General features: G+C 64.2%; 52 protein-coding genes and 1 tRNA gene (1 of these 53 cut by a window edge). 18 read left to right on the top strand and 35 right to left on the bottom strand.

Annotated elements, in window-relative coordinates:
• The 3 genes in view from tyrS to BB28_RS11525 are tightly spaced (at most 12 nt apart) and all read right to left on the bottom strand, a layout consistent with a single transcriptional unit that may run on beyond the window.
• On the bottom strand, positions 1–1,198 hold the 5' portion of the coding sequence (tyrS, locus tag BB28_RS11535; protein WP_046253621.1) for a tyrosine--tRNA ligase. It extends 104 nt beyond the left edge of the window; the window shows 1,198 of its 1,302 coding nt (coding positions 1–1,198); its start codon is at positions 1,196–1,198; its stop codon lies off the left edge, out of view.
• A gap of 12 nt (positions 1,199–1,210) precedes the next feature.
• The gene (locus BB28_RS11530; RefSeq protein WP_046255756.1) at positions 1,211–2,248 is read right to left on the bottom strand and encodes an ADP-ribosylglycohydrolase family protein; all 1,038 of its coding nucleotides are present in this window, start codon (positions 2,246–2,248) and stop codon (positions 1,211–1,213) included.
• A complete protein-coding gene (locus BB28_RS11525) occupies positions 2,229–2,858 on the bottom strand; it encodes a DNA-3-methyladenine glycosylase (RefSeq protein ID WP_046255755.1) in 630 nt (209 codons plus the stop codon). The genes BB28_RS11530 and BB28_RS11525 overlap by 20 nt, the downstream gene beginning before the upstream one ends.
• A gap of 128 nt (positions 2,859–2,986) precedes the next feature.
• Here BB28_RS11525 and BB28_RS11520 point away from each other — a divergent pair, with 128 nt between their 5' ends.
• Positions 2,987–3,592, top strand: a complete 606-nt coding sequence (locus BB28_RS11520) for a TetR/AcrR family transcriptional regulator (RefSeq protein WP_046253620.1) — start codon at positions 2,987–2,989, stop codon at positions 3,590–3,592.
• On the opposite strand, the gene BB28_RS11515 is transcribed toward BB28_RS11520, so the two are convergent.
• The 3 genes from BB28_RS11515 to BB28_RS11505 all read right to left on the bottom strand — a co-directional run bounded on the left by BB28_RS11515 (position 3,582) and on the right by BB28_RS11505 (position 7,346).
• Positions 3,582–3,785: a Trm112 family protein gene (locus BB28_RS11515; RefSeq protein WP_046253619.1), complete on the bottom strand. Its 204-nt coding sequence runs from the start codon at positions 3,783–3,785 to the stop codon at positions 3,582–3,584. The two genes, BB28_RS11520 and BB28_RS11515, sit on opposite strands and share 11 nt — an antisense overlap.
• A gap of 10 nt (positions 3,786–3,795) precedes the next feature.
• Positions 3,796–4,275, bottom strand: a complete 480-nt coding sequence (locus BB28_RS11510; protein WP_046253618.1) for a hypothetical protein — start codon at positions 4,273–4,275, stop codon at positions 3,796–3,798.
• A 98-nt stretch (positions 4,276–4,373) separates the two neighbouring features.
• Positions 4,374–7,346: an acyl-CoA synthetase gene (locus BB28_RS11505; RefSeq protein WP_046253617.1), complete on the bottom strand. Its 2,973-nt coding sequence runs from the start codon at positions 7,344–7,346 to the stop codon at positions 4,374–4,376.
• Positions 7,347–7,488: 142 nt separating this feature from the next.
• Here BB28_RS11505 and BB28_RS11500 point away from each other — a divergent pair, with 142 nt between their 5' ends.
• Entirely contained in the window at positions 7,489–8,865 is a 1,377-nt protein-coding gene (locus BB28_RS11500; RefSeq protein WP_064393458.1) for a hypothetical protein, read from the top strand.
• On the opposite strand, the gene BB28_RS11495 is transcribed toward BB28_RS11500, so the two are convergent.
• From BB28_RS11495 to pheS, 13 genes are all read right to left on the bottom strand, one after another.
• Complete coding sequence (locus BB28_RS11495) at positions 8,866–9,420, bottom strand: hypothetical protein (protein WP_052740214.1); 555 nt, start codon at positions 9,418–9,420, stop codon at positions 8,866–8,868.
• Complete coding sequence (locus tag BB28_RS11490) at positions 9,417–10,019, bottom strand: hypothetical protein (RefSeq protein WP_162269718.1); 603 nt, start codon at positions 10,017–10,019, stop codon at positions 9,417–9,419. Before BB28_RS11490 ends, BB28_RS11495 begins: the two co-directional genes overlap by 4 nt.
• 2 nt (positions 10,020–10,021) lie before the next feature.
• Positions 10,022–10,804 carry a DUF4352 domain-containing protein gene (locus BB28_RS11485; RefSeq protein ID WP_046253615.1) on the bottom strand — a complete coding sequence of 261 codons (783 nt, stop codon included), beginning with the start codon at positions 10,802–10,804 and terminating at the stop codon, positions 10,022–10,024.
• A 9-nt stretch (positions 10,805–10,813) separates the two neighbouring features.
• Positions 10,814–12,223 carry an argininosuccinate lyase gene (gene argH, locus BB28_RS11480; RefSeq protein ID WP_046253614.1) on the bottom strand — a complete coding sequence of 470 codons (1,410 nt, stop codon included), beginning with the start codon at positions 12,221–12,223 and terminating at the stop codon, positions 10,814–10,816.
• The gene (locus BB28_RS11475) at positions 12,220–13,428 is read right to left on the bottom strand and encodes an argininosuccinate synthase (RefSeq protein WP_030098040.1); all 1,209 of its coding nucleotides are present in this window, start codon (positions 13,426–13,428) and stop codon (positions 12,220–12,222) included. Before BB28_RS11475 ends, argH begins: the two co-directional genes overlap by 4 nt.
• A gap of 12 nt (positions 13,429–13,440) precedes the next feature.
• The gene (locus BB28_RS11470) at positions 13,441–13,929 is read right to left on the bottom strand and encodes an arginine repressor (protein ID WP_030098041.1); all 489 of its coding nucleotides are present in this window, start codon (positions 13,927–13,929) and stop codon (positions 13,441–13,443) included.
• Positions 13,926–14,867, bottom strand: a complete 942-nt coding sequence (gene argF, locus BB28_RS11465) for an ornithine carbamoyltransferase (RefSeq protein WP_046253613.1) — start codon at positions 14,865–14,867, stop codon at positions 13,926–13,928. The genes BB28_RS11470 and argF overlap by 4 nt, the downstream gene beginning before the upstream one ends.
• Positions 14,864–16,054 (bottom strand): acetylornithine transaminase, encoded by a 1,191-nt coding sequence (locus BB28_RS11460; protein WP_046253612.1) that lies wholly within the window; start codon positions 16,052–16,054, stop codon positions 14,864–14,866. Before BB28_RS11460 ends, argF begins: the two co-directional genes overlap by 4 nt.
• Entirely contained in the window at positions 16,051–16,920 is an 870-nt protein-coding gene (gene argB / locus BB28_RS11455; RefSeq protein ID WP_046253611.1) for an acetylglutamate kinase, read from the bottom strand. Before argB ends, BB28_RS11460 begins: the two co-directional genes overlap by 4 nt.
• Entirely contained in the window at positions 16,917–18,125 is a 1,209-nt protein-coding gene (gene argJ, locus BB28_RS11450; RefSeq protein ID WP_046253610.1) for a bifunctional glutamate N-acetyltransferase/amino-acid acetyltransferase ArgJ, read from the bottom strand. The genes argB and argJ overlap by 4 nt, the downstream gene beginning before the upstream one ends.
• Positions 18,122–19,165 (bottom strand): N-acetyl-gamma-glutamyl-phosphate reductase, encoded by a 1,044-nt coding sequence (gene argC / locus BB28_RS11445; protein ID WP_046253609.1) that lies wholly within the window; start codon positions 19,163–19,165, stop codon positions 18,122–18,124. The genes argJ and argC overlap by 4 nt, the downstream gene beginning before the upstream one ends.
• A gap of 265 nt (positions 19,166–19,430) precedes the next feature.
• Entirely contained in the window at positions 19,431–21,905 is a 2,475-nt protein-coding gene (gene pheT, locus BB28_RS11440) for a phenylalanine--tRNA ligase subunit beta (protein WP_046253608.1), read from the bottom strand.
• Entirely contained in the window at positions 21,905–22,960 is a 1,056-nt protein-coding gene (gene pheS, locus BB28_RS11435) for a phenylalanine--tRNA ligase subunit alpha (protein WP_109550662.1), read from the bottom strand. Before pheS ends, pheT begins: the two co-directional genes overlap by 1 nt.
• Positions 22,961–23,043: 83 nt before the next feature.
• Between pheS and BB28_RS11430 the strand changes: the two genes are divergently transcribed.
• The 3 genes from BB28_RS11430 to BB28_RS11420 are packed head-to-tail and all read left to right on the top strand — an operon-like array spanning position 23,044 to position 25,500.
• Positions 23,044–23,469: a DUF6653 family protein gene (locus tag BB28_RS11430; protein WP_052740212.1), complete on the top strand. Its 426-nt coding sequence runs from the start codon at positions 23,044–23,046 to the stop codon at positions 23,467–23,469.
• Between the two features lie 49 nt (positions 23,470–23,518).
• A complete protein-coding gene (locus tag BB28_RS11425) occupies positions 23,519–25,000 on the top strand; it encodes an Ada metal-binding domain-containing protein (protein WP_046253607.1) in 1,482 nt (493 codons plus the stop codon).
• Positions 24,997–25,500, top strand: a complete 504-nt coding sequence (locus tag BB28_RS11420; RefSeq protein ID WP_046253606.1) for a methylated-DNA--[protein]-cysteine S-methyltransferase — start codon at positions 24,997–24,999, stop codon at positions 25,498–25,500. Before BB28_RS11425 ends, BB28_RS11420 begins: the two co-directional genes overlap by 4 nt.
• Here the strand turns inward: BB28_RS11420 and BB28_RS11415 are convergent.
• Entirely contained in the window at positions 25,457–26,227 is a 771-nt protein-coding gene (locus BB28_RS11415; RefSeq protein ID WP_046253605.1) for a rhomboid-like protein, read from the bottom strand. The two genes, BB28_RS11420 and BB28_RS11415, sit on opposite strands and share 44 nt — an antisense overlap.
• 18 nt (positions 26,228–26,245) lie before the next feature.
• Positions 26,246–27,244, bottom strand: a complete 999-nt coding sequence (locus BB28_RS11410) for an adenylate/guanylate cyclase domain-containing protein (protein WP_046253604.1) — start codon at positions 27,242–27,244, stop codon at positions 26,246–26,248.
• 240 nt (positions 27,245–27,484) lie between these two features.
• Between BB28_RS11410 and BB28_RS11405 the strand changes: the two genes are divergently transcribed.
• The 3 genes from BB28_RS11405 (at position 27,485) to BB28_RS11395 (ending at position 30,250) form a co-directional block, all read left to right on the top strand.
• Entirely contained in the window at positions 27,485–28,600 is a 1,116-nt protein-coding gene (locus BB28_RS11405; protein WP_081252252.1) for an oxygenase MpaB family protein, read from the top strand.
• A 482-nt stretch (positions 28,601–29,082) separates the two neighbouring features.
• Positions 29,083–29,685, top strand: coding sequence for an MspA family porin (locus tag BB28_RS11400; protein ID WP_046255750.1), 603 nt, complete (start codon positions 29,083–29,085; stop codon positions 29,683–29,685).
• Between the two features lie 10 nt (positions 29,686–29,695).
• A complete protein-coding gene (locus BB28_RS11395; protein ID WP_046253602.1) occupies positions 29,696–30,250 on the top strand; it encodes a hypothetical protein in 555 nt (184 codons plus the stop codon).
• 72 nt (positions 30,251–30,322) lie between these two features.
• On the opposite strand, the gene BB28_RS11390 is transcribed toward BB28_RS11395, so the two are convergent.
• From BB28_RS11390 to infC, 6 genes are all read right to left on the bottom strand, one after another.
• Positions 30,323–30,396, bottom strand: a tRNA-Cys gene (locus BB28_RS11390).
• A 70-nt stretch (positions 30,397–30,466) separates the two neighbouring features.
• The gene (locus BB28_RS11385) at positions 30,467–31,423 is read right to left on the bottom strand and encodes an oxidoreductase (protein ID WP_030098057.1); all 957 of its coding nucleotides are present in this window, start codon (positions 31,421–31,423) and stop codon (positions 30,467–30,469) included.
• A gap of 66 nt (positions 31,424–31,489) precedes the next feature.
• Complete coding sequence (locus BB28_RS11380; protein WP_046253601.1) at positions 31,490–32,242, bottom strand: TrmH family RNA methyltransferase; 753 nt, start codon at positions 32,240–32,242, stop codon at positions 31,490–31,492.
• A gap of 32 nt (positions 32,243–32,274) precedes the next feature.
• Positions 32,275–32,664, bottom strand: a complete 390-nt coding sequence (gene rplT, locus BB28_RS11375) for a 50S ribosomal protein L20 (protein WP_005058700.1) — start codon at positions 32,662–32,664, stop codon at positions 32,275–32,277.
• 63 nt (positions 32,665–32,727) lie between these two features.
• Positions 32,728–32,922, bottom strand: coding sequence for a 50S ribosomal protein L35 (gene rpmI / locus BB28_RS11370; protein WP_030098059.1), 195 nt, complete (start codon positions 32,920–32,922; stop codon positions 32,728–32,730).
• A gap of 31 nt (positions 32,923–32,953) precedes the next feature.
• A complete protein-coding gene (gene infC, locus BB28_RS11365) occupies positions 32,954–33,568 on the bottom strand; it encodes a translation initiation factor IF-3 (protein WP_075874240.1) in 615 nt (204 codons plus the stop codon).
• Positions 33,569–33,853: 285 nt separating this feature from the next.
• Here infC and BB28_RS11360 point away from each other — a divergent pair, with 285 nt between their 5' ends.
• The 4 genes from BB28_RS11360 to BB28_RS11345 all read left to right on the top strand — a co-directional run bounded on the left by BB28_RS11360 (position 33,854) and on the right by BB28_RS11345 (position 39,352).
• On the top strand, positions 33,854–34,228 hold the full coding sequence (locus BB28_RS11360) for a DUF1844 domain-containing protein (protein ID WP_046255748.1): 375 nt from the start codon (positions 33,854–33,856) through the stop codon (positions 34,226–34,228).
• Between the two features lie 118 nt (positions 34,229–34,346).
• Positions 34,347–37,619 (top strand): bifunctional lysylphosphatidylglycerol synthetase/lysine--tRNA ligase LysX, encoded by a 3,273-nt coding sequence (gene lysX / locus BB28_RS11355; protein ID WP_046255747.1) that lies wholly within the window; start codon positions 34,347–34,349, stop codon positions 37,617–37,619.
• Positions 37,620–37,753: 134 nt separating this feature from the next.
• Entirely contained in the window at positions 37,754–39,073 is a 1,320-nt protein-coding gene (locus BB28_RS11350; RefSeq protein WP_046253600.1) for an alpha/beta hydrolase, read from the top strand.
• Positions 39,074–39,106: 33 nt separating this feature from the next.
• A complete protein-coding gene (locus BB28_RS11345; protein WP_046253599.1) occupies positions 39,107–39,352 on the top strand; it encodes a hypothetical protein in 246 nt (81 codons plus the stop codon).
• Here BB28_RS11345 and BB28_RS11340 read toward each other — a convergent pair.
• Complete coding sequence (locus BB28_RS11340) at positions 39,324–40,805, bottom strand: AMP-binding protein (RefSeq protein ID WP_046255746.1); 1,482 nt, start codon at positions 40,803–40,805, stop codon at positions 39,324–39,326. The genes BB28_RS11345 and BB28_RS11340 overlap by 29 nt on opposite strands.
• Before the next feature lie 10 nt (positions 40,806–40,815).
• Positions 40,816–43,770, bottom strand: coding sequence for an excinuclease ABC subunit UvrA (uvrA, locus tag BB28_RS11335; RefSeq protein ID WP_046253598.1), 2,955 nt, complete (start codon positions 43,768–43,770; stop codon positions 40,816–40,818).
• 153 nt (positions 43,771–43,923) lie between these two features.
• Here uvrA and BB28_RS11330 point away from each other — a divergent pair, with 153 nt between their 5' ends.
• Entirely contained in the window at positions 43,924–44,601 is a 678-nt protein-coding gene (locus BB28_RS11330) for an MBL fold metallo-hydrolase (RefSeq protein ID WP_046253597.1), read from the top strand.
• Positions 44,602–44,640: 39 nt separating this feature from the next.
• Here the strand turns inward: BB28_RS11330 and BB28_RS11325 are convergent, their stop codons facing one another.
• The 3 genes from BB28_RS11325 to BB28_RS11315 all read right to left on the bottom strand — a co-directional run bounded on the left by BB28_RS11325 (position 44,641) and on the right by BB28_RS11315 (position 48,194).
• Entirely contained in the window at positions 44,641–45,081 is a 441-nt protein-coding gene (locus BB28_RS11325) for a universal stress protein (RefSeq protein ID WP_046253596.1), read from the bottom strand.
• A gap of 205 nt (positions 45,082–45,286) precedes the next feature.
• A complete protein-coding gene (locus tag BB28_RS11320; RefSeq protein WP_046253595.1) occupies positions 45,287–46,732 on the bottom strand; it encodes a M20/M25/M40 family metallo-hydrolase in 1,446 nt (481 codons plus the stop codon).
• Between the two features lie 13 nt (positions 46,733–46,745).
• Positions 46,746–48,194, bottom strand: coding sequence for an MFS transporter (locus BB28_RS11315; protein WP_046253594.1), 1,449 nt, complete (start codon positions 48,192–48,194; stop codon positions 46,746–46,748).
• Positions 48,195–48,240: 46 nt separating this feature from the next.
• Here BB28_RS11315 and soxR point away from each other — a divergent pair, with 46 nt between their 5' ends.
• A complete protein-coding gene (soxR, locus tag BB28_RS11310; protein WP_030098071.1) occupies positions 48,241–48,693 on the top strand; it encodes a redox-sensitive transcriptional activator SoxR in 453 nt (150 codons plus the stop codon).
• On the opposite strand, the gene uvrB is transcribed toward soxR, so the two are convergent.
• Positions 48,694–50,853 (bottom strand): excinuclease ABC subunit UvrB, encoded by a 2,160-nt coding sequence (gene uvrB, locus BB28_RS11305; RefSeq protein ID WP_046253593.1) that lies wholly within the window; start codon positions 50,851–50,853, stop codon positions 48,694–48,696.
• Between the two features lie 65 nt (positions 50,854–50,918).
• Here uvrB and BB28_RS11300 point away from each other — a divergent pair, with 65 nt between their 5' ends.
• From BB28_RS11300 to BB28_RS11285, 4 genes are all read left to right on the top strand, one after another.
• Positions 50,919–51,443, top strand: coding sequence for a ribonuclease FAU-1 family protein (locus tag BB28_RS11300; protein ID WP_046253592.1), 525 nt, complete (start codon positions 50,919–50,921; stop codon positions 51,441–51,443).
• The gene (locus BB28_RS11295; RefSeq protein WP_046253591.1) at positions 51,436–52,434 is read left to right on the top strand and encodes a Gfo/Idh/MocA family protein; all 999 of its coding nucleotides are present in this window, start codon (positions 51,436–51,438) and stop codon (positions 52,432–52,434) included. Before BB28_RS11300 ends, BB28_RS11295 begins: the two co-directional genes overlap by 8 nt.
• A gap of 42 nt (positions 52,435–52,476) precedes the next feature.
• Complete coding sequence (locus tag BB28_RS11290; protein WP_030098075.1) at positions 52,477–52,887, top strand: hypothetical protein; 411 nt, start codon at positions 52,477–52,479, stop codon at positions 52,885–52,887.
• A 62-nt stretch (positions 52,888–52,949) separates the two neighbouring features.
• Positions 52,950–53,426, top strand: coding sequence for a DUF5078 domain-containing protein (locus BB28_RS11285; protein ID WP_030098076.1), 477 nt, complete (start codon positions 52,950–52,952; stop codon positions 53,424–53,426).
• Between the two features lie 134 nt (positions 53,427–53,560).
• Here BB28_RS11285 and BB28_RS11280 read toward each other — a convergent pair whose 3' ends face one another.
• Positions 53,561–56,548, bottom strand: coding sequence for an MMPL/RND family transporter (locus tag BB28_RS11280; RefSeq protein ID WP_046253590.1), 2,988 nt, complete (start codon positions 56,546–56,548; stop codon positions 53,561–53,563).
• Positions 56,545–56,961, bottom strand: coding sequence for an MmpS family transport accessory protein (locus BB28_RS11275; RefSeq protein WP_075874239.1), 417 nt, complete (start codon positions 56,959–56,961; stop codon positions 56,545–56,547). The genes BB28_RS11280 and BB28_RS11275 overlap by 4 nt, the downstream gene beginning before the upstream one ends.
• Positions 56,962–57,671 lie beyond the last annotated feature (710 nt).

Raw genomic sequence — 57,671 nt, 5'->3', positions numbered from 1 at the left:
CGGTGTTAACTCTGGTGTTGTTGACGTACACGCCGCCCTCCTTGAGGGTGCGGCGTGCGGCGCCCTTGCTCTCCGAGAGTCCGCTGCTCACCAGCAGGTCCACGATGGTGTCTGGTTCCCCGTCGGCGAGCCGCGCGGGCTCACCGTTGCCGGCCTCGGTGAGCGCCGCGGTCAATGTGCCCTCGTCGAGCCGGTCCAACTCGCCCCGGCCGAACAAAGCCCCACTGGCAAGTTCGACTGCCTGCGTGGCGCTTTCGCCATGCACCAGGGTGGTCACCTCGGCGGCCAGACGTCGCTGTGCGGCGCGCTCATGTGCCCGCTCGGCCGTTGCGGTCTCCAGCTCGGCGACTTCGTCGGCAGACAGGAAGGTGAACCAGCGCAGGTACCGCACCACGTCAGCATCGGCGGTGTTGATGAAGTACTGGTACCAGGCGTACGGACTGGTCATCTCGGGATCGAGCCAGAGGTTGCCGCCCCCGGTGGACTTACCGAACTTGGTGCCGTCGGCCGCCGTCACCAACGGAACGGTCAGCGCGTGCACGGAGGCACCGTCGAGCTGGCGGGCCAGCCGGACGCCGGCGACGATGTTGCCCCATTGGTCCGAGCCGCCTATCTGCAACGAGCAGCCGTACTTTCGGTACAGCTGCACGTAGTCATTCGCCTGCAGCAGCATGTACGAGAATTCGGTGTAGGAGATGCCATCACCCTCCAGTCGCCGCCGGATGGTGTCCCGGTCGAGCATGACGTTCACCGAGAAGTGCTTGCCCAGATCGCGCAGGAACTCCAGGGCGGAGAGCTCACCGGTCCAGTCCAGGTTGTTCGCGACGATGGCCCCGGTTGGGCTGTCATTGAATTCGACGAAACGCTCCAGTTGCCCGCGAATTCGGTCGGCCCACTCGGCCACGGTGTCCGCACCGTGCAGGCTGCGCTCGGAGGTGTCGCGCGGGTCGCCGATGAGACCGGTCGCTCCACCGGCCAGCACGATGGGGCGGTGCCCGGCCCGCTGGAATCGGCTCAGGGTCAGCAGCGGCACCAGATGCCCGGCGTGCAGGCTTGCGGCGGTGGGGTCGAATCCCCCATAGACGCTGATCGGTCCCTTCGCGATATCGGCCGCGAGGGTGTCGCGGTCGGTCGTCTGCGCGATGAGACCGCGCCAGGTCAGCTCGTCGAGAATGTTGGAAACCACGGCAACGATCATCCCTTATCGGGTTCAGCGTGCCGGATACCGCTCATCCGATCGCGGTCCCGCGGGCCTGCGGAGGTCATCGGCGACGGTCGCGATGACCTCGCGCAGTTCGAGCCGGTCCAGCCAATCCGGCGGCAGTGCCGGTGTGCCCCACATCGCGCCGAGGAGATTTCCCGTAATGGACCCGGTGGAATCGGAGTCGCCGGAATGATTCACCGACAAGCGGATTCCGTCCTTGAAATCATGCGCACCGGCAGCCGCCCAGATACCGATGGCAAGCGCCTCCTCCCCGACCCACCCGCCACCGAGCGCAGAGGCGATCCGTTCCGGGGTCGGCCGCTCGTGCGCGGCGAGTTCGAGACTTCTGCGCAAGGCGCCGGATGTCTCCTCATGCCCGGAATGTGCGGCGAGCGCATCGAGCGCCATGCGCACCGCCTCCGTCAGAGACGCTGCGGCCGCCAGTTGGTTGATGATCAGCGCGAAAGCCCCGGCACTGAGATAACCGCTGGGATGCGAGTGGGTGAGCGCGCCCAGATCCGCGGCGAGTTCGAACGCCCTGACCGGATCAGGCTCGGCAAGACCCACCGGGGCCGCGCGCATCACCGCCCCGCAGCCCTTGGAGTCGTTCAGCAGGTGCGTGCGCGAACCCCGCTCGCGGACAGGTGAACTGGTGGATTCCAGCGCCGACAGACATGTCTTTCCAGGGGCACGCAGCGAGTGCAGCCCGGAGACGGTGACCAACCAGCCGTCGAGAACCTCGGAGGGCACCTGACCTCCCTGGGTGTGCAGCCATCGCAGATAGGCGCGGTGGGCGATCTCGGCGGGATCGGAATCGGGTGCACGGCGCGCCCGGATGAGTGCTTCGGCCGTGAACAGCGTCATTTGCGTGTCATCGGTGATGAGCAGCGGCTGCTCCGGTGGAGGTTCGACAATGCCCCCGGGCCCGAACTGCAGCCGGATCTGGTCGATGTTGTCGAACTCGACGAGCCCCCCGAGGGCATCGCCAAGCGCACCCCCGAGCAGTGCGGCGCCGACCGGTTCCTCAGACTTCAATCGAGGCATATGGACCAGTATCCGGTTGCGGAGCGCGCGGACTGCGCCGGTACACGGACACCTCCGGATATCCGGGCAGCCAGAATCGCCATGGACGATCTGCCGCCGTGCTGACACCCACACGCGGCCCCGACTGAGCCTTCTGCTTGCGCCTCAACACGACCCGCACCGGGCTGGACGCGGAGAAGACGTCGACGCCGTTGTCTTCGGGGGTGATTCCCAGCGCGGCGCCCAAGTTTCCGGGGCCCCGAGCCAGACCGGCGTCGTTACGGGCGGTGGGACGTCGCTGCCAGCTCAGGGGTGCCCCGTCCACAATCGCCGCCGCCCGCATCAACACTCCGCCGGCGACACCGTCCGGACCGCACACCACGTTGGCACACAGATGAATTCCATGACTTCGGTACACGTAGAGGTGACCGGCGGGCCCGAACATCACCCGGTTGCGAGGCGTCGGGCCACGGAAGGAGTGTGAGGCCGGATCGGGCCACGGCCCATCGGGCACACCCCCGTAGGCCTCGACCTCGACGATCATCGCGCGGACCCCACGCGATTCGATGGTGGCGCCGAGCAGACGCACCGCAGCCTTGGCGGGATGGGTCCTCAGAATCGCGGCGCTCACCCCACGATTGTCCTTGACAGTCGTGGCAGACAGGCTCATATTCATCCTATGGTGAGTTCATCCATCGGTGAATTAGCTACCGTGGTGGCATCGGGTTGGGCCGCCGCCACGCTGCGCCGCCGGACATCATGACTCCCAAACGACCGGGCCGTCGGCCAGGAACGAGCAGCGCACGCGACGACATTCTCGCGAGCGCGCGAAAGCTGTTCTCAATCAATGGAATCGATAAGACATCCATGCGATCCATCGCCTCTGATGCCGGTGTCGATCCCGCCCTCATCCACCACTACTTCGGTACGAAGCTGGATCTTTTCCGTGAGGTGGTCCAGCTGCCGGTCGATCCGCAGGTGGTGCTGCAACCGCTGCGGAACATTCCCGTCGAGGAACTGGGAATCGCGATTCCGCGGCTCATCATCCCGTTCTGGGATTCGGAATTGGGCGCAAACGTGCTGGCCGTGTTCCGGTCAGCGCTCAGCGGCGCAGATGACGGGCTGGTTCGGGTCTTCTTCCGCGAAGTCCTGGTCAACATCATCGCCGAACGCGTGGACAGCCCGGCCGGGAGCGGAGTGCTGCGTGCCGAGTTCGCGATCACGCAGATGGCCGGGATTCTGGTGGCGCGATACATCATGGCGGTTGAGCCGTTGGCCTCGCTGACGGCAGAGGAGATCGCGCTCACCGTGGGACCGAATATTCAGCGGTATCTAACGAGCGAGCTACCGGTCTTCACTCGGTGAAGCGCTGGTGCTCCTCATCGGTCACCTCGCGGGCCTCGTCGGGCAGGAGCACCGGGATGGAGTTCTCGATCCGGTAGGCCTTGCGCAGGCGGGGGTTGTAGAGGATGCCGTCCGTCTCACCACCGATGAGCAGGAGTGCCCCGCGATCGATGGGGCAGACCAGGATGTCTAGAAGCGCAGCGTCAAGAGGCATGTCGGTGGTGTCAGCCCAGCGGGATGTTCTCGTTGAAGATCTGCTGGCCGCCGCCACCGCTGACGCCAATACCCGGTCCGGGACTGACGTTGGGCGGTCCACCGTTCGGATTGTTCGACCCGTTGGTACCGCTGATGCCGATGTGAACTGGCTGCTGCGGCTTCTGCGCGGCCTTGAGGAACTGGGACTGCGTTGCGATGACCGACTTCAGGGTGTTGATCAGCGGCATCTGGCTGGGGCGTTTGTCCAGGGCAGACTTGAGGGCGTCGTTCTGCGCCGAGCTGACCTGGGCGCCCCGGGCACGCAGCTGCAGTGAGGTGCGGACCAGGTTGGATACCTGCCCACCACTGGTTCCGGTGGAGTACTCGTGCGCGATGTCGTCCAATACGTCGGCGCTAGCCGTGCCGACACCGGGCCCGAACACCAAGGCTGCGGAGAGGCCGGCGGAGGCCAGAGCTGTGCCAGCGAGGGCACGTAGGCGTGTCGGCATGACGAGTTCCTTCCGGTATCGCGGACGTCAGCCTAACAACAACCCGTCGTTTGAGCAGCGGAAGGCGAGGGGACCGGGGCTGGCACGCCCGATGCGGGCTACTGGGCGACGCCATGAAGCGCGTCGTACGTCGCGGCGGTTAACCGGTGGTACGCGCCGGATTCGGGGTCCAAATACCAGGTCTGGCGTCCCGGTTTCGGCAACCCCGACTCGCGAAGGTGTGTGGTGGAAGGGCGATAGGTCGCGCTGAAGGGCAGATTGGATACCACCTTGACGATGTCCGGGCGTTCCGAGATCGGCACGGATACGAAGGCCTCCGCGAGATCCGCGGGCGATATCGCCTCCCCGGGGCGAAGCACCACAGCGGTCACCGCGACATTGGCCTCGCCGGACTCCACGGGGTACGTCGCGACCAGGTCGATTGCGCTCACCGAACCCAATGCGTGACTGGTGGCTTCGGCGTACACAACGCCGTGTGCGGTACGGATGGCGGTGTTTCGGCCGTCGAGCATCCAGAAATCGCCGTCCTCATCGCGACGGAAGAGAGATTCCGAAGACACCCAGGTATCACCAGGCGCGAACACGCCGCGCCGAACCGCAGCGGCGGGATCCACATCGCCGGGCGGCTTCGCCAGGAGCAGACCGACCTCGCCGGGCTTGGCGATCTGTACGAACCCGTCCTCCCCCTCGATGATGACGTCGTCGACCGGGTCGTATGCGGCGAGCCGAACCTTGCCGCCGCCGGGCAGTGGCCGCCCCTTGCTGCCGATCTTGGTACCCGACACATTGGCCAACACCGCTTCGCCGTCGGTCGTCGCGAAGAACTCGACGACATGGGCGGGTGCGAATCTGTCGGTGACGCGCCGCCATAGACCCGACGGCATGCCCGAACCGATGAACAACCGCACTGGATGGTGCGCGCCCAACGCCAGCGAAGGATCGTCGATGACCTCGTGCATCATCGCCCAGGTGTAGGACACGACGGTCACCCCGTACTGGTGGATCTCCTGGACGAATCGATCGGGATTGAGCCCGCGCGACAGCGCAATTCGCGCGCCACCCGCCACCGCTCCGCCCAGGCTCACCAAGAGGCCGGACTGATGATGTAGTGGCGTGAGGCAGTACACGGTGTCATTGGACGTCAGCGCGGCGGCCGACGCGGTACCGAATGCCGACAACGCCCACCGGTGGTTGGTGATCTGCTTGGGTACCAGCCGGGATCCGTATCCGCTGAACATCACGAACGCCAGATCGCGGGCCTGCCCGGGGTCTGGCCGATACCAGCCGGGCAGCTCGACGGCATCGGGGTCGATCTGCTCCATGTCGATGATCGAGCCGTCGTCCGGTATGGACAGATCGCGCGACTCGCCGCCGCCAAGCACCAATATATGTGCGGGAAGCCCTTGTGCGACAGGAAGGTTCGGCGGATCGGTGAGCAGTTCGGAAATCTCCCCCAGCTTCACCGCGACTTCGAGGTCCGCATCGGGCGGCAGCAGCACAGCCACGGCCCCCAGACGGGACAGCGCGGCGATCGCCACCAGGGCGCTGGGGCGGGTCTCCATCAGGACACCTACCCGGACACCTTGCCGCACACCCACCTCGATGAGGCCCCGGACCACGTTGTTGATGCGGCGGTCCACCGCCTCATAGGTATGCACCCGGCCGTCGAACAGGAAGCTCTCACCATGAGGAGTACGGCGCGCTTGTTCGGTCATCAACCGGCCCAGCGAGATTCGGGTGTGATCGTGGATCTGGCCCAATCGCGTCAACCGTGGCAGTGTGCGAACCGCCTCGACGGCAATGGATTTCACCGACTTGTTGGCGGCCGCCGCGGCCGCTCCCGCAGTGCGGGCGGCGGCGATGGCGACCTCGGTGGTGGTGCTCAGACCGTGGGCGACCCGAGACGTGAGTGGGACACCGCCGCCGTCCAGCTGACCGCTTTCGTGCTCGTACATGAGGTCGACCGCCGGGGGTTTGGATGCCTCGCCCTCACGCCATTGCACCCACTGACTCACCGTCGGCCAGGTCTGCGCCACCGCGGTCGAGCCGACCACCAGACCGAAGTGGCCGGCGCGGATGAGGTATTCGTACACGTCGGCCTTCGGCGCGGCACGCAGGATGCCACGCACCGAGGCCGGCTGCCCGATGTCGTCGACCTCGCCGACCACTGCCAGTACCGGGCAGGTGATGTCGCTGAGCGTGACCACGCGATCGTTGACGGTGAAGCCGCCGGTGGTCATCCGGTTGTGCACCACGAACTGACGCAGCAGCTCCGCGATCGCGGGCCCGGACCAGGCGATCCAGCCCTCGTTGGCCAGGAACTTACGCTGCTGCTCGCGCGGGAGCAGTGCGTCGCGGTCGTGCAGCTGCCGCAAGAAGTCGAGACGGCCCTTCACCGTCTTGACCGGGTCCAGCATCTGGAACCCGATGCGAGCCGACCACGCCGGAATGGAGAACCGGCTGAATATGTGGTCGGCCATGAACTCGGCGATATCAGCCGAAAGCCCCGCAGGCATGCCCATGGGCATGGCGGCGTTGGCGTCGACCGGCGAACCGAAGGTGATGATGCTCGCGATGGTGCGCGACTTGCGCAGTGCCGCAGTCTGATAGCAGAACATGCCACCCTGTGAATATCCGGCGAGATGTACCTGACGGCCGGTGATTCGGTGCACGGTTTCGATGGCGTCGCTGACGGCCACCACGTGATCGGACAGGGTGCGCTCCATGCCCCCGGCCATCCGGTCGGGGCTGCCGAAGTCGATGACCCAGGGATCGATGCCCTCACGGTGCAGGATGCCGACGGCGCCGCCGTCCTGGGTGACGTCCCACATGTCGGCGGCCATCATCATCGGGTGCACCATCAGGACAACCGGTCCGGCATCTTCCGCGCCGGAGGACCCCGGTGCGAAGTACCGGCGCAGCCGGTACATGGGCACGCTCTCGACGATCTGGTGCGAGGACGCGGTGCTGCCGGTCTCGAGTCCACCGAGGCGCAGGACCTCCAGCCCGTTCTGCGCGGTGGCGGCCAGGCGGGCGACGGGCTTGGTCAAGGAGGAGAGATTGAAGGACACAGCTGCTCCTTAAATACCGATCATCCGCAATATTGCCCAGGTGAGGGCCTGCATATCCTGTCACAGCGGGCGCATCGGGCTGACCGAATCCCAGCCACCGGATCGGAAGCGACGCCGTGATACGAGCCACTACGATGGCGCGGTGGGGAATCTGTTGCTGCGGCCGCTGCGCCTCTGGGTTATGTATCTGCCTCAACTGGCTGCGTGCTATCTGCTGGGCCTGCTGGGGCGAAACATTGCGATTGAACTGGCCGCGAAGTTCGGATGGAACAACTATCTGATCGTCGACCTCATCATGCCGTTCGCGGGCCTTGCCCGGCTCGGTTCGATCATCGCGATGTTCCTGGTGCTGCGATCGGCCATTCCATCGCTCTCCGTCCTGCCCAAGGCATCATTGCGGCAGGTCGATCTCTTCTCGAGTGTCGTGCTGCCGTTCTTTGCCATCTATCTCGCGTGGCAGATGTTCGCCGACGACTGGATCGCCTATGAACACAAGGCGATGTATCTACGTGTCGGTGCGGCCATGACACATTCGGAGCCGGTGTTAGATCTTTCAAATGTTCCGGTCACCAACCTGGTGTGGTATCTCATCGTGGGCGCATTCGTTCTTCGGTACGCCCTCAAACTGAGGTGGGTCGAAAGTCGGACACCGACGTGGTTCGTCTTCATCAAGGTGTATCTGGACGCGCTCTGGGTGTTCCTGATCCTGTCGTTCGCGGCCAGTAAGGGCGTCACGTTCTTTCTCAAGCCGACTGCATGGTTCAAAGAACGTCGCATCGTTGTCTGGGCCGACACCAGCCGCGCGGAACTCTTCTCACATTTCCGGCCGCTGGAAGTCATCTGGAACGTGCTGACCAGTGCCCTGCACATTGCCTTCAGCGGCGCGGCGGTGCCCCTGATCTGGCTTGCGATCGCGGGAATCGTCTACGGCACCTCAAACCAGGCAAGCTGGCGAGGGGTGCTGCGGCAGGTGGCAGGAAGTCACGGTGACGTGGTCGCGGATCGTCTCGCGCCATCCCGCCAGCGAGTCGACGAGCGGCTATCTGGGTTCTCGGGCGATACCCGGAAGAAGACCGCAGAGCTGGCGCTGTCGCAGTTCGGCAAGTTTCGTCCCATCGCGGACTCCGCACGCCTGGTCCTGCACGGTGGGTTCATCGTGCTGTCCGGTTATGTGCTGATCTATCTCTGTCTGGCCTGGCTGGACATGTCGGACAGCTTCTATCGCCCGCAGATGCAGGTCGGCGGCTATCTTGTCCGCGGCTTCGCGTGGATGCTGGGTCCGCATTCCGAGGAATATTGGAATGCGGTCGGGCCCGTCCTGGCGGCGCTCTCCGGCATCCTCGTCGCTTCGCTGCGAATCTGTCTCATCGCCTCTGCTTTCGCGCACTGTGTGGAACGCGCCGAAAGTGGCCATCAGTCCGCGGTCTCCGACAGCGGCCAAAATCAGGGTGAGGTCGTGGACTACCCGGATACGGTGGATACCGATCCACGTATCGACCTGACCGGACCACGCATCTGACTACGGAAGATCAAGCCGAACAAGGATTTTGCCGCCGATATTCTCGGTGATCTCCACTGCCTGAGGCTCGATATCGTCCGGCATGAGAAAGACGAACAACAGGTCGCCCGGTCTGCCACACGATTGCGTGGATCCGTCCGGTATCCGCACCCCGCCGTTATCGAATTCGGCCTTCCACATGTGCGTTCCATCGGTTATCCGCGCCGCACAGTACATATCGACGGGCGGCGGCCCTGAGCGCTTGATCGTCACCATGATGAGTTGAGTGCCTTTGGGCAGGACCGTGTTGAGCGCTCCCTGCCTTTTACCAAGACGCCGAATCTCGCCGAGTTCCCACGTCTGATCGTGCACGGCCGCAGATTGGCCCGCGGGGACCAAGTACTCGGGACGGATGCTCGCCTGGTACTCGCGCCACGGGCCCCAGAAGGAGATGGTGGCGATGATCACGAACAACACCACAACCGCCACGGACGCGATGACGTTGCGAAACCAAAGCTTGTCGCGCAGGACGCCGTGCTGATCGCGGCGGTGTTTCGCGGAATCGATCACTGTCACGGGGTGCCAACCTTGGTCTTGGCCAACGCCAGCACCGCGGAACGAGGGGCGTGGCTCGGGTCCAGCGGCACGTCGATGATCAGCCCGGTGTCCCACTTGTTGGTGCCTGTCGACACATACAACCGTCCGACGCTGACCCGGTTGACAAGTTCTGTCGGCGCTTCGAACACATAAACACCGGTCTGGGGAATCAACGGGTTCAGGATCGCTCCGCCCAGCGTTGAGAGACTCAACCGATCATCAGGGGTGTAAACGTTTCCGTCGAGTTCCAGCGCGACGCGCGCCGAGGGTGCATCGAGCAGTGAGGTGACCGTCGCCGTCACCACCACCCACTGTCCCGACGCCGTGAGGTTGCGATTCTTGGGCAGCGCGCCAGTGTGTTTCACGACGGGAGCCACCGCGGCCTTGCTCACAGTCACCGAGAAAAGCCTGCCGCTCACGGGACTGCCCGCACTGCCATGCACATCGAACGGTGCCTGTACATCGGTGGCATACGGCAGCCGGTGCCATACGAACACCGAGGCCGCCAAGATGGCGACGACCATGCCCACCGTCCCACCGATTCTGGCGAGGGGTGGCAGGTTCCGAAATCCCTGCATGTTCATTTCGGGCTCCCCACTGGCACAACCGTTCTCGCACTGCCGCCGATACTGCGCCAGGCCGCACCGTAGATGACGTAGCCCTGTCCGTACTTACGGTATGGAACTTCCAGCGTCACGGTCGATCCCACTGCGACAGCACTGTCCGGGACACTCCAGACCAGGGCCACCTTTTCCGTCAGTCCAGGTTGCAACGCGATCAACATGGTTCCGTCGGACATGCGCAACGCCGTCGGATCATGCGATGACGACAAGTAGGTGTTCTGCGCGTCGGCGACATCGGGCAGCGTAAACATGGACGAGACCCCGTCCGGCCCATCCGCGTTGTTGGTCACATCGACCAGCACACCAAGGTACGACCGGCCGGGCTTCTCCTTGAGCGTGAATCCGTTGCCGGCCAGCTTCTTCACCAGAGACGCCCGCTGCACCGTGATCGAGAATTCGTGGTTATCGAATACCTGGCCTACGTCGAACGTCTCGGGCGCCTTTTCCACCTTGTCGAGCCCGCCGAACCCCGCGGTGGCAAGCACCGCGACGATCGCGACGACATGCCACATCTGGATGAATTCGAGATCATTCCACCAACTGCCAACGGTCTCCGACAGCCTGCCGAACACTCCGCGCGGCGCCGGTTCCGCAAGGACTATTGGCCCCGTGGTCGCGACCGGTGACGAGTCACCGCCTACCGGGGTGTTCTCCGGGCGACGCCACGCCGCGTTCGGGTCGTCCGGTATATCTCCCCCCGGACCGGGGCCCGACGATGTCGGGTCCGGCTCGCCGTCCATGGCTGGATATTAGCGGCTCTGACCGCGCAGCACGTTGAGACGGGCCAGCACCAGTTCACGCTGCTCAGCAACGCGGTCCGGTGCGGTGCCGCCACGGGCGCTGCGGGAGGCAACCGAGCCCGTGGTGGTGAGCACTGCGCGCACCTGTCCCGTCAGGTCCGGATGGATGGCCGCGAGTTCGTCATCGGTGAGATCCTCCAGGCCGGCACCGCGGGCCTCGGCGACACGAACCGCCTCCCCTGCCGCCTCATGCGCGATGCGGAACGGTACGCCCTGGCGCACCATCCACTCCGCCAGGTCGGTGGCGAGGGTGAACCCCGCCGGGGCAAGGGCTGCCATGCGCTCGGTGCGGAACCGCAGTGTCGCGACCAGGCCGGCAACCGCGGGCAACAGGAGTTCCAGTTGCGCCACCGAATCGAACAGCGGTTCCTTGTCCTCCTGCAGGTCCCGGTTGTACGCCAGCGGCTGCGCCTTCAAGGTGGCAAGGAGGCCGGTGAGATTTCCGATCAGGCGCCCAGATTTGCCGCGGGCCAGCTCGGCGATGTCGGGATTCTTCTTCTGCGGCATGATCGAGCTACCGGTAGACCAGGAATCGTCGAGTTCGGCATAGCCGAATTCTGTTGTGCTCCAGAGAATGATGTCCTCGGACAGGCGTGACAGATCGACGGCGATCATCGCGAAGACGAAGGCGGCCTCGGCAGCGAAATCGCGTGCCGATGTCGCGTCGATCGAATTATCCATGGCCGCAGCGAATCCCAGATCCAACGCGATGGCGTCCGGGTCCAGACCGAGCGAGGAGCCCGCCAGTGCGCCTGCCCCATAGGGCGAGACGGCCGTACGCCGGTCCCAGTCGACGAGTCGGTCCACATCGCGCAGCAGTGGCTGTGCGTGCGCGAGCAGATGGTGTGCGAGCAGCACCGGTTGCGCGGCCTGCAGATGAGTCTTGCCCGGCATGATCGCCTCGGGATGTGCGCCGGCCTGATCGGCCAGGGCCTGCACCACGTCGAGGACGCCGTCGGACACCCGCCCGGCCGCATCGCGCAGCCACATCCGGAACAGCGTGGCCACCTGATCATTTCGAGAGCGCCCGGCACGTAGACGACCGCCGATATCGGCTCCGACCCGTTCGATGAGCCCGCGTTCGAGGGCGCCGTGCACATCCTCGTCGGTGTCGGCCGGGACGAACTGGCCCGAAGCGACATCCCGGTCCAGCTGTTGCAGCCCGTCCACCAAGGCCGACAGTTGCGCATCGGTCAGCAGGGCCGCCTTGCGCAACACCCGCGCGTGTGCGATCGACGCCCGAATGTCGTACGGCGCCAGCACCCAATCGAAATGAGTGGACTTGCTCAGTGCTGCCAGCGCGGGCGCGGGTCCGCCGGCGAACCGGCCACCCCACAGCGATCCCTCGTTGGTGCTCACTTGCCCGACAGGTCCCGCTGTGCGGAGATCTTCGACGACAGGCCGTGGATGTGCACGAATCCCTTGGCGCTCGACTGATCGAAGCTGTCACCCTCGTCGTAGGTGGCCAGGTTGAAGTCGTACAGAGACTCGGCGCTGCGGCGACCGTTCACCGCGATGTTTCCACCATGGAGCACCAGTCGAATGTCACCGGAGACATGCTGCTGGGTGTCCGCGACAAACGCCTCCAGTGAGCGCTTCAGCGGCGAGTACCACAGACCGTCATAGACCAGCTCGGCCCATTTCTGGTCGGTGTGCCGCTTGTACCGACCAAGCTCACGCTCCAGGGTGACGTGCTCGAGCTCCTCATGCGCGGTGATGAGGACCATCGCGCCTGGGGCCTCATAGATTTCACGGCTCTTGATGCCGACCAATCGATCCTCGACGACGTCGAGACGGCCCACACCCTGCGCCCCGGCACGCCGGTTGAGCTCCACGATGGCTTCCAACACGGTGACCGGGTTGCCGTCGATCGCGGTGGGCACGCCCTTGTCGAAGGTGATGATCAGCTCGTCGGGTGCGCCCCAGTTGAGGGTCGGGTCCTCGGTGTAGTCGTACACGTCCTTGGTCGGGGCATTCCAAAGGTCTTCCAGGAACCCGGTTTCCACCGCACGGCCCCATACGTTCTGGTCGATGGAGAACGGCGACTTCTTCGTCACGTTGATCGGGATCTCGTTCTCGGCGGCGAACGCGATGGCCTTCTCGCGGGTCCATGCGTAGTCGCGGACCGGAGCGAGCACTTCCAGATCCGGTGCCAGCGAGGCAAATCCGACCTCGAAGCGCACCTGATCGTTGCCCTTGCCGGTGCAGCCGTGCGCCACGATCCCGCCGCCATGCTCGCGTGCGGCGGCCACCAGATGCTTGACGATCAACGGACGGCTGATCGCCGACACCAGCGGATAACGATCCATGTACAGCGCGTTGGACTGCACGGTCGGCAAGCAGTACTCGTCGGCAAACTCATCGCGGGCATCGACGACAACCGCCTCGACGGCGCCACAGTCGAGGGCACGCTGGCGCACCACCTCCATGTCCTCGCCGCCCTGGCCGAGGTCGATGGCAACCGCCACCACCTCGCGGCCGGTTTCCTTGCCGATCCAGCTGATCGCTACCGAGGTGTCGAGCCCGCCCGAGTAGGCCAGGATTACGCGGTCACTGCTAGTCATGTCGTCTCTCTCTTAAGCAAGCTGTTCGAATTGTGCGGCGAGCTGGGCTCCGGTCAAGGGTTCGCGGGCGATCACCGCAATGGTGTCATCCCCCGCGATGGTCCCGACAACGTCGGGCAATGCGGCGCGATCAATCGCGCTGGCGAGATAGTGCGCGGCACCCGGCGGCGTGCGCAGTACCGCGAGATTACCGCTGGCGTCGGTGGATACCAGCAGCTCCCCCAGCAACCGGGAGAGCCGGTCGGTGCCGCCGGACACTCCACGCACCGGACTGCCGTCCTCGGGCACCACGTAGACGCCCACTCCGCCATCGGCAGCGCGAAGTTTCACGGCGCCGAGCTCGTCGAGATCCCGGGACAAGGTGGCCTGCGTGGTTTCGATGCCCTCGGCCGCCAACAGCGCGGCCAGTTCTCCCTGGCTGCGCACAGACTGAGTCGACAGCAGCGCCACAATGCGCGCCTGCCGCCCTGCTCGGGTGTCGGCGGCATGTGAGGCTGTCATCGCCGCTGCTCCAGCAGCCACACCAGCAGTGCCTTCTGGGCGTGCAGACGGTTCTCGGCTTCATCCCACACGGCGCTGCGTGGACCGTCGATCACCTCATCGGTGATCTCCTCACCGCGATGCGCGGGAAGGCAGTGCAGGACAATGGCTTCTGAATCCGCCAGCCCGAGCAGATCCTCGTTTACCTGGAACGGCCGGAACGGCCGCACCCTGTCGAGGCCGTCGTTCTCCTGCCCCATCGAGGTCCACGCATCGGTGACGAGCACGTCGGCGCCCGTGGAAGCGGTTCGTGGGTCAGCGGTCACGGTGACGGACGCACCGGTGTGCGCGGCGATCCGCTCGGCTTCGGCGACGTACTTGCCATGCGGTGCAAACCCATTGGGCGCCGCGATCGTCACGTGGATGCCGGCCGTGACACCACCGACCATCAGCGAGTGCGCCATGTTGTTGGCGCCGTCACCCAGATACGTCAGTCGCAATCCGGCCAGCGAGCCCTTGCGCTCGGCCAATGTCTGCAGGTCCGCGAGCACCTGGCACGGGTGAAAGTCGTCGGACAGGGCGTTGACAATGGGGACGGAGGCGCCGCTTGCCATGGCGGTGAGGCGTTCCTGCGCGTAGGTGCGCCACACGATGGCTTCCACGTACCGCGACAGCACCTGCCCGGTGTCTTCGAGAGTCTCCTCGCGTCCCAACTGAGTGGTGCGGCTGTCGACCACTACGGCGTGCCCACCCAGCTGCGCTATGCCCATCTCGAAGGAGAAGCGCGTCCGGGTCGAGTTCTTCTCGAAGATGACCGCGACCCCATGCGGGCCCTCGAGCGGCCGCCGCGAAAAGGGCGCCTTCTTGAGTTCGGCAGCCAGCGTGAGGACTTCGGCCTGCTCGGCAGGTGAGAGATCGTCGTCCCTCAGAAAATGTCGGATGCTTCCCGCCGGGTTCATGCCAACTCCTGTTCTGCTGCGGTGTCGAGGATGCCGGGCAGCGCGGCGACGAACTCCTCAATCTGTTCATCGCTGAGGATCAGCGGCGGGGCCAGCCGCAGCACATCGGGCGCGGCGGCGTTGAGCAGGAAGCCGGCCTCGCGTGCTGCCGTCTCGGCGGCCTTGGCGCGTTGCTCGTTCAGGACGATTCCCAGGAGCAGACCCGCGCCGCGTACCCGCGCGACCAACGGATGGTTCAACCCTTCGATGGCATGGCTCAGCGACTTCCCAGCCGCCGCAGCGTGATCGACGAGGTTCTGCTCGTCGAGAACCCGCAGGACCGCCAGGGCCGCCGCGGCGCAGACGGGATTGCCTCCGAACGTGCTGCCGTGCAGCCCCGGGGTGAGCAGCTCTGCGGCAGCTCCGGTCGCGATGCAGGCACCGATCGGCAGACCGCCGCCGAGCCCCTTGGCCAGGGTGACCACATCGGGAGTTATTCCCACCTGCTGGTGTGCGAAAAATGTTCCGGTGCGGCCGATTCCGGTTTGTACCTCATCGAGCACCAGCAACGCGCCGTGGCGCGCGGTGATCTCACGCACCCTGGCCAGGTAGCCCTCTGGTGGAACCACCACCCCGCCTTCACCCATGATCGGTTCCAGGAAGACGGCCGCGGTGTCACCGTCGACAACCGACTCGATGGCGGCGAGATCGCCGTACGGTACATGCACAACCCCTGCCGGTAACGGCTCAAACGGCGCCTGCTTGGTCGGCTGGCCGGTGAGCGCCAGCGATCCCATGGTGCGGCCGTGGAAGGCGCCTTCGGCCGCTACGACCTTGGTGCGCCCGGTAAGCCGGGTCAGCTTGAACGCGGCCTCGTTGGCTTCGGTGCCGGAATTGCACAGGAACACCCTGCCCGGAACTCCCAGCCGTGCGATGAGCGCCTCGGACAGCTCAAGGCCGGGGCCCGTCGCGTACAGATTCGAGGTGTGTCCAAGTGTCGCGAGTTGGTGCGTGACGGCATCGATGACGGCCTGGTTGCGGTGCCCCAGAACGTTCACGGCAATGCCGCCCAACAGATCCAGGTACCGCTTGCCGTCCACATCGGTGACGACGGCCCCGTCTCCCTCGGCGAGGACGACCGGCGGTGTGCCGTAGTTGTTCATCATGACGTGTTCCCAGCGCTGCTGGGTGTCACTGGTGTTGCTCATGATTGGCTCCTGACAAGTGTCCCGACACCCTCGTCGGTGAATAGCTCGACCAATACGCAATGCTCGACGCGCCCGTCGATGATGTGGGCGCTGGGTACCCCGCCGTCCACCGCACGCAGACATGCCTCGACCTTCGGAATCATGCCCGATTCCAGCGTGGGCAGGAGCGCGCGCAGATCCTCTGCGGCGATAGCGGTCACCAGCGACCCCCGGTCCGGCCAGTCGGTGTAAAGGCCCTCGATATCGGTGAGCATCAGGAGACGCTCGGCACCAAGGGCTTCGGCGAGTGCGCCGGCGGCGGTGTCGGCGTTGAGGTTGTGCACCACACCGTCCGCATCGGGGGCAAGGGTAGATACCACCGGGATACGTCCGGCATCGATCAGGTCAAGGATCGCTTCCGGGTTCACCTGCGCCACATCACCGACCAACCCGATATCGGTCTCGACGCCGTCGACGGTCGCGGTACGGCGCACGGCCGTGAACAGTTGCGCATCCTCGCCCGTGATCCCCACCGCGTAAGGCCCGTGGCTGTTGATCAATCCGACAAGCTCACGGCCAACCTGACCGAAGAGCACCATGCGCGCGATGTCCAGCACTTCCGGCGTGGTGACGCGGAAGCCACCCTTGAACTCTCCTGACACACCAAGCTTTTTCAGCATCGAGGTGATCTGCGGGCCGCCGCCGTGCACGACGACGGGATGGATGCCGCAGTTGCGCAGGAACACCATGTCCTCGGCGAACGCGTTCTTGAGCGCATCGTCGGTCATGGCGTTGCCGCCGTACTTGATCACGACGATGGCGCCATGCAGCTTCTTGAGCCATGGCAGCGCCTCGGCGAGCACCCGCGCCTTCTTGGGAGCCTTCATGAGCTATACGCCGAATTCTCTTCGACATAGGCATGCGAAAGATCGGTGGTCCGGATGGTCGCCCGCTGATCCCCGGCGCCGAGATCGATGAGTACCTCGACGTCCGGCCCGGACAGATCGATCTGACGAGCACCCGGAGCGCCGGTGCAGTTGGCGCATACCAGGTTTCCGTTGAATGACACGGTGACGCGATCCGGGTCGAGGTCTATCGGGGCCATGCCCACCGCGGCGAGCACTCGGCCCCAGTTGGGGTCGGATCCGAACAGCGCGGTCTTGACAAGGCTGTCGCGTGCCACCGTCCGGGCGGCGGCCACCGCGTCGTCCTCGGTGACCGCTCCGGTGACGGTGATCAGGATCCGTTTGGTGACCCCCTCGGCATCGGACTGCAGCTGCGCGGCCAGATCATCGCAGACCCGGGCTACCGCCGCAGCGAATTCCTCCGCCTCAGGAGTGATCTCGCTTGCCCCGGAGGCCAGCAGCAGCACGGTGTCGTTGGTGGAACAGCTGCCGTCTACGTCGAGCCGGTCGAAGGTGCGCGCGGTAGCCGCCCTCAACGCGGAATCCAACTGCGCGGCGGGCACTGCGGCGTCGGTCGTGATGACCACAAGCATCGTCGCCAGCGAGGGCGCCAACATGCCCGCGCCCTTGGCCATGCCGCCCACCGTCCAGCCACCCTTATGATGTAGCGCAACCTCTTTCGGCACAGTGTCGGTGGTCATGATGGCGTGCGCGGCGTCGGTGCCACCGCCCAGGCCACCAGCCAGCTCGTGCACGATTTCCCGCACCCCGGCCAGCACCTTGTCCATAGGCAACCGGTCGCCGATGAGTCCGGTGGAGCAGACGGCCACCTCGATGGCCCCGGTCTCGGTGCCCCAGTCGCTGAGCGTCTTCGCGACCTCCTCCGCGGTGGCGTGACTGTCCTGGAATCCGACCGGTCCGGTGCATGCATTCGCCCCACCGGAGTTAAGGATGACGGCACGCAGCCGGCCCGTGGTGAGGACCTGCTGCGACCAGAGCACGGGCGCGGCCTTGACCTTGTTGCGGGTGAACACCCCCGCCGCGGCGTAATCGGGCCCCTCGTTGAAGACCAGGGCAAGATCCGGCTTGCCTGAGACCTTGATTCCGGCGGCGATTCCGGCCGCCTTGAAACCGGCGGGCGCGGTGACGCCCTGCGTCCGCACTAACGGCGAGTTGTTCTCGGTCATGGTGCTACCCCCACGATGGATAGGCCGTCGCCCTCGGGCCAGCCGAGTGCGAGGTTCATGGATTGAATCGCGGCTCCTGCCGTGCCCTTCACCAGGTTGTCGATGGCCGCGATCGCCACCAGCACGCCCGCATCGGGGTCGACGCCCAGGCCGATATGCGCGGCGTTGCCCCCGGATACCGCCTTGGTGGTCGGTAACTGTCCCTCGGGAAGCACGTGGATGAACGGCTCATCGCGGTATGCCTCCTGATATGCGTCCCGGATCTCGGTCAGGGTCGCGCTGGTTGGCGCCGTACACGTAGCGAGGATGCCGCGGGGCATGGGGATGAGTACGGGCGTGAAGGAGACGGTGACCGGCTTGCCCGACGGATGATTCAGTCCCTGAGCGATCTCCGGCGTGTGCCGATGCGCGCCGGCAATGTTGTAGGCGCGAGCCGACCCCATGACCTCGGAGGCCAGCAGGTCGGCCTTGGGGGCGCGTCCGGCGCCTGTGGTGCCACTCACCGCTACCACGGTGACCGTCGGCTCCACCAGTCCTGCGGTGACCGCAGGAGATAACGCCAACAGTGCTGCCGTCGGATAGCAGCCCGGTACCGCCACGCGCTTGGTGCCGTGCAGGGCCGCACGTGCACCGGAAAGCTCTGGTAAGCCATACGGCCAGCTCCCGGCATGTTTCGAGCCGTAGTAACGCTGCCAAGCGGCGGCATCGGTCAGCCGAAAATCGGCGCCACAGTCGATGATGAGGGTCTGCGGCCCCAGCTCGTCTGCGATCTTGGCCGAAGAGCCGTGCGGCAGCGCCAGGAACACCACGTCATGCCCCCGCAACAGCTTGGGATCGGTGGGCTGCAGTTTGTGGTCAGCCAACGGCGTCAGATTCGGGTGATGCTCGATGAGGCTGCTGCCGGCGTTCGAACCAGCCGTCAGCACCCCGATGCGCAAGCGGCCCGCGGCGTATGCCGGATGTGCGAGCAGCAGGCGCAGAATCTCACCGCCGGCATATCCGCTGGCACCGGCGACCGCGACCGAGAACCCAGTAGTCATAGCCGCAATTCTGTATCATTATGCAGTCAAGCGCAAATATATTCGATCGGTCTTTGTGGACACGCGATCAACCTCAACTTGAGCTAAACGGTGTGATGCCCCGTTCCCACGGTTACGGTGGAGGTAGCTGGCGAATAGCGCCGGCAGTTGATAACGAGCGAGAACGAATACGAGAAGGGAGCCTTCCATGTCGGATCGTGCCGATCGTCAGCGCCAGGAGCAGCACCGCGAGCAGGCTGACCAGCGCCGAGGACAGTAAGACCTGCTAGGTGCGTTGGGTTGCCCCAACGCACTCGGCCGCAGAGGCCACCGCCGTTATCCGTGCGGCGGTGGCCTCGTCTTCTGTCAGGGTGCGATCGGTCGCCCGGAAACGCAGCCGGAAGTTCAGCGATTTGTTGCCTTCGCCAACCTGCGGCCCGGTGTAAACCTCCACGAGGCGCACCTCTTCGATCAACTCACCCGCCCCGGCGCGCAGCGCCTCGGTGACCGCATCGGCGGGCACCGTTTCGGCGACCACCAGCGAAACGTCTTGAAGCACTGGCGGGAACGGCGAGATCCTCGGCGCGGGAAGCGGATTGGTGACGGGAAGTGCGTCGAGGCTCAGCTCCAGGGCACACGTGCGTTTGGGCAGCCCGAGCCGTTCGATGACCGACGGGTGCAGTTCGCCCGCATGCCCGACAACCTGGCCATCGGCCACAATCTCCGCGCACCGCCCCGGATGCCACGGCAGTTCACTGCCGGCCCGCAGCGACAGGTCCACGTAGGCGGCCCGCCCGATGATCCGGGCGGCTTCCAGCACGTCGGTGATATCGGCGGCTCGCCCACGCCCCCACGGCCCATTCGGCTCGCGCGCCCCGGTCAGCACAAGTGCGACATGGACTGGCTGCGCGGGCAGAGAATCAAACAATGCAGTGAGCTCGGCCTCGGAGGGACGATCCGTCACGTCGAGCAGGGGGATCGCCCGGGTCGTCTCGGTGGGCCGGACAACCTGACCGATGGTGAACAAAGCGACGTCGACGGTTCCGCGAGAAATATTGCGCGACAACGCCTCAAGCACCCCGGGTAAGAGCGTGCTGGCCAGTTCGGGGCGGTCGGATTCCAGCGGGTTGAGAACCTTTGTGGTGCGACGGCGCGGATCGTCCTGATCCAGGCCCCACGCGTCGAACACACCGGCAGGCAGGAAGGGCATCGGCAGGATTTCGGTGTATCCGCTCAGCGCCAAGGACTTCCCCACCGCACGGCGACGGCGTTGCGGCGCGGTAAGGCCACCGCCTTGCGGTGCCGCGGGCAGAATCGACGGGATATCTTCCAATCCTTCGAGTCGCAGCACCTCCTCCACCAGGTCCGCACCCTCGGTGATGTCCGGACGCCAGCTCGGCGGTGTGACCCGCAGGGTGTCGCCCTCCACCGCCACCTCGGCACCGATCTGCCGAAGGCGGTGTTCCACCACCCCGTCGCCGTAGTCGATCCCGGCAATGCGCGCGGGCAGGTCGGTGGCGATGACAATCTCTGGACGGGCCTGGCCGTCGGCCGACCAGTCGGTGAGTTCGGCGGGCGTGCTGCCGCCGGCGATATCACGCAGTAGAGATGCACAACGATCCAGTGCGGCAACGGATATCGCGGGATCCACGGAACGCTCGTAGCGACGCCCGGCCTCGCTGTGCAGGTGTAGCCGACGCTGGGTACGCAGTACCGCGGCCGGATCCCATACCGCGGCTTCGAGGAGCACGTCAGTGGAGTCTTCGCGCATCTCGGTGCTTCCGGCACCCATGACACCGCCGATGGCGGTGACACCGGCATCGTCCGCGATCAGAACGTCGCCGGGTTCAAGCTTGCGTTGCACGTCGTCGAGGGTGATAACCGTCTCGCCGGGTGTCGCGAATCGCACCCGGAAATCCCCGCTGATCCGCGCATTGTCGTGCGCGTGCATGGGATGTCCGATCTCAAGCATCACGTAATTGGTGGCGTCCACCGCAGGCGATATGGCCCGGATTCCACAGAGCATCAGTCGTCGCTGCAGCCACCACGGCGACACCGCCGCCGGATCGATGCCGATCACCGGGCGCAACCCGAAGCGCTTGACCCCGGTACCGGCGTCGATGTGTACCGGCAGCGAAGGCTTGTCGGCCGGGAGCGGCGGCACCTCGGCTGGATCGACGAAATCCAGGTCGTAGGCACAGGCCAGGTCGCGGGCCAGCCCGCGAACGGACAGGCAGTATCCGCGATCCGGGGTGATCGACAGATCGAAGATGACATCGTCAAGCCCGACCACTTCCCCGGCGTCGGCACCGGGATCGGCGGTTCCTGGCGGCAGCACCAGAATGCCCGACGAGTCCGAGCCGAGACCCAGCTCGGTCGTCGAGCAGATCATCCCGTCGGAGGTGTGCCCGTAGGTCTTTCGTGTCGCGATGGTGAAGTCGCCGGGAAGCGTGACACCCGGAAGTGCCACCACCACGAGGTCGTTGACGGCGAAATTCGATGCACCACAGACAATCTCACGAGGCTCGGCCTCGCCTACGTCCACCAGGCAAAACCGGATCGGCTTTTTGAAGTCGGTGAGTTCGGTGATCTGGGCGACGCGTCCGATCACCAGCGGTCCGACAACCGGACCGGGGACGATTACCTCTTCCACCTCGTGACCGATGCGGATCAGCGTTTCCTCGATACTCGCCGGGGTGGCGGAGAACTCCGGGGCACCGGCACGCAGGACCTCGATAAGCCAGCTGTAGGGGATGCGCATCAGGCACTCACCCCGAACGGGAGGCTGAAGCGTACGTCGCCTTCGATCATGTCGCGCATGTCGGGCAACCCGTTGCGGAACTGCAAGGTTCGTTCCAGCCCCATACCAAACGCGAAGCCGCTGTATTCTTCGGGATCAATACCACTGGCCCGCAACACATTCGGATTCACCATGCCGCAGCCGCCCCATTCAACCCAGCCGGCCCCGCCCTTCTTGTTCTCGAACCAGACGTCCACCTCGGCAGAGGGTTCGGTAAACGGGAAGAAGTGCGGCCGCATCCGGGTGTGCGCCTGTGCCCCGAACATGGCCCGCGCGAATGCGTCGAGCGTGCCCTTGAGGTTGGCCAGGGTCAGTCCGCGATCCACGGCGAGCCCCTCTACCTGATGGAAGGCGGGTAGGTGCGTCGCATCGATTTCATCGGTGCGGAAGGCGCGGCCCAGCGAGATCACGTAGACGGGCAGCTCGCGCGCCAACAGGGTACGGACCTGCACCGGTGAGGTGTGCGTGCGCAGCACCTGTCGCGAGTCCTCGGGGGCGATGTAGAAGGTGTCCTGTGTGCTGCGAGCCGGGTGGTCCGGCAAGAAGTTGAGGGCATCGAAGTTGAAGTGTTCGGTCTCCACCTCGGGGCCGTCCGCCACCTCCCACCCCATCGCGACGAAGGTGTCCGCAATGTGTTCGGACAGGATGGTGATCGGGTGGCGCGCTCCGATCGTCTGGCGCGTCGACGGCAGGGTCACATCGACACGCTCCGCGACCAGTACGGCGGCATCACGTTCGGCGCGCAGTGCCTCCAACCGGATGTCGTACGCCTGTTGCGCCTGAGTACGTACGGCGTTGACAAGCTTTCCGGCCTCAGCCCGTTGATCCTTCGGCAGCGCACCCAGAGCCTGCCGTGCGAGCGCCAGCGGCGACTTCTCCCCCAGGTGGTCGACCTTTGCCTGCGCGAGGGCATCCAGGTCACCGGCGCCGTCAAAGGCCGCGCGAGCAGCATCAACGGCGCTCGTCAGAGCTCTCTCCGATGGTTCCACTGAAGGGTCCTGCGAGTGATCGGCCACGGATGCCGATCATAGGGTAAGGCGGGTTAACCACCGTGCGGTCATGCCCGGCGGGCACCACCGCACCACCTAGTGTCGAGTGGGTGAATGGCGAAGCAGTGCGACGCTGGATCTTCGAAAGACATTGCCATCCGGTCAGTGCGTGGTCTCGTTGGGCAACGACACCGCTGTTGCTCGTTCCGGTGTGGACCCGGCAATGGCGTTGGGCGATCCCGATCGCCGCCTGGCTCGCGATCAACCCTGTGGTGACCCCGCCGCCCCGGGACAACAACTCCTTTGCCACTCGTGCCATACGCGGTGAGGAGATCTGGATGACCAGACCCACGTCGGATACTGCCCTCACCGTGTTGGGCGTTATTGGCGGCACCACGCTGATCTCGGCATTGATAGCCGCCTGGCGGCATTCCCGGATCGGGGCTACGGCGGGTACCGCACTGTCGATGACCATCACACTGCTGGCCTGGCGGCGCTACGCCCACATCTGGGAGGCAAATCAGGCTGGACGGTAATGTCCGATTTCCGCTAGCGCTGCGGTGGGACCGCGGGCATGCTCGAAGCATGGAACTTGACGCGGAGGCCTGTTACCGGGCCGTGCAGTCCCGTGACACACGATTCGACGGCCAGTTCTACACGGCCGTTCGAACCACCGGCATCTACTGCCGGCCGTCCTGCCCGGCCATCACCCCGAAGCGTCAGAATGTCTCGTTCCATCCCACCGCCGCCTCTGCGCAGGCCGCGGGCTATCGAGCCTGCCGACGGTGCCTACCGGACGCGGCACCCGGATCGCCATTATGGAATATCAAGTCCGACTTGGCTGTCCGAGCTATGCGCCTTATTGGAGACGGCGTAGTCGAGCGCGATGGCGTGGATGGTTTGTCTCGTGCCCTCGGATACTCGAGTCGTCAACTCAACAGGGTTCTGCTCGCCGAGCTCGGCGCAAGCCCGCTGGCCCTGGCACGCGCCAATCGCGCCACCACCGCACGTCTGCTGATTCAGCGAACCGAACTAGCCATGTCCGACATTGCCTTTGCGGCAGGGTTTTCCAGTATTCGACAGTTCAACGACACGATCGCGGCGGTGTTCGCGACGACACCGTCGAAACTACGCGCCGAGCTCCCCCGCGGAGCGAGCCTCACATCGGCACCGATGCCCGGTGGCGTCAGCCTGAAACTTCCTCTGCGGCAGCCCCATAACGTCGCTTGGTCGACCTGGCTGTTGGAGCATCATTGCGCGCGCGAGGTCGAGGACTTTTCCGAGGGACGGTACACCCGAGCACTGAGGATGCCGCACGGTCCTGTCGTCGTGACGCTGACGGTAGACGTCGATCAGGTGCGCGCGGACCTACAGCTCTCCGACATGCGTGACCTCGCGCCCGCGGTGGCCCGCCTGCGTCATCTTCTTGACCTGGATGCCGACCCCGCGGCGGTGGATGACGCACTGCGGTCTCACCCAGCGCTGGCCCAGCTCGTCACCGAGGCTCCCGGCATCCGGGTGCCCGGGACGGTGGACGGGTCAGAGCTCCTGTTGCGCACCATGATCGGACAGCAGATCTCGGTACCGGCGGCCAACACCGCAACGGCACACCTCGTTGCCGAACTCGGCGAGGAGGTGGCCGACACGACGGGGCGAGTGACCCGACTGTTTCCCACCCCCGAAGCGGTCGCTGCCGCGGGTACGGAGGTGATGGCGGGGCCTGCGGCGCGGATCGCCGCGATCGTCGGGGCCGCCGACAGGCTCGCAACCGGCAAGCTGGAATTGCATCACGGGATGAACCCCGACGACATGCGCCGGCAGTTGTTGGAGATCAAGGGAATCGGACCTTGGACCGCTGACTACGTGGTGATGCGTCAACTCGCCGATCCAGACGTTCTCCTCGAGCACGATCTGGTGCTGCGCCGCGGCGCAGCGGCAGAGGGTATAGACCTCGCAGCTGCCCGCGGCTGCTCGCCGTGGCGGTCCTATGTATCTATGCATCTGTGGCGCAAGGGAATCACTGCGCTACCCCGTCCGCGCGTTCGCGTACAGAAAGGAATCTCGTGAGCGACTACTCGACTCTCACCACCCCGGTGGGACCGTTCACCGCCATCGTCGACGGATCGGGGACGGTCCTGGCATCAGGATGGACGGACTCCCCCGAGCTATTGCGCGCGTTGATACATCCGACGTTGCGCCCGCGGGAACTGAACCGCAAACGCGATCTCGGCAAGGTGTCCAAGGCCGTCACCGACTACCACGCGGGCGATGTGACCGCCATCGACTCGATCCCCGTCACCCAGCGTTCCGGAGACTTCCTCATGCACGCCTGGGATGTACTGCGACAGGTCGATCCAGAGGCGCCGATCACGTACAGCGAGTTCGCGGTGCGTGCCGGGCGGCCCGCGGCGGTCCGCGCGGCCGCCAGTGCCTGCGCCCGGAATGCGGCGGCACTGTTCGTCCCGTGCCACCGGGTGTACCGCATCGGCGGCGCACTGGGAGGCTTCCGCTACGGGCTTCCGATCAAGCGATGGCTACTTGATCACGAGGCTCCCGCCGGGACCTAACCCATTGACTGATGAGCACCGCGGCCATCGCGGTGGGTACCGCTGCCGCAAGAGTCTGGGCATCCTCGGAGAACATCATCAGGGCGAATAGTCCACCAAATCCTAAGAGCAGCAATCGGAGTACAGACCAATGCGGTGTGTGCAGGGAAAGCGTGTGCGCCGCGAGCATCCCGAGGAGAAGTGCAGTGAGGTGCCCTACCTCCGTGAACGTCTGATTACACGCGATGGATACGGCCCCGACGACGATCCAGCCGGACATCCATGAGCCACGCCAGCGCGGCGGAATCGATGCGGTGAGTGCGCCGACGACAGCGGCTGTCCCGTAGCTCATCCCCACATCGCTTGCCCGCGCGATGGTTATCGGGGCCCAGTGCATCCAGATGGCCAGTGCGGTTCCGACTCCCACGATGAGGGTCGCACCGATATGACCGAGCACGAAGGTCAACGCCAAACGCCCACTGTGCCACTGCAGTTCAGCCAGGGCAAGGATGCAGATCAAACCGGGAAGCCACAGGTAGATCGGTCCGGCATCGGTCACAAAGGCACTGCCGATGAGGGTGCCCAGACGTCCCTGGTGCAGATTGTGCAGATTGGTGCTCGCATGCGCGATCACCCGGTCTTGCATCCGTGGCCCCTCGACCACCAGCACGGTGGCGACTACTACCAGCGCAACCGCATAACCGATGGTGACCCGCAGCCGGACAAGCGCGGCCCAGACTCTCCGCATGATCCATGATCGCACCGTCTAGATGCGACCGTCGTCCCCAGCGGCTGGCAGTTCCCTGCGAGTTTCGAGTAGGTACATCTTCATGTTCTCGGGCACACCGGCCGGCCTGCTGGAGAAGAGCGGGCGCCGCACGGGAGTGGGCGTGAGTCCCAGGTGATCAAGAAGCACCAGCGGCACCTTGGCCAGCGCAGGTTGCGAGATCGCCAGACCACCCTTCGCGGCGCTCTCCATGACGCGGGCGGCGATGTTCACATCGACTCCGAGCCAGTCCGATCCGATGCGCTGGGGCGTTCCGGTGTGGATCCCAATCCGCATATGCGGCGTATACCCCTGTATTTCAACGTTCTTCAACGCGTCGCGGGCAGGAATGACGGCTTGTAGGGCCGTGATCGGATCATCGAAAACGGCCATGATGCCGTCGCCCATGCGCTTGACCACCTGCCCCCCGGCATTGAGCATGGGAGGTTCGGCGACCGATGCCACGCGACGCAGCAGTTTCAGCGTCGCGTCGTCACCGGCTTCCAGTGCCCATGCCGAGAATCCGACGAGATCGGTGAAGACCAGGGTGACCTCGCGATTCGCCGGCTGCTTGCTGACTTTCTCGGTGAAGGCCTGCCAGATCTGCAGTGCGCCGAAGCCGAACTCACGGAACGCGGTGTCCCTATCGGTCACCAACCGGTCGGCCGCGCGCGCCACCGCACTCGCCCCACCGAAACCGCTGGTGGACAGGGGGTCGCCGAAGTAGGGATCACCGGGCAGCGAACGCCGGGCACGACGCACCGCCGCGACGACCGTCGGATCCCGATCCATCTTGCGGAACCAGCTCCCGGCTCGGGCGATATGGCGAGAGGCCGCCTCGGCGGGATCGGAATTCTGCGCTGGCGCGGCCGCATCAGGCGACTCCGCGGCGGGGTCATGCCGCACAGGCCCACTGGTGCGGCCTCGCCTGCGCTTACGGATTCCCGAGTTGTGCTCACGGTCCGGTTCGGCATCGAGGCCTGACGGCTCGACATCCACCGCATCAGCCTATGTGCTGGGGTGTGCGGCGGCAATCTCGTCGTTGCCAGTGTCGCGGCATTGGGGCCGGTTCGGGTCCTTCTCCTCAACCGCCTGGTTGATGCCGGTCGGCGCTGGTAGCGGCTGCGTGGAGCTTCGGACACGGTTGGCAAACGGTTCTCAACACCACTGAGATGATCGTGGACAACGCCGGTTGTCACCCATATCGTGCGTGATAGGCACCACATAGGAGGGTCAACGATGACATCCGCCACTGCAGATCGCCGCGCTCGGCGATCCACTCGCGAAGGCCCGTCGCGCGTGAGGCCCACGGCCGCGCCACGGCACGAAATCGATCTGGACGGCCCACCGCAACCGTTGGGTCCAGATTCGCTGACATGGAAGTACTTTGCGGATCTGCGTACCGGACTCCTTGGCGTGTGGATCGGATCAATCCAGAACATGTATCCGGAGTTGGGCGCCGGAGTCGAGGATCACTCGATCCTGTTGCGTGAGCCCCTGCAGCGCGTCACGCGCTCGGTCTTTCCCATCATGGGCGTGGTCTACGACGGTGATCGCGCTGCGGACACCGGGCGCCAGATTCGGGGCTATCACTCCACCATCAAGGGCGTCGACAGCAAGGGGCGTCGCTACCACGCACTGAATCCCGAAACGTTCTACTGGGCCCACGCCACCTTCTTCATGCTCATCATCAATACCGCCGAATACTTCTGCGGTGGTCTCACCGAGGCCGAGAAACGGCAGCTGTTTGCCGAGCATGTCCAGTGGTATCGGATGTACGGCATGAGCATGCGACCCGTGCCCAACTCCTGGGAAGAGTTCCAGCAGTACTGGGCGCGGGTCTGCGACGACGAACTGGAAATCAATCGCGCAACGATGGACATCTTCCACATTCAGATCCCCAAACCGAAGTACGTACTGCTACCGGACTTTCTCTGGCAGCAGATGTGGGCCCCTGCCCGCGCGTTTCAGAACTGGGTGGCCGCCGGGGTGTTCAGCCCCTCGGTGCGCGAGAAGGCCGGAATGCGTTGGACTCCCGGCGATGAGGTACTCCTGCGAGTGTTCGGAAAAGCGGTGCAGCTGGCATTCAGTCCGTTGCCCGACGACATCCGCCTGCACCCACGCGCCGTTTCGGCGTACAAGCGCGCCCGGGGCCGGCTGCCCGCGGACGCGCCGTTGGTGGAGGCGCCCAAGATCACCGCTCCGCCCAGGGATAGACGCGGGCTGCCCATGCATTACGTACCGCCATCGGCCGAGGCGAGGTCGCTGACCTCCCGAGCCGGCAAGCTACTGCACTCCACCTTCTCTCTGGCGTCTCCGCCGTGGGCGGTCCGGAGCCGTCGCGAGGTCGCGTAACAGCTGTTTACGCAGCTTTTACAGGGCGGCACTATGGCGTAGGCCACATTTTTCTGGTTGCGATTTCTGTCGTCTGATAGACGAAACAAGGTCGTCCGGACAACGGGTTTACCCTGTCGTGGACGTACCGACACACGGTGTTCACCAGGCGATTAGGCCAGCACACCAACCTATTCAGACAATGCGTCTTTTGTAGGTAGCCAGCATCCAGCAAAACTCCATCAACTCACGGCGAGTAGAAGCCGACAGTGAGCCGCCTTGCCCCACAAGGCAATTCCTGTGAGCCACCTGTGAGTTTTGATCAGCGGCAGGGTTTGCGCAGGCGTATCTTTCCGTCAGCTCAGATAACGGATTCATCACTCCGACCGGTAATCGACGGCGCCGCAGTAACTCCCAAACTCAGGTTCAGGTTCACCACCATTTACATCCGCAAGGGGAAACGAGGCATTCAGATGGCAGTACGTAAGCGAGTGGGCGCCGTCATGGCGTTGGTCACCGCGATCTGTACCTTGGCAACGGCTCCGGCCAACGCCGATCCCGTCACCATGGCGCCCCAGACCTATACCAAGGTGAGTCGCGACGGGTGGACTCTGATGATCCGGATCGACCACGAGACCATCAACTCCGTACCCAACCTCGCCGAAGCCTCCAACTCGCGGGAAGCGTTCGTGACCTTCGACGCGACCGCGATCGCCACCGGCGGATCGGCACCCATCACCGACAGCTTGTTCATCGCCGGGTACCAGTTAGGTTGCCAGACAGACGTTTCCAGCGGTCTTCAGATCGGTGGCACCGGCGGCCTCGCGGGGTCTGTGGGCTACAGCGGCGGGCCGTCCGTCGGCGGTTCCGGCGGCCTCGCCGGGTTTGTTCAGACCATCTTGCAGCCCGGTGTCATCACCGATCTCCCCTTGGCCAACATGGCCTTGAGTGATAGCGGCAAGGCCATGCTCGATGTCGACAACCTGCACATCAAGGCCGACGCGTGCGGCGGCGATGTCACCATTCGCTCCTATGTCTATCTGCGGATCTCGACCGCTTCGGCGCATACTGAGTTCGCCATCTACGGCGACCCGATGAAGATCTAAGGAGGTTCTCGTGCCGAAACGAAAGATCGTTGTCACGGTGGCCGGAGTGGCGGGGGCCCTGGCTCTTGGTGGGCTCTCCGCTCCTACGGCCGCCGCCGACCCACCGGGTATCCCCTTCGTGCCCGGCGTCCCCGCGCCACTGCCCGCAACCCCGGGAAGCTATACGTACATCTACAACAACTTCCCGGCGGTCGCTCCGGCCACGGTGGACGCGCGCGGTGTGAAGATCGCCGCCAATGCCGATCCCGCGGCGGGCGCTGCCGGACTGCCCGGCAGCAAGTTGGGCAATAGCGCACACCTGGCCAACGTGTTGACTTCGTCCAGCACCCGGTACGGCATCCAGGGCGGCGCAACACCCGCCGCCCCGGCCAGCACCACCGGTGTGCAGTTCGGCGCGGGGAACGAGAATCCCGCGCTGGAGGATCCGCACGGACAGCCCCCGCAGAGTGCCGCTGCGATCGAGGCGACCGCCCCGACCGTGATGCCAGGAGCGCCGACGCCTCCGGTTCTGGAATCCCCCGATGGCCAACCGCCGAAGGCCGCCGAAGAGCCGGCCGGCGGATAAAGGTTCCTACCGCGGTATCGACAATGGGCCCCCTGTCGAACAGGGGGCCCATTTCGGCGTCGTATGACGACATGGAGCGAGTGACGGGACTCGAACCCGTGTGAACGGCTTTGCAGGCCGGTGCCTAGCCTCTCAGCCACACCCGCGTCGAGCACCGATGATGCCGAACCACGGTGCGCGGCACGAGTGTTGGACTCAGGCTGATCCCAGTGCGGACTAGCCGGCGAGGCCGGAGTAGTCCGCGCCGGTGAGTTCCACCGACTTCTCCCACAACCGGGCCGCCAGCTGCGGGTCGCGGGCCTCTTTGTTACGCGGAGCACGCTTCACCGGACCGCGCATGCCCTGCAGCTGCGTGGGCCCGAGGTAATCATCGGGCTGCACATCGGGCATCGTCGCCGCGTACAGCTCGCCCTCGGCACCCTGACGCTCGTCCTGGAGCACCAGACCCATGCCGAAGTAGAAGGCCTTCTGCAGGCCGGGCAGATTCGGGATCATGGAATCGAAGAGGTTGGTGGCGGCCACGCCCGGGTGCACGTTGACCGACAACAGTGGGGATCCGGCAGCTGCCGCCTTACGGGCCAGCTCCGAGCCGAAGAGCATGCATGCCAGTTTCGAAGCCCGGTACGCGGTCAGCCGGTTGTACGGGCGCCGAGTGAAGTTCAGATCGTCGACGTCCAGGTTGTTGCGTCCCTGCGCATGCGCGATGCTGCCCAGCGAGATGACTCGTGGTGCGTCGGCTGCGAGCAAGGCGGGCAAGAGCGCATCGGTCAGCACGAAGTGGCCGAGATGGTTGACGCCAATCTGCGTCTCGAACCCTTCGGCGGTGCGCCGCAGTGGGATTGCCATCAGACCCGCATTGTTGAGCAACACGTCGATCTTGGGTGCCTGGGTGCGGATCGCATCTGCGGCAGACCGCACGGAGGCCAGGCTGGTGAGGTCGAGCTCCACGAGCGCATGGTCGGCCTTCGGTCCGAGCGCGCGCACCTTATCCAGCGCCGCCCGCCCGGTCTCCTGGTTGCGGCAGGCCAGCACGACGCGGGCACCGGCGCGGGCGAGCGCCTCGGCGGCGACGAGACCCAGGCCATTGTTCGCACCGGTGATGACATGGGTCTTACCGGTCTGGTCGGGAACATCCGACTCACGAAAGTGCCTGATCTGCAGGGGTGCGGGCATTAGGTTCCTCGATCCATGGAAGTTACTAGTACTCGTCGTTACGGCTTTGTCGGATAGTACTGGAGGCTATTGACCGCGATGCATCCGCGCCGTGGCGTAGAGGCAAATCGACGCCGCACTGGCCAGGTTGAGGCTCTCGGCTCCCCCACGCATCGGGATGTTAATCCGATGCGTGGCCAGTGCTGCCGTCGCGCTGTCGAGTCCGTGAGCCTCGTTGCCGAAGATCCAGGTGCAGGGCCCCGCAAGCACCGGATCGGCGTCATCGAGCGACAGCTCGCCGTCGAGGGTGGTCGCCAGCACTGCCCCACCGCGCGCGGTGAAGCTTTCGGCGACCACCGCGGCATCTCCGGTCGGGATGACCGGGACGTTGAAAATGCTGCCCGCCGAAGCCCGCAGGCTCTTGCCGTTGAACGGGTCAACACTGTTGCCTGCCAGTACGACGGCATCAGCTCCCATCGCATCGGCAACCCTGATCAGAGTGCCCGCGTTGCCTGGTTCCGAAATATCAACGGCGACAACGACAAATTGTGGCGAATCGGCCGCGATCTGAGACCACTGCGCCGCGATCGAACGACATTCCGCCACCAGCCCAACGGGAGTTACGGTGTCGGACAGTGCTTTGGCGGCCCGCTCGGTCACCAGACGGACGGGGGCATCAACCAACAGGTCGGCGAATCGCTCGGTCGCGGCCTCGGTCGCGAAGACGCGTTCTGCCGCGCCGGACCGCAGCGCGGCCTCGACCAGGTTGGGACCTTCCGCCAGAAAAAGACCGGCCCGCCGACGGGCGGCGGGCCGGTGCAGTTTGACCGCGTCGATCACTGTCTGTGACCGCTCAGTCAGAGCCGAGTCGCTCAGGCGGCTTCCCCGGCCGGAGCGTTGACATCCTCAGGCAGCGCGGCCTTGGCGACCTCAACCAGCGCGGTGAACGCGGCAGCATCGCTGACGGCCAGCTCGGCGAGGTTCTTACGGTCAACCTCGACGCCCGCGATCTTCAGACCCTGGATGAAGCGGTTGTAGGTGATGTCGTTGGCGCGAGCCGCGGCGTTGATACGCGCGATCCACAGCTTGCGGAACTCACCCTTGCGAGCGCGACGGTCCCGGTATGCGTAGGTCAGCGAGTGCAGCTGCTGCTCCTTGGCCTTCCGGTACAGGCGCGACCGCTGGCCGCGGTAGCCCTTGGAGGCCTTCAGGATTGTCCGGCGCTTCTTCTGGGCGTTGACGGCCCTTTTCACGCGTGCCATAAATTTGTTCCTTCTAGTGATGAAGCGTGGTGCTGTGTATTGGGGTGATCGTGAACGCGGCCGCTAGCCGGTCAGCATCTTCTTGACGCGCTTGGTGTCGTTCTCCGCTACCACCGCGCGGCCGTCGAGACGGCGGGTGCGGGTGGTGGGCTTGTGCTCCAGCAGGTGGCGACGGTTCGCCTTCTGGCGCACGATCTTTCCGCTTCCGGTGGTGCGGAAGCGCTTCGACGCACCGCTGTGGGTCTTGGCCTTGGGCATCTTGGGGTTCCCTGTTCCTTCGTTTTCCGTACTAGGTCTGTTCGGTGGGCGCTTGCTCAGCCGGCGGGGCCGCCTGGGCTGGGGCCGGCCCTGCAGGAGCCTCTGCCTGCTGAGCTGCCTTGGCCCGGGTCTTCGCGCCCCGGTGCGGCGCCAGCACCATCGTCATGTTGCGGCCGTCCTGCTTCGCGGAGGTCTCCACGAAGCCGTACTCGGCGACGTCTGCGCCGAGCCGCTGCAACAGTCGATAGCCCAGTTCGGGCCGTGACTGCTCGCGTCCGCGGAACATGATCGTCACCTTGACCTTTGATCCGGCTTCCAGGAAGCGCACAACGTGGCCCTTCTTGGTTTCATAGTCGTGATCATCGATCTTCGGCCGAAGCTTTTGTTCTTTGACGACGGTCTGCTGCTGGTTCTTGCGAGACTCGCGCTCCTTCAGAGCCGTCTCGTACTTGAACTTGCCGTAGTCCATGATCTTGCAGACCGGAGGCCTGGCATCTGGGGCTACCTCGACAAGGTCGAGATCGGCGTCTGCGGCGACGCGCAGCGCATCTTCGATCCGCACGATGCCGACCTGTTCGCCTTTCGGGCCGATCAAGCGGACTTCGGGTACGCGGATGCGTTCGTTGATGCGGGTCTCAGTGCTGATGTGGCCTCCCTGGCTCGTCCTCTATCTGTCGTGACCGCGGCACGGTTCGACGGGGACAAAAGCGGGTCCATCAGCACTCTGCTCATTACGAACAGAAAAGCCCTGCACATGGCAGGGCCCGAAGCCGACCGGTCACGACGACATACGCCGTCCTGCATAACGCAGAACAACCACCCAAGGTGGCTGGACCGGACCGCTGTACCTTGTTGGCCAGCGGTGGGAGCGGGACTCCACTTGATGTCCCCGACGGAGCCGGGAACGGTCGCACGTGACAGTCTAGCAGCCGTGACCGATGACCTTGACCACGATGATCACGACCAGTCCACGATCGCTCAGTCCATTACCGGGGAAGTCCGCGAGCTTGCCGACATTCCGGCGATCGAGGTGATCACCAAGGCCATTGTGATGCTGATGAGCTCCAGCGCCGAGAAGTTGGGGCTGTCGTCCCCTGATCCGGATGAAAGCCCGCATCGTGATCTAGACGAGGCGCGCCGGCTCATCACGGCCCTTGCCGGTCTGGTCGCCGCTTCCGTGGAGTACTTGGGTCCGCATGCTGCGCCGATCCGCGACGGATTGCAGAGTCTGCAGAAGGCCTTCCGGGAAGCCAGCGCCATTCCGGACGAACCCGGTCAGGGTCCTGGCGAGAAGTACTTGCGCTGAGCATCAGTAAACTGCCAGCTACACGGCCTATCCTCGCTAGGTGACGTTGTCTGATTCTCTTCGCGCAGGCCTCTCATCGTCCGAGGTTCGCGCTTCATCGCCACTAGCCGCCCCGGGGATCGGCAAGACCCCCAAGCCAATTCCTTCATCTACCTCGAAACTGCACTGGGTACCCACCTTCTTCGGATGGCTGGTCGGGGTTTTTGCGGCGATGATCTTTCTGTCGAGCATCTCCCCGATCATCCGGCACCTGACGCAGGTTCCTCGTGCCTTTATCGACGAGTATCTGTTCGACTGGCCCGATACCAGCCTCGCGTGGGCCTTCGTGCTGTCGCTGCTGGCGGCGGCCCTGGCGGTGCGCAAGAGCATCGCGTGGTGGATTCTGCTGATCAACCTGACGGTGCTGTCGGCCCTCAACATCGGCGGACTCATCCAGCACCGCGACGCCGTCGAGATACTCGGGCTGGTGCTCCACGGCGGCACGATCATCCTGCTGATCCTGGCGCGTCACGAGTTCTACGCGAAGGTCCGTCGCGGTGCGACGCTCAAAGCTGTCGCCGTGCTCATCGGCGGTTTGGCGCTGGGAACACTCGTCGCCTGGGCCCTCACGGAGATGTTCCCGGGGTCGCTGGCCCGCTCCGACCGTTTCTGGTGGGCACTCAACCGCGTGGCTGGTTTCTCGCTTGCCGGTCATGAGTACTTCGACGGCCACCCCCATCTCTTCCTGAACTGGCTCTTCGGCCTGTTCGGAGCGCTGGCATTGATGTCCGCCGCCGTCGTGTTGTTCCGCTCCCAGCGCGCGGTCAACGCGTTGACCGGTGACGACGAATCGCTGATCCGCGGTCTGCTCGAGCGTTATGGGCAGGACGACTCTCTCGGATACTTCGCGACCCGTCGCGACAAGGCCGTCATCTTCGCGCCCAATGGCCGGGCAGCCGTGACCTATCGCGTGGAGGTGGGCGTCTGCCTGGTCAGCGCGGACCCCATCGGGGATAAAACGGCATGGGGCCAGGCCATCGCCGCATGGCTGCAGGTATGCCAGGCATACGGCTGGGCGCCGGCGGTGATGGGTGCGAGCGCCGAGGGCGCGCTCGCCTACCGGGAACACGGCCTGAACGCACTGGAACTCGGCGACGAGGCGATCCTGTACCCGCGGTCGTTCTCGATATCGGGTCCGCACATGGCGGCGGTCCGCCAGGCCGTCAACCGCGCACGGCGCTCGGGATTGTCGGTGCGTATCCGCCGCCATCGCGAATTGACGCCGGACGAGGCGAAACAGATCATCACCAACGCCGACCTGTGGCGTGACGGTAACACCGAACGCGGATTCTCCATGGCGCTCGGGCGGTTGGGTGATTCCACCGATGGCGACTGCCTACTGGTGGAGGCGGTCGATTCCGACGACAACGCCGTCGCCATGCTGTCGCTGGTGCCCTGGGGCGCCAATGGGGTATCCCTCGAATTGATGCGTCGTTCGCGTCAATCACCCAACGGCACAATAGAATTCATGGTCACCGAGCTGCTCACTCGGGCAGAGGCCATGGGAATCACCCGGGTCTCCCTGAACTTCGTGATGTTCCGCTCGGTCTACGCGGACGGCTCCCGTATCGGCGCGGGCCCGGTGCTCCGGCTGTGGCGTTCGGTGTTGATGTTCGCCTCACGGTTCTGGCAGTTCGAGCAGCTGTACCGCTCGAACGTGAAGTACCAGCCGGAATGGGTGCCCCGGTTCGCCTGCTACGAGGATGCCCGGCTCATCCCCCGGATCGGCATCGCCTCGGTGATCGCCGAGGGATTCCTGGTCTTGCCGTTCGGCAATCGGGACAAGCCGCGGCACACCGGTCAATACAGTGCGGTGCCACAGGCCATCGTGGCCACCGGACTATTGCACCACGATGGCACCGCCCCCGACCTGCCACCGCAGTCCACAGCGCTGCAGCGGGTTCCCGAGCAGGTCAAGGTGCGGCTCGGCAAGCTTGCGGCCCTGCAGGAGCGGGGAATCGACGCATACCCGGCCGGCTCACCACCCAGCCACACCGTCGCGGAGGCACTGGCGGCCGCCGACGGTACCGAGGTCGTCATCAGCGGTCGCCTGCTGCGCATCCGTGACTATGGCGGTGTGCTTTTCGCGCAGCTGCGCGACTGGTCGGCAGAGGTGCAGCTGCTCATCGACGACCCCCTGCTGCATGAAGAGTTCACCGCCGCCATCGACCTCGGCGACCTGGTCGAAGCCAGCGGTGTCATGGGTCAGTCACACAACGGCACCCGGTCTGTACTGGTGCGATCGTGGCGAATCATCGGCAAATGCCTGCATCCGCTGCCCGATAAGCGCAAGGGTCTCACCGACCCCGAGGCCCGGGTGCGTGCTCGATACCTTGATCTGGCGATCAATCCAGAGGCCCGAGACCAGATCGCGGCGCGCAGCGCCATCATCACTTCACTGCGTAACACCTTGCTATCACAAGGATTTTTAGAGGTCGAGACGCCGATCTTGCAACAGGTGCACGGCGGGGCCAACGCGCGCCCCTTCCTGACACATATCAACGCGTACAACTTGGACCTCTATCTGCGTATCGCACCGGAGCTGTACCTCAAGCGACTCTGCGTGGGTGGCGTGGAGCGGGTCTTCGAGCTCGGCCGGGCCTTCCGCAATGAGGGTGTGGACTTCAGCCACAACCCTGAATTCACGCTGTTGGAGGCGTATCAGGCGCACGCCGATTATCTGACCTGGGCCAAGACAACCCAACGGCTGATCCAGAACGCCGCCAAGGCAGCGCACGGCAGTGAAGTGGTGATGCGGCCCCGCGAGGACGGCGCCGACGGGAAGCTGGCTCCCGTTGACATCAGTGGCGAGTGGCCGATCATCCCGCTGCACGAGGCAGTGTCTCGAGCCCTCGGCGAACAGATCGATGCGACAACGGAAGTGCCTACGCTGCAGCGGTTCTGCCGATCGGCGGAGGTTCAGTTCAATCCGCGGTGGGATGCCGGGCACCTGGCTCTGGAACTCTACGAGCAGCTCGTCGAGAAGCACACCACCACACCCACCTTCTACAGTGACTTTCCGGTCTCGGTGTCCCCGCTGACTCGCCCACACCGGAGCACCGACGGGCTGGCCGAGCGGTGGGACCTGGTGGCCTGGGGTGTCGAACTCGGCACCGCCTATACCGAGTTGACCGACCCGGTGGAGCAACGTCGACGCCTGTACGAGCAGTCACTTCTGGCGGCGGGCGGCGACGCCGAGGCCATGGAACTCGATGAGGACTTCCTGCGGGCGATGGAATACGCCATGGCACCCACCGGCGGTATGGGCATGGGAGTCGACCGTGTAGTCATGCTCATCACGGGGCGCAGCATCCGCGAGACACTGCCGTTCCCGCTGGCCAAACCCCGGTAAGGCACGGCGAATCTGTTCGGATTCCGTATCCGGACTCGTCGAAAACCTGACAGACAATTCACAGGTATCTAGGCCATCATGGGTGCGTGTCCGGTCATGACATCTCGTTGTTACATGGGAGCTTCCCTGTCTCCATGCAGGTCATTGCCGGTTTTGCGCTCGTCATCGCAATAGGGCTGCGCACTGGTGGGTGGTTTCGGCGCTGGTTACCCGTTGCCGTGGCCGTCGGTGGCACCCTCGCCGCGTGGGCCTACTGGTACATCCAGTCCGAGGGCTGGGCCGACAGGGGCAATCCCGCTCCGCTGATGCTGTGGGTATGGATCGCGCTCACCGGTGTGGCCGCCACGGTCCTGGTGGTGGGCTGGCGTACGGCGCGCTGGTGGCGTCGCGCGGTCGCGGTCACCGCGGTGCCGCTGGCGGTCCTCTCCGGATCACTGATGCTGAACCAATGGACCGGATATGTGCGCAGCGTCCAGTCCGGATGGGCGCAGCTGACCGCGGGCCCGCTGCCCAACCAGGCGGATATGGCGACGGTGACCGCTGCCCGTGAGGAGCGCCGCGGTCCGACGATGACCAAGGGCAAGCTCGTGCCGGTGGATATCCCGGCCGACGCCAGTGGGTTTCGCCATCGCCAGGAGATCGTCTACCTACCGCCGGCATGGTTTGATTCGACCCGCACCCAGTTGCCGACGATCATGATGATCGGCGGCGAGTTCAACACCCCGAGCGACTGGATCCGCAGCGGCAACGCCGTCGAGGTGGCGGATGCCTTCGCCAGCCAGCACGGCGGAAACGCCCCCGTCATGGTGTTCGTGGACGCGGGCGGGTCGTTCAACAACGACACCGAATGCGTGAACGGCCCGCGCGGTAACTCCGCCGACCATCTCACGAAGGACGTTGTCCCCTTTATGGTGTCGCGCTTTGGCGTGAGCCCGCGGCCGCAGAACTGGGGTGTGGTGGGCTGGTCGATGGGTGGCACCTGCGCGGTGACGCTTGCGGTCAAACACCCCGAACTGTTCAGCGCCTTCGAGGACATCGCCGGCGATATGTCGCCGAACACCGGGAACAAGGCACAGACCATTGCTCGTCTTTTCGGCGGCGACTCCGCGGCATGGGAGCAGTTCGACCCGGCCACGGTGATGTCGCGTAATGGGCGGTACACGAACACCTCCGGATGGTTCGACGTCAATGGAATGCACCGAGCCGGATCCGGGGCGATCACCAGTACAGGAGCGGTTCCGGGAGCGGCGGCGCCGGTGCCGCTCAGCGATCAGGACCGCGCTGCGCATCGACTGTGCGAGCTCGGTGCGGCACAGGGAATCTCATGCACGGTGCAGCACAAACCCGGTGAACATAAGTGGCCGTTCGCGCAGACAGCGTTCACGTCGGCGCTGCCCTGGATGGCGAGCCGCATCGGTACGCCCACGGTGCCCGATGTGCCGTTGCCGCGCTAACCGCTGCGCGCAAGCGGAGTAGCGTCGGGCGCTATGTCCGATACGCCTGATCCGGGATACACCGACAGCGGTGTGCCGACGTTCGAGTCGGTGCGCGAGAAGATCGAAACCCGATCCGGCACCGCCGCCGGGTCCGCCGAGTTGGACGCCGAAAGCGAAGAGGGTCGTGCGCTGGAGGAGCAATTCGAGGCCAGAAACCGGGCCGCCGCCGAGCGGATCGAGGAGATCCGCAGATCGATGCGCGAGGAAGCTAGCCAGTCGCTGCCCGACGAGCAATAGCCTGCTCGCGGATGAGGCTGCGTCGGACCTTCCCTGAGTCCTCACGCAGCGGCTCGGCGACGAACTCGATGGTGCGCGGGACCTTGTAGAGGACAATCTGGTCGAACAGATAGTCGCGCAGTTGGTCTTCGGTCACATTGTGCTCGGCATGCACGACCGCATGCACGGCCTGTCCGAGGTCGTCATCGGGCAGGCCCACGACGACACTGTCGATCACTCCGGGGTAACCGTTCATGACGGACTCGACTTCGGCGGGGAACACATTGGCCCCACCCGTCACGATCAGGTCGGTACGCCGGTCGCTCATGTAGAGATAGCCGTCGTCGTCGAGCCAGCCGAGATCACCGATGGATTCCCATGTTCCGAACCGCTTGATCTCCGCGCCAAGGTACTTGTAGGGCTTGGGCATGCCTTCCCACGGGCGCATGAAGATCTCCCCCACCTCCCCGGAGGGCACCGGGTTTCCTTCCTCATCGAGGATCGCCAGCTCGCCGAGCGCGGGCTTGCCGACGGAGCCGCGATGGGCCAACCACTCCGGTCCGGTGATGATGGTGCCGCCGATGGCCTCGGTGCCCGCGTACAGCTCCCAAATCACCTCGGGGCCCAGCAGGTCGATCCATGCTTGTTTCAACCACACCGGACACGGGGCGGCCATGTGCCACAGCACCCGGATGCTGGACAGGTCGAATCGGCCGGGATGCTGGCGAACCTCGCGCAATATTCGCGACATCATGGTGGGAACCACCTGCAACCAGGTGACCTTGTGCTTGTCGATCAGTTCGAGAGCCTGTAGAGCGTCGAATTTCGGCTGCACGATCAGATGATGTCCAAGCAGCAGCCCGTACGATGAAAACATCAGCGGCGCATTGTGATACAGCGGTCCGGCGACGAGCTGAGCGTCTCCCGACTGCATGCCCATGATCTCTCCCGCAGCAGGGCCGGTGATGGCCGCGGGGCTGGGGGCCAGGATGATCTTGGGCCGGCCGGTGCTGCCTCCCGACGTGGGTGCCTTCCAGGCCGGCGACACCACCTCGGGTAGGGGTCCCGCGGCGTGGTCTTCGGCCGTGGGCTCGAATCCTGCTGGGACACAGACTCGATCCGGATGATCGGCCGGATCGACTCCGACCACGAGCGCCGAGTCGGCCAGCTCGACGATCGCCCGACGTTCGGCCAGCGGCAGCCGCCAGGACACCGGTTGTGGGGTGGCACCGAGCTTCCACACTGCGATTTGGGCCGCGAAGAACTCCACCGAGTTCGGCAACCCGATGGTGACGAGGTCACCCTGCTGAACACCCAGCCGCTGATAGGCGTGCGCCAAGGCGGTGGCACGCCGCTCCAGTTCGGCCCTGGTGACCACCTCGGTACCGCAGGTGACCGCCGGCGCATCGGGTGCCGATTCCGCGAGGTTGGCGAGGATACGAACGAACGGTTCACCAACTACCTCGTCAGTCATGAATGCCACCCTAGACCGGAGTGACAACCTTCCTGGTCCGCGGTTTGGCGGGCGACTTTGCGGCGCTCTTCGCCGGAGCCTTGGCGGGGGTCTTGCCGTTGCGTTGGGGCTTGGGCAACATGTCCGCGAGGAACTCACCGGTGTGGCTACCCGCGGTCTGAGCCACCGCTTCCGGTGCACCCTGCGCCACCACGGAACCGCCGCCCGATCCGCCTTCGGGGCCCATGTCGATGATCCAGTCCGACGTCTTGATGACATCGAGGTTGTGCTCGATCACGATCACGGTGTTGCCCTTGTCGACCAAGCCGTTGATCACGGTGAGCAGCTTGCGGATGTCCTCGAAATGCAGCCCTGTCGTGGGCTCGTCGAGGATGTAGACGGTCTTGCCCGTCGAGCGCTTCTGCAGCTCAGCAGCCAGCTTGACGCGCTGCGCCTCACCACCGGACAGTGTCGGAGCCGGCTGCCCCAGCCGCACATAGCCCAGACCGACCTCCACCAGCGTGTTCAGATACCGGTGGATGGAAGTGATGGGCTCGAAGAACTCGGCGGCCTCCTCGATGGGCATGTCCAGCACTTGCGCGATGGTCTTGCCTTTGTAGTGGACCTCGAGTGTCTCCCGGTTGTAGCGCGCACCATGACACACCTCGCACGGAACGTATACGTCCGGAAGGAAGTTCATCTCGATCTTGATGGTGCCGTCGCCCGTACATGCTTCGCAGCGCCCGCCCTTGACATTGAACGAGAACCGGCCGGGTTGATAACCACGCACCTTGGCCTCGGTGGTGGCCGCGAACAGTGTGCGGATCTTGTCGAACACCCCTGTGTAGGTAGCCGGATTGGAGCGCGGTGTGCGCCCGATAGGTGACTGGTCCACCCGCACGAGCTTGTCCACCTGATCCAGGCCGGTCACGCGGGTATGCCGGCCGGGGACCTGCCGTGCACCGTTGAGTTTGTTGGCCAACACCGTGGCGAGGATGTCGTTGACGAGTGTCGACTTCCCCGAACCCGACACTCCGGTGACCGAGGTCAATACCCCGAGCGGGAAGGAGACGTCGATGCCCTTGAGGTTGTGCTCGCGCGCACCGACCACAGTGACCTGACGCTTGGCATCAATCGAACGGCGCATCGGTGGCAGCGGAATGCTCGCTGCCCCAGAAAGATACGAGCCCGTGACGGAGTGCTTGTTTTTCAGCAGCTCGGCGTAGGTGCCGCTGTGCACCACCTGGCCGCCGTGCTCCCCCGCCGCGGGCCCGATGTCGACGACCCAGTCTGCGTGTTTGATGGTGTCCTCGTCATGCTCGACGACGATCAACGTGTTACCGAGATCCCTTAGCCGCGTGAGTGTCTCGATGAGTCGGCGGTTATCGCGCTGATGCAGGCCGATGGACGGCTCGTCCAGCACATAGAGCACACCCACCAAACCGGAGCCGATCTGGGTGGCCAGCCGGATGCGCTGCGCCTCACCACCGGAGAGCGTGCCCGCCGCGCGCGACAACGACAGATACTGCAGGCCCACGTCCAAGAGGAACCCGAGCCGGAACTGGACTTCCTTGAGTACCTGTCCCGCGATGGCTTGCTCACGGTGCCCGAGGGTCAGTGCGTTGAGGAACTGCGCGCACTCGGCGATCGACAGGTCACAGACCTGTGCGATCGATTTGGTGCCGTGCTCCCCCGCGGTCAGCGTCACGGAGAGGATCTCCGGCTTGAGCCGGGTTCCGTTGCACACAGGACACGGGATGTCCCGCATGAAGCCTTCGTAGCGTTCCTTGGCCCATTCGGACTCGGTCTGCTCCATGCGGCGCTGCAGGAAGGCCAGCACGCCTTCGAACTCGGCATAGTACGAGCGGGTGCGGCCGTATCGGTTTTTGTAACGGACATGAACCTGCTCGGACGAGCCGTCCAGGATCGCCTTCTTGGCGGCCGCGGGAAGCTTCTTCCAGGGAGTGTCCACATCGAACCCGAGGGCGTCGCCCAATCCCGCCATGAGCCGAACGAAGTAGTCGGCGTTCTGGCCCATCGACCAGGGTGCGATGGCGCCCTCGGCGAGCGTCATATCCGGGTCGGGGACCACCAGATCGGGATCCACTTCCTTCTTGATTCCCAGACCGGTGCACTCGGGGCAGGCGCCGTAGGGCGAGTTGAACGAAAACGACCGCGGTTCAAGATCATCCACGGCCAGTGGGTGACCGTTGGGGCACGCGAGCTTCTCCGAGAACCTGCGTTCACGGTGCGGGGAATCTTCCTCGGCGTCGACGAACTCGAGCACGACGATGCCGTCGGCGAGGCGCAGCGCGGTCTCCACCGAGTCCGTCAGTCGCTGCTTGGAGCTGGCCTTGACGGCGAGACGGTCGATGACCACCTCGATGTCATGCTTCTCCTGCTTCTTGAGCTTGGGCGGGTCGGTGAGCGAATGCACCACGCCGTCAACCCGAATGCGGCTGTAACCCTGCGAGTTCAGCTGCTCGAAGAGGTCGACGAACTCGCCCTTGCGCGTGCGGACCACGGGGGCGAGCACCTGGAACCGCAGGCCCTCCTCCATATCCAGCACCTGATCCACGATCTGCTGCGGGGTTTGCTTGGCGATCTTCTCCCCGCACACCGGGCAGTGTGGGGTCCCGGCCCGCGCATACAACAGACGCAGGTAGTCGTAGACCTCGGTGATGGTGCCCACCGTGGACCGCGGGTTGCGGTTGGTGGATTTCTGGTCGATCGATACCGCAGGCGACAACCCCTCGATGAAGTCAACATCGGGCTTGTCCATCTGCCCCAGGAACTGGCGGGCGTACGCGGACAGCGATTCGACGTACCTGCGCTGCCCCTCGGCAAAGATGGTGTCAAAGGCCAGACTGGACTTCCCGGATCCGGACAGGCCCGTGAAGACGATGAGGCTGTCTCGGGGTAGGTCAAGGTCGATACCGCGCAGGTTGTGCTCACGCGCGCCCCGCACGATCAGACGGTCGGCCACCTGTCTCCTTCCACACTGCCCCATGTGCAGGTGTTTTCGCATAGCTCAGCGGCCGTATCCCCATCTGGAACCGGAGCCGACTGAGTCGTCGACTCCATGCTAGGACGAGGCACCGACAACCTCCCCGCCACTAGGGGCCACTACGGTGAAACCATGACCTCCATCACCATCGACGACGACTACTCCGGCCATCTCGAGCCGGGTACTGGGGTTGCTCGTCGCACCGTGAGCGGCGCGACCATCATCAAGGCCTCGGTGGGGCCGATGGACAACAACGCATACATCGTCACGTGCACCAACACCGGCAAGTCGTTGCTGATTGACGCGGCCAACGATGCCGAGCGGTTGGCCGCCCTGCTGGACGAGAACGCCCCGGATATCGAGCTGATTGTCACCACGCATCAGCATTTCGATCACTGGCAGGCACTCGAGGCGATCGTCCAGAAGACCGAATCTCGCAGTGCTGCGCATGATTTAGATGCCGGACCGCTACCGGTACCGCCCACGACGCTGCTGGCCGGGGGCGACAGCTTCGACATCGGTGACCTGCATTTCGACGTGATCCACCTGCGCGGACACACTCCGGGCTCGGTGGCCCTGGCGTTCACCGCCGATGGCGTGACGCACCTCTTCACCGGGGATTCACTATTCCCGGGTGGTGTCGGAAAGACCTTCAGCCCCGAGGACTTCGACCAGCTGCTCGACGATGTCAGCGAGCGCCTCTTCGGCGCGTACCCCGACTCCACGGTCGTATACCCCGGACATGGAGACGACACCACGTTGGGCGCCGAGCGCGGATCGCTCGGCGAATGGCGCGAACGAGGCTGGTGAGCCGGCCCCGTTCGCGCTCGTCGGTCTAGATCTCTGGGTCTAGGTGGTGTGAACGATCAGCACGTCGCACTTGGAGCGGCGTGCGACATCCGAAGGAACCGACCCCAGCAGGCGTCCGGCAATGGTGTTCAGACCGACATTGCCGACGACCAGCAGATCAGCCTTGGAATCCACCACCAGATCCAGCAGCGCATCCACTGGCGCTCCCTCGATAGAGCGCTCTTCGACGCTCGTCGCGCCCGCCGCTGCTGCGCGCTCGCGGGCGGTGCGCAGGATGTCGTAGACGGGTGCCTTGCCGGTCACCTTGTACGCGTCGTCCTTGAGGACATCGGCCGAGTGGGGGTTGTTCTCCGGGAAGTACGCGGTCGCGACGATGAGCTTGGCACCGGCAGCGCCCGCGATGGCTCCAGCGCGGTCGACCGCCCGGTACGACGAATCCGATCCGTCGGTACCGACAACGACAGTGCTGTATGCACTCATGAAAGGTCCTCCAGTTCCGTTTGACCAGGCCAGACGAGATTAGCCGGGAAGAGCCCCGGCCATGCGTCATTTGGCTGATTGTGTCGGGCTATGCGGATGATTTTCTCTTGCCGGCTGCGCGCGCAGGTATGGCCTGCGCCTCAATACCGCTATGAGGACCGTCACGCGCCATTACGCCGCGAGTTCACCGCCGTTCGAGTAAAAGTCACGCACCGTTCGAGTAGAGCTTGATGACTTGGTAGAGGAATGCCCGTCCGTCGTACAGGGATTTCACCTGGATTCGTTCGTCCAGGCCATGCGCGTGGGTCTCCCCCGGCTGGGCAAATATGCCGCTGAGTCCATACACCGGGGTCTTCCCGAAGTAGATGGCATCGGTTGCTCCGGTCGACATGGTCGGTACCAGCGGCACTCCGGGCCACATGGATCCGGCCACGGCCTTGATGGGGTCGATGATCTGCGGAGTCAACGGTGGGACGGTGGCGACGTTGGTGCGGAACTCCTTGGCGGGCTTCACCGTGACTTTGGGATCGTTGACCGCCTTGACAATGCTCTCTTGCACCGCGGCGGCGCTCCCGTCGGGCAATATGCGGCAGTTCACATTCGCGGTGGCGCGTTGCGGCAGCGCATTGTTGGCGTGTCCCCCTTCAATTTTCGTAGGGACACAGGTGGTACGCAGCATCGCGTTGTACAGCGGATTCCGGGACAACACCGACGCCGCCGCCTGATCGTGCGGATTGGCGACGATTGCCGACATCGCCTGACCCACTTCACCCGGCTGCAGCGGAGCCTGCGCCGTGAAATATGCCCGGGTCACATCGTTGAGCTGAACCGGGAATGGCGCGGTGGCCAGCCGGTTCAGAGCGGCTCCGAGAGCCTGTATCGCGTTGAACGGTCGGGGCTGGCTGCTGTGTCCGCCCTCGTCGGTGACCTCAAGGGTGAAGTCCTGGTAGATCTTCTGACCCGCCTGGATTTCCAGCAGGATGGGTTTGTTCTGTTCGTCGAGATCACCACCGGCGCCCTCGTTGACGACGAATTCGGCGTCGACGAGCTCGGGCCGGTTTTGATGCAGCCACTCGGTCCCGTTGACCTGCCCGCCACCTTCTTCACCACAGGTCAATGCGATCCGGATGGGGCGTTTGGGCACGAAGCTCTCGGCGCGGTATCGGATGAGACTGTCCACGAAGATCGCGGCCATGGCCTTGTCGTCCTCGGCACCGCGGGCGTAGAAGTATCCGTTCTCCTCGGCGAGGGTGAACGGATCCCGCTTCCAGTCCTCACGTTTGGCCTCGACAACGTCGATATGCGCCAGCAGCAGAATTGGCTTGGCACCCGCGTCGGCTCCGGCGAGCGTCGCGACCAATCCGCCGTCCTTGGGATGATCCGGCGGACTGAACAGCACCAGGTCCTTGTCGCTGTATCCGGCGGACTTGAGACGATCGGCCATCTTCTGCGCGGCCTCGGTGCAACTTCCCTGCGATGCGGTCGTGTTGGTCTCGATCAACTCCCGGTACAAGTCTCGAAACGCGCCGCGATCGTCGGTGGTGGAGGGAGCGCTCGTTGCCGGCGAGCCCTGGTTCTGTGTCGTCCCGCAGGAAGTGAGTGCGAGCACGGCGGCCACGAGGGCGAGAATCCGATGCATGGTTCCGTTCATACACCCGGAACGCCTACGTGGGGGCCCTTACCGTGCTCTCCCGCGCCGTATTCGTCATGTCGACTCCCCGTCCGGGTCCGGAAGCAGCGCGAAACACTCTGGAGGACAACACAACACCTGATAGCACGATCGCAGCGAACCCCAGGTACAGCAGGTGGGCCCCGCGCGTTTCCGATCCGCCGAGATTGACGAGCACCCCCGCCAATCCGGCGCCGAAGGCTCCGGCGATCAGCTGCACAGTGCTGATGGCGGCTGCGGCCGCTGCGCTTTCGTCCGAATCGGACGACACCGACATCGCGGCGGACGCCAAGTGCGGCCACGCCATGCCGATACCGGCTCCCGTCACCGCGAAACCGAGTGCCCACAGCGCGATCTCCAGGGCGCCGGCACCGTCACGCTGTAACGCACCGGCCAGGACAAGTCCTGCCGCAACCACGACGGGAGCGATCGTCACCACGCGTGCGATGGTCCGCGCCGTGGCCGAAGCGCTGATCATTTCGCCAACGGTCCATCCGAATGCCAAAGTGGCCCCCAGGAATCCCGCAGCGACCGGAATCAGGTGCCCGAGGCGCTGGCCAAAGAACGGAATGAATGTCTCCACCATGGAGGCCGCCGCCAGCACCGCGATCGTCAGATAGATCCACTTGAGCGGATTGCCGGCGAAGACCGCTTTGGGCAGTACCGATGCGGTGGCACGACGATCGAGTACGACGAACACGACCACCAGAGCGGCTGCCGCGGCGATCAACCCCAGCATGGTGGGCATCGAAGACTGGAGCCCGGCCACGGCCACCAGGGCGGCCGCCGCGGTGAGGATGAGCAGCGACCGCACCGGAGCACCGCGCCCGGTAGCCGCGGCATTTGCACCATCCGTCCGAGGCAATACCGAGGGCACCATCGCAGCGATGCCCAGGGTGACCAGCGTCAACGATGCGAATGCCCACCGCCACAGCCCGAACTGCGCGAACAGCCCGCCGGCCGCGGGACCCACGAAGGTCCCAACACCCCACATTGCCGACGTGAGCGCCGAGGCGCGCGTCCATAACCGTTGTGGCAGAGAAAGATTGATGACCGCATAGGCCAACCCTGCCAGCAGCCCTCCTGCCGCACCCTGGATCGCGCGCCCGGCGAGCATGACCTGCATTGCCGGAGCCACCGCACACACGAGGGTGCCGACCGCGAACGCGCCGAACGCCAGAAGGTACGCGCCCCGGGGACCGGCCCGGCCAAGAAGCGGACTCACCACCGTCGCGGCACTGACCGAAGCGATCAAGTACAGCGTTGTCACCCATGCGTAGAAACGTTCCCCACCGATGTCAGCGACGGCGCTCGGCAACAAACTGGTGGTGAGATACACGTTGGTGGCATACAGCGCCACCCCACCGGCGAGCACCGTGACAATGCCGAGTTGCCGCCCGCACAACAGATCCCGCCAGCTGCCGGTCGCCTGATCGTGAGTCATGTCGACACGCTATGAGCTAAAGTGCACTTGAGATCAAGGAGAGGTGATGAAGGACAAGGCCGAGCTGTTGCCGATAGGCGAGGTGGCCAGGCGCTCCGGAATCGCCGTATCCGCCGTGCGGTACTACGCCGATATCGGCCTGATTCCCGCCGAACGTACGTCCGGCAACGCACGGGTGTTCCGGCGCCACGCGTTGCGGCGAATCTCGCTGATCCGGGTCGCGACAGGATTCGGCATCCCCCTGTCGGAAGTCGCCGAGGTGTTGTCGAGCCTGCCCGACAACCGGGCGCCGAGTACTCGTGACTGGCAACGAATCTCGCGCCAGTGGCATTCGCATCTGGAAGAGCGCAAGAACGCCATCGCGGACATGCAGGAGAAGCTCACCGGATGCATCGGCTGCGGATGCCTATCCATGACCAAATGCACGCTGTTCAATCCCGCCGACGTCCTCGCCGAGGACGGGTCGACCGGCGCGCTCCTGCTCGCCGATCCGGGCTGATTACTTCAGGCCCGCGGCGTCCATACCGCGTAATTCCTTCTTCAGATCGGCGATCTCGTCACGGAATCGTGCCGCCAACTCGAACTGCAGATCGCGCGCCGCCGCCATCATCTGCTCGGTCATGTCCTTGATCAGATCGGCCAACTCGGCTCGAGGCATGCTCTTGGTATCGCGCCCCTCGAACACTCCGGCACTGACCGCGCGCCCCGGCTCACCCTGCGCCCGCCTGCCGCGACTCGCGTTGCGGCCCGATCCACCGACCGCCACCTCTTCGGTGTCTTCGGCTTCGCGGTACACCTGGTCCAGGATGTCAGCGATCTTCTTGCGCAACGGTTGTGGGTCTATCCCGTTCGCCTCGTTGTATGCGATCTGCTTGGCGCGTCGGCGATCGGTCTCGTCGATGGCCTCTTTCATCGAGTCCGTCATGGTGTCCGCGTACATGTGCACCTCGCCGGATACGTTGCGCGCGGCACGGCCGATGGTCTGAATCAGACTCCTGCTGGACCGCAGAAATCCTTCCTTGTCGGCGTCGAGAATGGCGACCAGCGATACCTCGGGCAGGTCCAGACCCTCCCGTAGGAGGTTGATACCGACGAGAACGTCATACTCGCCGAGCCGGAGCTGACGCAGCAGCTCGACCCGCCGCAGAGTGTCCACCTCCGAATGCAGGTAACGCACCCGAATACCCATCTCCAACAGATAGTCGGTGAGATCTTCGGCCATTTTCTTCGTCAACGTCGTCACGAGCACCCGCTCATCGGCTTCAGTGCGTTGGCGGATTGAGGTGATCAGATCGTCGATCTGCCCCTTGGTGGGTTTGACGACCACCTTCGGATCCACCAGGCCGGTCGGCCGGATCACCTGCTCCACGAACTCGCCGCCGGCGGCATTGCGCTCATAGTTCCCGGGCGTCGCAGACAGATACACGGTCTGCCCGATTCGCTCGGCGAACTCTTCCCAGGTGAGTGGCCTGTTGTCGGTAGCCGACGGCAACCGGAAGCCGAAATCCACCAGATTCCGCTTACGCGACATGTCCCCCTCGTACATGGCGCCGATTTGGGGAACCGTCACATGCGACTCGTCGATGACCAGCAGGAAATCGTCGGGGAAGTAGTCGAGCAGCGTCGATGGCGGGGTGCCGGCCCCACGCCCGTCGATATGCCGCGAGTAGTTCTCGATCCCCGAGCAGAAGCCCACGTTGCGCATCATCTCGATGTCGTAATTGGTCCGCATCCTCAGGCGCTGCGCTTCCAACAGCTTGCCCTGGCCCTCCAACTCGGCAAGTCGTTCCTCGAGCTCCTGCTCGACACCCTCAAGGGCCTTCGTCATCCGATCAGGTCCCGCCACGTAATGCGTCGCCGGAAAGATTCTTAATGAATTAGCTTGCCGTACAACATCTCCGGTGAGCGGATGCAGGTAGTAGAGCGCCTCGACCTCGTCACCGAAGAATTCGATGCGCACCGCCAGCTCCTCATACGAGGGAATGATCTCGACGGTGTCGCCGCGGACCCGGAAGGTGCCACGGGTGAATGCCATGTCGTTGCGGTTGTACTGCATGTCGACCAGCAATCGCAGCAGAGCGTCCCGAGGCACTTCGAGCCCGACGTCCAGTTGCACAGAACGGTCCAGATACGACTGCGGGGTGCCCAGACCGTAGATGCACGACACCGAGGCCACCACCACGACGTCGCGGCGGGACAGCAGGTTGGATGTCGCGGAGTGCCGTAGACGCTCCACGTCGTCATTGATAGAGCTGTCCTTCTCGATGTACGTATCCGTCTGCGCGATATACGCTTCCGGCTGGTAGTAGTCGTAGTACGAGACGAAGTACTCGACAGCGTTGTGCGGCAACATTTCCCGAAGCTCATTGGCCAGCTGCGCGGCGAGCGTCTTGTTGGGTGCCATCACCAGCGTCGGCCGTTGCAGCCGTTCGATGAGCCAGGCGGTGGTCGCCGACTTGCCAGTACCCGTGGCACCCAGCAGCACCACGTCCTTCTCCCCCGCCCGAACTCTCCGTTCCAGCTCGGCGATGGCGCCCGGCTGATCGCCCGCGGGCTCATACTGACTGACGACCTCGAATCGCCCATCGGTACGCAAGACGTCCGTGACCGGTCGGTACTCGGAGTGCGCAACGATGGGGTGTTCTGTTGCGAAAGCCATGAGCCCAGAGTAAGCCGACGGTCTGACATTCACCCGAGACGACAGGAAGGCAGCAGGAAACCAGCGTGCACCTGCCCAAACGCGAGATATTCGACCTCGATGCCATGACGAACACCGATCCCAAGGGAATCGTGCGGTCGGTGGATGAGTACCGGGTGGAGCCCTGGGGACTGTTCATGGCGCGCCCAACGCCCGGTCGGGCGCAGTTTCACTACGTGGAGTCCTGGCTGCTCCCGACGCTGGGACTGCGTGCGAACATCTTCCATTTCAATCCGGGATACGAGCGCGATCAGGATTTCTACCTCGACATCGGCGATTTCGTCCCCGGGCCCTCGCAGTGGCTGGCCGTCGACCACTATCTTGACCTCGTGGTGCGCTGCGGACGCGAAACCGAACTGGCCGATGTGGACGAGTTGCTCGAGGCGCACAGAGCAGGGTTGCTGCCTGCTGCCACATCCGAGCTCGCGATCCGCCGCGCAGTCACCGCCATCGATAACCTCGCCGGGCACGGTCACGATCTGAATGCGTGGTTGACCGCCGCCGGAATGCCGCTGACCTGGCGCGACCCGAACGGAGACACTCATGCCTGACACCATTCGCTGGGGAATCATCGGACCGGGGCGCATCGCCGGAAACGTGGCCCGGGACTTCCCGCTCACACCGGGCGCAGAGCTGGTGGCCGTTGCCTCTCGGTCGGCCGAACGTGCCGGCGACTTTGCGAAGACACATCGCATTCCGCGATCCTTCGGTTCGTACCGGGAGTTGCTCGCCGATCCCGACGTGGACGCCGTGTACATCGCCACCCCACATCCCCAGCATCGACAGGCCGCCATCGCCGCACTCACCGCGGGCAAGGCAATCTTGGTCGAGAAGGCCTTCACCGCGACGGTGGCCGGAGCACAGGAGATCATCGATATCGCAAGGGCACGTGGCGTTTTTGCCATGGAGGCGATGTGGACCCGGTTTCAGCCGGCGATCGTCGCGGCCAAAAATCTTGTCGATGACGGGGCCATCGGCGAGGTCCGCCAGGTCCAGGCTGACCTGGGAGTGGACCGCCCGTTCGATCCCAACGACAGGCTGTTCAGTCCGACGCTGGGCGGCGGCGCGTTGTTGGATCTCGGCGTCTACGTGGTCTCGCTGGCCCAGTACTTCCTCGGCGATCCGGCAGCAGTGGTGGCACATGGTTCGTTGTTCCCCACCGGGGTTGACGCCGAAGCCGGCCTGCTCTTGCGCTATGACGACGGACGCACCGCGACGCTGCTGTGTTCACTGCTACATCACACTCCCGGCCAGGCGCGCATATTCGGTACCGAAGGCTGGATCGATATCCTCCCCCGATTCCACCACCCTCGTGAAATCGTGTTGCACCGCAAGGGATCTGACCCTGAGCCGATAGTGAAGCCGCCCGTCGGCGGCGGATACAGTCACGAGCTGGCCGAGGTCACCGGATGCCTGCTCGAGGGCAGCGCGCAGAGCACCGTGATGCCCCTCGCCGACACCTTGGCCGTACAGCGGGTGCTCAACACGGCGTGCGAACAGCTCGGGGTGCATCACCGCGAAGACCCTGCTGACCTGGACTGATCCCGTTGTCGTCGCCATTCGGACGCCGGTAAGATGCCCGGTATGCGCCCCCTCCTCCGTGGGCTGTGCGTTGCCGGGGCAGCGGCGATCACCTTCGCCCTGCCGGCAGCACCAGCCTCCGCCGCCGAGTTGCACAACATCAGTTACATCGCTCGCGTCGATGGGATAGGTCGTGGCATCTCCGTGACGTTCAAGACCGATCCGGTGGAACGTCGTACCGAGCAACCGCGTCTGGGCCCCGGCGAGAGCTGGGAAGTGAATCTCGTCATGGACGATCCCCAACAGGCAGGCATGGCGGTACGGGTGCTGCCGCCCTATGGGGTCGGATTGCACTGCGAAGTGCAGGTCGACGATGTCGTGGTCGACTCCCAGGACCTGACGGTGCCGCCCGCGCTCGGGATCTTCAACGGGCCCGTTAACGACACGGTCACCTGCGGACACTTCAACCCGTAACCACCAGTCAAATGAGTCACTTTCGTACCCCGGACCTGCACAAAAACCGCTACAATGGCGCCATGCGCCTGAACTCTATTCGTAGCAATATTCGCGGTTCTTTCCGCGCTGCCGGAATTGCGATAGTCACCGCGGGAATTGCCGCGAGCACAGTGCCCGCGATTGCCTCCGCAGACTCCACCGATGACTACCCAGTTCCCCGCCGGATGCTGAAAACCACGTGTACAGCCGAACAATATCTGGCGGCGGTTCGCGATTATGACCCGATTTACTACACGCGGTACATGATCGATAAGAACAACAAGCCCGACTATGTGCAGCAGGCGACGATCGATCGGATTCATGAGTTCTTCGCCAAGGACTACGCGGGCCGTCGTGCGGAGTCCGAGGTTTTCGCGGTGAACTACCCGCCCGAGGCGTTGACATCGCAATGGCCCAACTGGGGCAAGATATTCTTCAATAACAAGGGTGTCGTCGCGAAGGGCACCGAGAACTGCAGCAAGTACCCATCCGATATGTCGGTGTGGGACGGCCCCTAAACAAGCGCACGGAAAACGCCCCGCGGTGATCTACACCGGCGGGGCGTTTTTCTGTCTGTACGGCCGGACTGTGCAGGCACCTGGAAAGAGTTCGGCCCCCATGCCGTGAGCATAGGGGCCGAACTCTTCAACCGTTAGATCGCAGGTCGCGGGAATTCCGTGGTGACTGGCTCGTCGTGCACTGGACCCGGACCGACCGGAACAGGTGCCGGCGGTGGTGGCGCCTGCTGCTCGACCGGCACCGGAGGCGGTGGCGGATCGGTGGCGTATTTGCTCACCTTCATGGGCCACCAGAACCATCGACCCATGAGCGCGGCAATTGCCGGCGTCATGAACGCCCGGATGATGAAGGTGTCGAAGAGCAGACCAAGGCAGATGGCCGACCCGGACTGGCCGATCGCGATCAGGTCGCTGGTGATCATCGACCCCATGGTGAACGCGAACACCAGACCGGCCTGGGTTGCCACACTTCCGGATCCGCCGACGCCTCGGAGAATCGCGGTGTTCAGACCACCGTGTAGCTCTTCCTTGAATCTGGACACCAATAGCAGGTTGTAGTCCGATCCGACCGCCAACAAGATGATGACGGTGAACGGCAGCACGAACCAGTGCAGCTGCAGACCAAGGATGTGCTCCCACAACAACACTGACAGACCGAAGGACGCACCCAGCGATATCGCGATGGTCCCGACGATCGTGAACGCCGCCACGATGCTTCGCGTGATCACCAGCATGATCACGAAGATCAGGCACAGCGACGCGATGACCGCGATCATCAGGTCGTACTTCACCATCTCGCCGATGTCGTGGTACGTCGGTGCGGTACCACCCAGATAGAGCTTGGCTTCGTCCAGCGGCGTGCCCTTGATCGCGTTCTTCGCGGCCTTGAGCTCGACCTCGGTGTTGGCCAATGACTCATTGCTGGCGTAGTCACCCTCATGGGTGATGATGAACTGCGCCGCCTTGCCGTCCGGCGACATCATCAGCTTGACACCCTTCTTGAAGTCCTCGTTGTCGAAGGCTTCCGGCGGCAAGTAGAAGAAGTCGTCGTTCTTGGCCTCATCGAACGCCTGACCCATAACCGTTGCGGTGTCGGTCATGCGATCCATCTGGCCGATCATGCCGTTCATGGTGCTGTACATGGTCAGCATGGTGTTCCGCATGTTTTTCGTAATGGCGATCATGGGCGGAAGCTGCTCAACCATCTGCGGCATGAGCCGGTCCATATTGGTTATGTCTTTGAGCAACCCCTGCATGCTCTCGGCTAGTTTGTCGATCCCATCAATGGTGTCGAATAGCGAGCGCATGGACCAGCACATCGGAATATCGAAGCAGTGCTTATCCCAATAGAAATAGTTGCGCAGCGGCCGGAATTGATCGTCGAAATTGGCGATATTGTCCCGCATCTGATTGGTGACACTGATCATATCGGGGGTGGTCACAGTCGCCATATTGTGCGTGACGCCGACCAGCTCTTTCATGATGCTGTACATGCGCTCCATGATCGCGATCATCGAGCCCATATCGTCGGCCATCTTCAACATGTCCGACATGCTGTTCTTCAGATAGTTCATGTTCTCGGTCATCGATACCGATTGCATACTCACCTGGAAGGGCACCGAGCTGTGGTCGATAGGGGCACCCATCGGGCGCGTCATGCTCTGCACCTTGTTGATGCCCTCAACCCGGAAGACGTTCTTGGCGATTCGGTCCAGCACCAACATGTTGGCCGGGGTCCGCAGGTCCTTGTCCGCCTCGACGATCAAGATGTCCGGGTTCATTCTCGCCTTCGAGAAGTGCCGGTCGGATGCCTGGAAGCCCTGGATCGACGGCAGACTGCCCGGGATGTAGTAGCGGTCGTTGTAGTTGACCGTGTACGAGGGCAGGATCCCCAGTCCCAGCAGCGCGATGATCATCGTGACCGCCAGGATCGGCCCGGGCCAGCGCACGATGGCAGTACCGATCTTGCGCCAGGTCCGGTTCTTGATGGTGCGCTTGGACTCCAACAGCCCGAACTTCGTCGCGATCAGCAGTACCGCCGGCCCGATGGTCAGCGATGCGGCCACCACGACGAGCATGCCGATCGCACAGGGCACACCGAGCGACTCGAAGTACGGCAGTCGTGTGAATTTCAGGCAGAAGGTGGCACCGGCGATCGTCAGACCGGAACCCAGAATCACGTGCGAGACACTGTGATACGTCAGATAGAAGGACTCGAGTCGCTCCTTACCCTCCGCTCTCAGTTCTTGATATCGCCCGATCAGGAAGATCGCGTAGTCGGTACCGGCCGCGATGGCCAATGAGGTCAGCAGGTTGACCGCGAATGTCGATAGGCCGATGATCTCGGCGTTGCCGAGAATCGCGACGACGCCGCGGGCGGCGCCCAGTTCGACGAACACCATGAACAGGATGAGCAGCACCGTCGTAATGGATCGGTAGATGAACAACAGCATGATGGTGATGACGATGAAGGTGATGCCCGTCATCTTGAGCATGCTCTTGTCGCCGGCGTCGTTCATATCCATCGTCAGCGCGGCCTGACCGGTGACGAAGACCTTCAGGCCGTCCGGGTATGTGCCGTTCTTCTTGCTCTCGTCGATGAGCTTCGCGACGAGATCCTGTACCGCGGTGACGGATTCCTTGCCTTCCGTCGTGCCTTGATCTCCGCGGAGATTCAGCTGGACGTAGGCGGCTTTCTCGTCGACACTCTGCGCGCCACCAGCGGTGATGCGGTCGCCCCAGAAGTCCTGGGCGTACTCCACGTGGTTGGTGTCGGCCCGTAGCCGCTTCACCATTTCGCGGTAGAAGGTGTGCGCCTTGTCATTCATGTCCGTCGAGAACTTGGTGTCGTTCTCCAACAGGACCATGACCATGCTGTCGTCTTTGAACTGCTGGAACAGCTCACCCTGGCGCTTGATGGCCTGATATGACGGAGCGTCCTTGGACGCCAACGACACCGAGTGCTCTTTGCCGACCTCTTCGAGCTGCGGCACGACCACGTTGACGATGACCGTCAAGACCAGCCAGGCCAGAATAATCGGCACCGAGAAGGTGTGGATGAACCGCGCTATGCGCGAAGGCTTTTGGGTTGCGCCGTGAGTAGGAGCGCTATGTGTGCTCATGCGGATTTCACCATGCAGAAGACTTGGGCGTTGTGGTTGGACACGGTCTGTTCGTCCTTGACCTCGCCATTGGAAAGGATGCGGCAGCCGATTTCGTCGCTATCGCCCATCGCGACGACATTGGCGAAGACGGATGTCATCGTCGTGGTGATGGTGAGCGTCCACGGCAGGGTGGTGAACTGGGCGCGCTGCGGCTGCGCCCTGTCATCGAGATAGTTGACCTCGCCCTTTGTCCCTGCGGGACCGAAGATTTCGTAGACGATGTCTTTCGGGATGATGTTCTTGGAATCGTCCTTGATACCGGCCGCCGAATTGATGCTGGTCGAGCCGAACACTCCGTGAAGCCGGTAGACGCCGAAGCTAGCGGCCGCGAGTGCCACTATCACGACGAGCGGGATCCATACCCGCGCCAATAACTTGAAAATCGTCCGATCCCCTTCACCCGTGTGGCCCGGGGGCCAACAACTCGACTCTGCCTATCGCGTCCGGCTATGCGTATCCGCCATTCGCGCGCAAATAGTTACCAGCCAGTACGACACCGTGTTGTTTTTGCGGAGTCAGCGAGCACACGGGCTGTCCGGTCACATCGTCCGTTCATCCCACCTGGCTCCGCTCATGCCCGTTTTCTCAGTAATTCGTAAGGGATACTACATACGTTTGTCAGGGAACTGTACATGTGCCGTCAGTCACAACTCGCACATTTACGCCCCGAGACGCTCGCAATAGCCTAGTTAGCTACAAGCGGATGTCAACAACCGGTGACACTGTTCTATTCCCGGCTTCTTTTCGTCGATGTTACGAAAGAGCCTGCTCGCACATCCAAGTTGGTGACTGACTTCGGGATCACACCAGCTAATGGACCTGGACAGTGTTTGCCACCGCTATTTTTCGGCACGCCGCCCACATCAAGCGCGGACACCACCGACACACCTCGCCCCCACTGGTGTCGCGGTGGGTGAAAGTGATCAACTCCAAGCCGATCGAACGGGCGTGTCGTTCGACACATAAGGAGACATTTGTCCATTAGCAACGCGCAGTCAAGCACCCCAGGCTGTCGTCCACAGCGATTTCAGCAAACGATCTGGCGCATCATTCGACGCTCGAGATCCGAAGAATGTGATGA

The sequence above is a fragment of the Mycobacteroides chelonae CCUG 47445 genome (genome assembly GCF_001632805.1).
Classification (GTDB): domain Bacteria; phylum Actinomycetota; class Actinomycetes; order Mycobacteriales; family Mycobacteriaceae; genus Mycobacterium; species Mycobacterium chelonae.
Note: the sequence above shows the minus strand (reverse complement) of the source record. Positions and strands in the feature narration are given on the sequence as shown.

Bases quoted from the DNA above. Each gene is read 5' to 3' on its own strand.
- BB28_RS11530 (WP_046255756.1), bottom strand. From the start codon at position 2,248: ATGCCTCGATTGAAGTCTGAGGAACCGGTCGGCGCCGCACTGCTCGGG.
- BB28_RS11520 (WP_046253620.1), top strand. From the start codon at position 2,987: ATGACTCCCAAACGACCGGGCCGTCGGCCAGGAACGAGCAGCGCACGC.
- BB28_RS11515 (WP_046253619.1), bottom strand. From the start codon at position 3,785: ATGCCTCTTGACGCTGCGCTTCTAGACATCCTGGTCTGCCCCATCGAT.
- BB28_RS11510 (WP_046253618.1), bottom strand. From the start codon at position 4,275: ATGCCGACACGCCTACGTGCCCTCGCTGGCACAGCTCTGGCCTCCGCC.
- BB28_RS11490 (WP_162269718.1), bottom strand. From the start codon at position 10,019: ATGCAGGGATTTCGGAACCTGCCACCCCTCGCCAGAATCGGTGGGACG.
- BB28_RS11485 (WP_046253615.1), bottom strand. From the start codon at position 10,804: ATGGACGGCGAGCCGGACCCGACATCGTCGGGCCCCGGTCCGGGGGGA.
- BB28_RS11475 (WP_030098040.1), bottom strand. From the start codon at position 13,428: ATGACTAGCAGTGACCGCGTAATCCTGGCCTACTCGGGCGGGCTCGAC.
- BB28_RS11470 (WP_030098041.1), bottom strand. From the start codon at position 13,929: ATGACAGCCTCACATGCCGCCGACACCCGAGCAGGGCGGCAGGCGCGC.
- argF (WP_046253613.1), bottom strand. From the start codon at position 14,867: ATGAACCCGGCGGGAAGCATCCGACATTTTCTGAGGGACGACGATCTC.
- BB28_RS11460 (WP_046253612.1), bottom strand. From the start codon at position 16,054: ATGAGCAACACCAGTGACACCCAGCAGCGCTGGGAACACGTCATGATG.
- argB (WP_046253611.1), bottom strand. From the start codon at position 16,920: ATGAAGGCTCCCAAGAAGGCGCGGGTGCTCGCCGAGGCGCTGCCATGG.
- argJ (WP_046253610.1), bottom strand. From the start codon at position 18,125: ATGACCGAGAACAACTCGCCGTTAGTGCGGACGCAGGGCGTCACCGCG.
- argC (WP_046253609.1), bottom strand. From the start codon at position 19,165: ATGACTACTGGGTTCTCGGTCGCGGTCGCCGGTGCCAGCGGATATGCC.
- pheT (WP_046253608.1), bottom strand. From the start codon at position 21,905: ATGCGCATCCCCTACAGCTGGCTTATCGAGGTCCTGCGTGCCGGTGCC.
- BB28_RS11425 (WP_046253607.1), top strand. From the start codon at position 23,519: ATGGAACTTGACGCGGAGGCCTGTTACCGGGCCGTGCAGTCCCGTGAC.
- BB28_RS11415 (WP_046253605.1), bottom strand. From the start codon at position 26,227: ATGCGGAGAGTCTGGGCCGCGCTTGTCCGGCTGCGGGTCACCATCGGT.
- BB28_RS11405 (WP_081252252.1), top strand. From the start codon at position 27,485: ATGACATCCGCCACTGCAGATCGCCGCGCTCGGCGATCCACTCGCGAA.
- BB28_RS11400 (WP_046255750.1), top strand. From the start codon at position 29,083: ATGGCGTTGGTCACCGCGATCTGTACCTTGGCAACGGCTCCGGCCAAC.
- BB28_RS11385 (WP_030098057.1), bottom strand. From the start codon at position 31,423: ATGCCCGCACCCCTGCAGATCAGGCACTTTCGTGAGTCGGATGTTCCC.
- rplT (WP_005058700.1), bottom strand. From the start codon at position 32,664: ATGGCACGCGTGAAAAGGGCCGTCAACGCCCAGAAGAAGCGCCGGACA.
- rpmI (WP_030098059.1), bottom strand. From the start codon at position 32,922: ATGCCCAAGGCCAAGACCCACAGCGGTGCGTCGAAGCGCTTCCGCACC.
- BB28_RS11350 (WP_046253600.1), top strand. From the start codon at position 37,754: ATGCAGGTCATTGCCGGTTTTGCGCTCGTCATCGCAATAGGGCTGCGC.
- BB28_RS11345 (WP_046253599.1), top strand. From the start codon at position 39,107: ATGTCCGATACGCCTGATCCGGGATACACCGACAGCGGTGTGCCGACG.
- BB28_RS11340 (WP_046255746.1), bottom strand. From the start codon at position 40,805: ATGACTGACGAGGTAGTTGGTGAACCGTTCGTTCGTATCCTCGCCAAC.
- BB28_RS11330 (WP_046253597.1), top strand. From the start codon at position 43,924: ATGACCTCCATCACCATCGACGACGACTACTCCGGCCATCTCGAGCCG.
- BB28_RS11325 (WP_046253596.1), bottom strand. From the start codon at position 45,081: ATGAGTGCATACAGCACTGTCGTTGTCGGTACCGACGGATCGGATTCG.
- BB28_RS11320 (WP_046253595.1), bottom strand. From the start codon at position 46,732: ATGAACGGAACCATGCATCGGATTCTCGCCCTCGTGGCCGCCGTGCTC.
- BB28_RS11315 (WP_046253594.1), bottom strand. From the start codon at position 48,194: ATGACTCACGATCAGGCGACCGGCAGCTGGCGGGATCTGTTGTGCGGG.
- soxR (WP_030098071.1), top strand. From the start codon at position 48,241: ATGAAGGACAAGGCCGAGCTGTTGCCGATAGGCGAGGTGGCCAGGCGC.
- uvrB (WP_046253593.1), bottom strand. From the start codon at position 50,853: ATGGCTTTCGCAACAGAACACCCCATCGTTGCGCACTCCGAGTACCGA.
- BB28_RS11295 (WP_046253591.1), top strand. From the start codon at position 51,436: ATGCCTGACACCATTCGCTGGGGAATCATCGGACCGGGGCGCATCGCC.
- BB28_RS11290 (WP_030098075.1), top strand. From the start codon at position 52,477: ATGCGCCCCCTCCTCCGTGGGCTGTGCGTTGCCGGGGCAGCGGCGATC.
- BB28_RS11285 (WP_030098076.1), top strand. From the start codon at position 52,950: ATGCGCCTGAACTCTATTCGTAGCAATATTCGCGGTTCTTTCCGCGCT.
- BB28_RS11280 (WP_046253590.1), bottom strand. From the start codon at position 56,548: ATGAGCACACATAGCGCTCCTACTCACGGCGCAACCCAAAAGCCTTCG.